Genomic DNA, 55,571 nt, shown 5'->3' with positions numbered 1-55,571 from the left:
CGGACAGCGCACCGTCCGTGTACTTCAGACAGAGGTAATCCGTCTCCGCCAGCTCGGACTTCAAAAACGCAATGCGGCTTTCTGTCTCCACATTCATTTTGCCACCCCCAATATTTCAACTTGCGTGCCTGCACCAATTGTTCGTCCATTGGTTGGGAAAGCTAACGACTTAATCGCACCGTGAGCCTCCACATCCTTGAATATGTTGAAGTTAACCTTGTTACTAAGCCATATACAGCCTTTTTCCATGACATCAGCTGGGTTGAAGCCACTTGACTTATCTGATTTGTTTTGCATTACACGCACCATGTCAGCAGTCAATTCAACCTCTGCAACAACGAAGCTTCCCTTATCTTTTGCAACATCGAAACGAAACGCATTGGGTATGTAAGTCTCAGATGTGTACGAATTCAAATATACAGTTTGGTCTCCGGCACTACTATTGGTAGTAGTTCCAACGCTAACCATGCGCAACTTAATTTTTCTGCACGGCTTAGACAAAATCCAGTTTTGCTTGTCCGTTGTATCGGCGTCAAATGTCTTGGAAAACACAGGCTCCCAGGTCTCAACGGAGCCGGTGTCGCCCGCAGTCGGCAGGGTAACCGTCCCACTGCCGTCTGTCGCTCTGCGTAAGATGGCCAGGCCAAAATCAGATTGTGTGACTGTGGCACACTCCACGCCATCCTCTTCAAAGAAAGACACCAGCGCCCCGCTGCGCAAGGTCAAGGCATGATCGCCGCTCTTAGCATCGTCAGCGTGCAATGTAATGGTGCCATGTGTGTCATAATCCACATTCAGCACATAGGGGCAGAACTCAGAGATGTTCCACCATTCGTGTAAGGTGACCGCATCGTTCGCCGCTTGCGCCAGAGTGCCCACCCAGCTGGTAAGTTTGGCTTGCAACTCATCACTTAACAGGTTCTCTGTGACCGTTTTTAGAGCCAGCCGCATGCCGGTTATTGCACGCGGCTTAATATGCTTGCCCTCCACAGACAGGGACTCGATCTTATCGCCGGTAACGGCACCGTCTGCCAGCTTGTTCGTAGTCACAGAGCTATCCGGGATCTCCACCTTGGCGGCAATATTGGCCTTGTCCGTGTCCGTCAGCACATAGTCCTTGCCATCAGCGCCTGCCGGTCCAGGATCGCCCTTTGGCCCTTGTTCGCCCTGGGGGCCTTGCTCACCTTGTGGGCCTTGCGGGCCCTCTGCGCCCGGCTCCCCTTGGGGACCCTGTGGGCCCGCTGCACCATCTTTTCCCGGTTCGCCCTGCGGTCCTCGCTCTCCATCTTTACCAGGAGCGCCCTGGGGACCCGTGTCACCCTTTGGGCCTTTAATGTTCACCGGTTCCGGGTTGTCCTTCCCGCCGTCATTGGTCCAGCTGATCTCGCCCGCTGCGGACACGCTGGGCGTATAAGTGGTGCCATTCACACCCTTACCAATATCCTTGAGCAGTGCCTGCACCTTGGCATAATAAGACTCCAACTCCGTTGGATCAGGCGTGTCTGCCTCCATAGCCGCCGCGTCATAAGAACCCGGGCGCACATAAAATACGCACGGCTCCGGGCTTATACGCTGCACCAACTGCTTGCCATCCACAGCATAGCCGTAAACGCCCAGGCGGCACATTCCCTCTTGCAGCGGCGGGGCGAAACACTGTCCATCCACCACAGTGGCAAACTGGCCGTTCATGCACACCCGCACGACCAGATCGGCGTATGCCGGGTCCAGCTCTACCACACAGCGAATCTGATTGACATTCTCAGCTGTCACCGGATCTTTGTTTTGTAAGATCACCGCCTGCTGGGTGACCTTAATATTTAATGTCTGCATAAAATCCTCCTTTTTGACATAAAAAAACAGCGTGCCTAAGCCGCCGTTTGCAGTTGACTGCAATTTGTATTTTACATGGGAATCACCTCCTGTTTTCTTGCAATCTGCGGGGAAGTGTGGTATGGTGGGGAGTGAAAGGAGAGATGGAGATGAAGTCTAAGGCCAAAGTGTGGATCCTTGTTGTGACCGTTGTAATGGCGGTGGGGGTCGGTATCGGTGTGTGGGTGCACTATGATCGAGTGCATGATCAGGAGACAGCCAGTCTGGTAGATCACGCTGTATCCAGTGCACTGGCTGGTGTTACTACACAGCCCACAGAGACCACTACAGAACCGGCAGCCACAGAGGCGACCGCAACCACAACAACTACAAAGCCCACAACCACTAAGAAGAAAAAGAAGAAGCATACTACCACGCAACCGCAAGTAGTGTATCGCACCGAAAGGAATGGCACAGTAGCCCCAGCCGCAATAAGAGAAACAACCGAATCAACGGTGCCGAAGCGTCCTGCTGACGCGCACTTTGATCCCATACCTTCTGACGATGGATATTACTGGGACACAGCTTATTCTCGAGACGATCCGTTAGAAGAAATATATGTCGATGAAAGCGGCAGGCATTTCTATTTCAAAAAGGGCGATAAATCCACTCCAAGAATATATATTGACTAATAACTCTAAAGCGGCTGTTCCAGTGCGGAGCAGCCGCTTTGCTGTTTATTGCAATTTTGCTTTCAGCGCGTCCACTTCGGCTTGCAAAGCGTCCAGTTGCTTCTTTTGATCTTGGATCAACTTAAGCATTGCCGGTATCATGATACGATCTTGCCAGCTTTCAGGTCTCCCTTCACTGTCATAGATCACTGCGTTGGGGTAATGCTTGTCCAGATCCTCTGCAATAACGCCGATCTGCGTCCCGCTGACCAATTCGTTGTCCTTGTATTCTGGCTTGTAATTGTACTGGCACACCTGTACATCGTAAAGACCGTTTGGATCCAGCACAGCGTCTTCTACCGGTTTGATATTCTCTTTGTATCGTTTTGATGAGTTTGCGGTTGTAATAACGCCGCTTGTGTTTACAACCAGTGGAATGGTTCCGCTTGAAGATTTAAAACTCAGTCTAATATCGTCTTGTACCGTCAGTTTGCCTCTGATTGTCGTGGCGTTATCAATCCATATACTCTTCCCGACAAGGTATAAAACATTATCGCCACCATTCGCACTAAGCACAAACCCGCCTTTTGATTCAATCGTATCACGGTACGCAGTGCTTCCGCTAAGCGTCCAACTCACTTTAGACAGTACAAATCTGGTTTCAACCGAATCTTTCGATCCCGCTTGTATACACAAGTTGCCATTCTGCTGCATTCTTAAGCAAATATCTCCGCCTTCTAAATATGTTTTGGCTCCGTGCTCATACTGACCGTATCCAATTACAAGGCTGTTACCACCAGATGCAGCATTAATGATTTCATATCCGGCAAGATCATATATTTTTTTGTAGAATTGTACATCGGCATCAAATTTGGTTTTCCCTTCCACCGATAGGGCCCCGCTTACATCTACCGAACCATTGCATACCATATCGCCGCCCATCGTTACATACCATGTACCAGTATATGAACCGTTGCTGTTCTTTTTTTGTGCAGAAAACACCCAAGAGCCTTTGGTAGTTGGCTTTTGAATGTATGCACGATAACTACCCAAATCCGCATACAGTTCTCGGTCGGTGATGTTCCACCCGGCGATCGTGCCTTTATCCGCAAGGATCTCAATACCGGAGAGTCTACCGGCTGAAATGTCCGTAGCATTCAGGTAATACTGGTTGGTTTTTTTGTTGTAGTACACCGCAAAGTCCTTAAAGGGGCCTTGCAATCCGGTGGTAGAAACAGCCATGCCGTTCTTATTCAGCAGCAGGCAGCGTCCTTTTGTCTTGCCCTCCGCTGCCGGGTACTCTCCGATATAAAGCGCGTCTGACACACCATCGCCGTCCCGGTCGATCAAAGCAGCGTAACCACCAACTGCGTTCGTGATAGAATCCGTGGCGTCCTGAATGCGCTGCGCCAACGGCGCTGTGACCTGCTGCATAGCCTTAGAGATCATGCGGGATAGAATGCTTCCGGCAGAGCTGCCCTCCTGTTCTGAACGGGCATGGGCGACCACATCCATAGTGACGGAGCCATCATAATCATACTCCACACCCATCAAGGGGATATGGTGATCGCCGGTATCGTCCCGGTAAGTGATCACATCGAAACTATCCAACGCCGGATTGGCCGTGAGCAATGTCATACTTCCCGGTCGGTACTGTATGCCCAGGTCAAATACAGTCTCACCCTGGTCGCCATCATCTATGTAGATCATATCAGATACAGCACCAAATACTTTTTCCGCTTGGGCCTGGGTGGTGATCAGTGGGTTGTCGAAATACAGCACCTCGCTGTTGACCGACAGACTATCTGGTGCAAGAATATTCTTATTCCCATTGTTGCAACTGATCCCCAGGTAGGTTTTGTCCGTCTCTGCCAGTGAAACCTCTGTGACCGTGTCATCTGTCACCGCGTATTCTGCCGTACCATCATATACCTGGGCGAAAGTATCTACTCGCAACTTGCCTTCTCGATCAAAGACGGCAGCACAGCCGCAGAACCCAGCCACATAACCGATGGCATCATTCACATTATAGGCAGTGACCTGCTGCTTGCCATCCTCATCTGTTTCCGTACCGCAGAGCAAAGAAACATCTACCGTGCCAAAGCCGGAGACCTTGCTCTCCACGCCGGCAGCCAACTCAAAGTTACCCTGGCGTGCCAGGTCTTTTAAGATTGCCAAAGGGGTCTGCTGACCGCTGATGGCGGCAGAATACGGCATAGAAAGATCATACATGTGGTCGTACATTTCCAAAGTGGTACATTCGCCGGACCGAGTGACCTTTTCCGGATAAAACACGCCCATTGGCACCCACTCCACTGCACCGTTGACCATACAGCCAAAGTACACCACGGTTTTCTGCCCGCGAAGCACGGCACCGGCGGGCACAGCCCACAGAACGCAGTTACACCCACAAGCGTAGGACTTTGCCAGCGCGTAATCGTCATGGCTGATACTGCGGTCAATATTCAGCTCCATAATGTTATTTTGCTCATTTGGGCTTGTAGGATCCGTCTCATCGTTGTAGCCAAAAATGAAATTGCCACATTTAACCTTCACATAGATCCGTTCCCCGTTTTTGATGGCCTGGTTAAAATCAGTGCTTGTCTTGTACATAAAATACTCCTTTAGCGCTCGATGGCATCTACTTTGTAGTTGATGAAATACCGGCAATCCCTGGCACCGGAATAGGCTGTCCAACTGGGCGTACCAAAGTAGCAGTTGAACGAAAACACCGTATTCCCGGAAGTATCCTCCAGTTTAATAGAATGCCAGGGCTTACTCGCATTGTTGATCACGCCGTTTAGTTTGTCCAATTCCGCCCGGGTCAAGGGTGGAAAGGACAACTGCCTTGTTTTTTTGACCTGAACGATACTGCCGTTCATATAAGCCGACTTGGAGCGGCCTGTGTTAGAGGACCACACCTTTTCGTCTGAACAGGATATGGCATTGAATGATGGGTTTGGCATTTTTGTGCCGTCAATATATAGTGGCATACCGTCCCTCCTTACGCTGTGGCCGTAACCGGGTCACGGCCTTTCTTTTCTGTTTGGTTCACATCGTCCAGCACCACCGTGCTTAAATGCTTACCGCCCACATATATTGGGATCGTTACATTGACCGCCTGCCCGCTGGTACCCAGCATTTGCACCATCATTGCGGCTACCTTGCTGATCCACTGGGTGTTTCGCTCCAAAGGCACAACAGCCTCGGCACCTTTACCTTCCAGCAGACCGACCTGGCCTTTTTTCAGCACGCCGCCCTTTTCCAGCTCTGGGATAGTGGGTATAGAAAACAACTGGTACTGGCCGTTGGTCACGCTCACGCCCAGGGCGCTAAGCACATTAGACAGTGTGCTGCCAACGCTGATGTTCAGCTTGTCGTTGATTTTGTCGATCATGTTGTTGATCAACCCGATTGCACCGTTCAGCGGACCCTTGAACGCATTGGTGAAGGTCTTTTTCAGGTTTTTCATACCGTTTTTCAGTCCGTCTACGATCTTGCCACCAAGCCCTTTCACCTTGGTCACAATACCGTTTTTGCCGGTAAAGAAGTTGACCAGGTTTTCCTTAAATTCGCTAAACTTCTTGCTGACCTTTTTCCATAGGTTACCGATACCATCGAAAAGACCTTGGGAAATAAATCCGCCCTGTTTTTTCATAACCTTAGACGGCGATTTGATCTCAAACGCTTTTTGGAAACCATTGATAAACGGTTGGAAAATGTGTTCCTTAACCCACTTCCATGCATCTCCAATGCCGTCAATGATGCCGTCCCAAATGCCCTGGGCCACATTGCCGCCGGCTTCTTTGATCTTGTCGCCAAAATAGGACTGTATACCGGACACAGCGTCAGAGATAAGCTGTCCCAGGAATGCACACAGGCCGCCTAAAGCTGCACCAAGCGATTCAAACAGAGCGCTTGCCATTCCACCAAAATCAATACCGCCTATGAAGTTTTCCAGCGCCGTAGCCAGCCCTCGCCAGTCCAAATTTTCCAGAAAGCCTGCAATGGCCTTGAATACACCGCTGATTGCATCGGACAGAGTCTTTGCCACCTGTCCCCAGTCAATGGTGTTGAATATACCGTTCAGGTTTTTAGAAAAGCCTGCGCCAAGAGCTGCAAAATCGAATGTGGTCAGGAAGGTGTCCAGTGCACCAAAGACGGTGTTCACACCGTTACCAACAATTTGTCCGGCACCCTCCCAGTCGAAGTCACGGATGAAGCCGTTTAGGCTCTTGGCAATACCGCAGACAGCGCCGTTGACTTTGTCCTGTATGCCTTTCCAGTCCAGTGCATTGATCTTGCTAATAATCTTATTACAAGAACCGGCGATTTGTTCGCCGATTCCCTCAAAGTCGCAGCTTTTCCACAGGTTCTTGATTTTCTCCAAATAAGCGGAGAACTTGTCGGACGCTGCCGGCGTATTGGCTGTAGACGCACCGGACGAACTACTGTCTTGCTGATCATCACTAACCTTAGTGATTTGGTCAAATCCGTACAGTTCTTTCTGCGCTTGAGACAGCTTTTTCGTCTCTTTTGTGGTCTTGCCCACAGCGGTGGCCGTGGCATTTACCTGCGAAGCGATCCCCACAGATGAAAGCAACCCACTAATGGCATTGGCAACACTCATGGCATAGGGCATGAGCTTTTCAAACAGCCCCACAACCACATTGATGGCCGGTGCCAAAGCATTTGCAAAAGCATTTTTCAAGGCTTCTACACGGTTATTCAGAGTCTCGTTCTGACTTAAATATCCGGTGATCACCGAGCGCAGCTCGCCGAAAATGTTTTTACACACTTTCAGCCCCAACGATACCACACCTATACGGCGGATAGACTTGACCACATTCAACAGGGACTTGCTGGCCGTACCGGAAGAAGCACGCATATTTTTCAGGTGACTATGCACCTTGCCGAAAGCGGCGCCCGCTGCAGATCCGATATTTCCAAATATGCCCTTTAACCCGGAGAAGCCCTTTTTCAGTTTCCCTGCTGCGGAAACATCACCGGTTTGCTTGAGCTGCTTGCTCATACTCTTAAGCGCAGGAGCATTTCTGGATATGGACGATTTCAAGTTGGAAAAGCGGTTGCTTTCCGTTGCTATATCCGCATTGGTTTTGTTGATCTGTCCCGTGGTCTGTGCCATTGCACTCTTCGCTTTGAGAATCTGCGAAGAGGTTTTGCGGATTTCATTTTTCAGCTTGTCCAGCGTATCCGTTTTTAAATTATTCGGATTCAGGCCAACCTCTTTCAGCTCGCTGTCAAAGACTTCTAAATCGTTCTTTATACGATTGATAGCCGCCCGCTGCTGTTCAATCTGATTGATCGTCATGCCGCTGGTCGACGCTGTTTCCATTTTGTGGATCCAGTCTACCATCTCCTGATACTGACTGCTTACACCGGCGATGCCGTTCTTATAGGACTTCAAAAACTCCTGCTGTGCCCGGTAAGTGGCTGTTACCTCTTTTAAGCGGCTGGACAACTGCTTGTATGTTTCGTCCTGACTGTGCAGCTGATCTTTCAGCTGTCTGGCTTTTGCCGTATACTCGGATATTTTCGCAGCACTACTCATAGCGGCCTGCACATTGCGCTCTTGGCTCTTAATAAGCGTATCCACCTGCTTTCCCATCTTCCTTGTATCAGAAGAGGCGGAAGACATTGCCTTGGCAGTCACCGTCTTAATTTTATCCGTCACGCCGGACAGCTGCTTCAGCTCGGCTTGGAGAGAGGCCATGCTCTTTTTGTACTGGCTAATATCCGCAGTAAATCGTGTTACCAATTCCTGATCCACAAAATCACCTCCTTTTCTTGTTTTTCAATCGTTAAAACTGATCAAAGTAGGCCATTGCTTTGGCCGCTTGAATATCCAGCACATCATCCTTTGTCCAATATGGGAAAAGGTCATACACTGCGCCCACATCCTCCCCGGCAACCGCAGCAGCGATAACCCCGGCTTGGATATAGGCGATTTGTGACAGATTTTGATACTGCCTTTTCTCAAAATCACGATGGAACAGAATGTAACGCTTTAGTTCTCCATAGGTCATGGCGAGAATAACAGAGAACGACAAGCCATAAGCGTTGGCCTCCAGGATCATATCCTCCGTTGTGCAGTAATTACTCCCGAAAGGAAGTGGACGGCTTGTCCTCACTCTCTGTGGACTTCTCCACGCCGTCAAACGCAGCGTTGACCATCTTTTCAATGCCGGCGGAGAGCTTCTCGGCCTGCGTATCGCTCAGTAGACCGGACACATTGGCCAGCTGAAAGAGAATGCTTGAAAATGCGTCCACGCCGCTAACGCCGCTATCCACCAGCGCGTCATACAACGCCTCACCGGTCAGATCGCCGTTGGGATCATCGTTAAAATGCAGTGCCTCATCCAGCACAGCCAGCAGCCGCTCCGGATCACTGGAAGCGCTCAGGATTACATCCAGGGCGTCCTCCTTAAATCTATTTTTCAGTCGCAGCTGGGCAGCCACGGTCAGGCGCAAGTGCACCGTCTCGTTTGCAGTCAACTGCAAATCGTATGTTCTGGTTACAGTATGCTGATTATTCATTGCTTACCTCCTAAAAATGAGGGAGACGGTCTCCCGCCTCCCGAATAATCGATTTACGCGGCGGGAAACTCTCTGCTCCAGTCGCCGTCCAGCTTGTACGAGACAGTAGCCTCCATCAGGCTGTTTACGCCCGGTCCCTTAATCGTCAGGCTGGGCACACCAGAGTTGTTAAACTTGGTGTCGTCCGGCAGCTTAACCATAATGGGTACGGACACACCGGCGTCCTCCAAAGCTGCCAGCACCCGATAATCCGATGTGGCGTCCTTTGCGTTGTACAGAAAAGTCACCTCAAAGGCGTCTGCTTTCTTGCGAATACCGGTAATGCTGTGTTCCACATCATCGTCATAGCAAGTGGCGTCCAGTTCTTCCCGTTCGCCCTTGGTCAGATCGCCGATTTGGGTGGCGTAGTTCAGGCACTTGGCTGTGGGGCCGGTATAGTTGGGATATACCTCAATGCCTTTGGACGCAAGGCCGCGTTCCGGCTTTGTTTCGTTCATATAAAATCCTCCTTAATCTATCAGTCGATTGGTTCTTGTATCAACCCGACGGCCGTAACGCAATGATTTGCGCAAATAACCGCTGGGGTCGTGTAAAAGCGCGTCCGAGGACGCAAATTGTCGGATCAGGCCCAGCGAGGTCAAAGCCTCGTCTACCTTTTCCGTCATTTCCAACAGATCCGGCAAGGCCACAAACCACAGATCCACCTGATAGGCGATCACATCTACGCACGCCAGTTCCGTACCTGTATTGGTGATCTCATAAAATGTGATCAGGTTACCTGCCGGTTTGCTCTCCGGAAATGCCATCTTAATGTCATAGGGAATGTCCGACTGTACGGATTTTAAGGTATCCCGGATCACTGCACGGTAGTTTTTCACTTGATCGCCTCCTGTATAGCCGTACCATAATGCTCTGCAATCACCGGCTGCATTTCCTGCATGCCGTAATACATAAAGAGCGCCGGCAAGCAGCCTTTTAACCTGCGAAATCCGTAGCCTGGTATATACGCAGTCCAAGGCTCATGCTTACGCACAATACCCAGCTCACTGTCCAGCGGTGTACCCTTTTCGTCACCCACAGGCCCGGTTCCGAATTCCACATAGGCCGCATACTGCATATTGGTACGACTGCCTGCGGTTACGCTGTCGCCGTTACGCTCGCAAAAAGCGGCGATAGATTCCCGCAGCAACCCGGTATCCTCCGGGCACTTGCTCCGCTGGCGGCCGGCCATATCCTCCGCGTCCTGCAGCATTTGCCGTTCCAGCTGATTCAGCAGTCTATTGGTGCTTTGCTCAATGGCAGAGGCATAGGCTCCCAGGTTTTCAATCTGCGTTTCCAACCGTCGCCCTCCTTTCTGTTGCGTTGGCCGTCAGCAGCCTATGGTGCAGAAAATGCTGCACACTGTCCACCTCCAGCCAGCCGATACCATCCACCTGCACCAAATCTCCGGGCTGTACGGCCACATCACTGTACAGCACAGCCTGGTAGCTTGCAGACGACACCCGCCCGCGTTCTTCTATGGGAGCGGCGGCAGACACCGGCTGCCAGCACAAATACAATACAGTTGGCACAGCGGTATAGGTGCTCTGCTCAAAGTCGTAAGCACTGTCTCTGATCGTCTGTGCGGAGAAAATCCGTGATTTTACAGTCCACGACTTAGGCGTTTTCAGCTTCACCAGTATGCACCTCCCTGTATCTGTTGTACGGCTGCAGCAGCTCGGCAACGGCCGCCTCGCGCTCCGCAGGGGTGGTATAGGTCTCGCTCTTGGACACGCTTCCCTCTGTGTAAGAAGCGCTTTTCACACCGTAGTCCTGCTCCTGTAAGAAGCCGTTTAGGTGTATATAGGCGATTTTGGACAGCGTGGTCGCCGTCACGGCAAGCGGCAAGGTGCGGACACCAAGATACGCCAAGCAATCGTCCTCGGCCATATCCAAGAACAGCTGCAAATCCAGCTCTTCACCGGCGTGTGCGTACCAGGCCTCGCATATCTTGTCGTAACGCCCGGCAGCGGCCCGCAGCAGCCGCAGAGCCTTGCTTTTCATCTCATCAGTCAAACATATCACCCCCATAAGAAAAGGCGCCTTATTTGGCGCCCTGTTTCATGTTTTCTTTTTTCTCCGGCAGTTTCCAACCGGCATTCAAGTATGCCTCCAGGCAGTTGCGGTCAATGACCACTTCGCTTTTACCGCTTACAACGGTTACCTTTTCCATTTGTACCTCCCCGGGCTTAGCCCTGCACCTTGACGATCATATTCTTGTCCAGCGTGGTCACGCCGTACAGAATATCAAAGGATACGGTGTCGATCTTGTGGGTGCTGTCGTAGTCAAAGACCACACGCACACCCAGGCCGTCCGCAGAAGCCACATAGGCGTTCTTGTTACCCATCGGCAGATCCATAGGACGGGTCACCAGTGCCACGCCGTTGCGGTGGAACCCTACGGAAGTGGGCGCAGAGATCACAGTGGCATCCTTTCCAGACAGTGTAGCGTGCAAGGACTGGTCAATAGCCACCTCGGCCACCGCGCCGCTGGCAGCCGTAGCGTCTGCGGCAAAATGGTACACATAGCCGTCCACAATAAAGCAGTCGCCCTTTTTCACATTGGCAGTAGCAGCAGTCACAGAGGACAGCGCCACCTTGCTCTCACCGGCAGTACCACTGACCTTATAAGTCTTGGCAGTACCAACGGCATTGTCCAGATAACCGTAGGGATACGGTGCGTTCTGGCTCATGTAGGTGTCCATGGTGTACACCTTACCCAGTTCTGCGTCCCGCAGGGCGTTGCCGTCACCGGCATAGGACACCTTGGACAGGTTGTCGTCCGTAGCATACAGCACCTTGTGCGAGGGGTTCAGTACCAGGCGGCGGTTCTGAACCGGCACACCGGCGAAGTCCAGATAGCTGCCCACCTTGGCAATATCCTTAATGGGCTTGGTTGCGCTCTCTCCGGAAGCGGTCACGGTGCGACCGGCGCCCTCTACGGCAGTCGCCAGTACATCTGCGTCCACCGCGCTGGCGATGGCGGTCATGGCCGGTTCGATCACCTGGGCAGAGAAGTCGCGCAGATCCAGGGACATTTCCTTAGAAGTGATCTGCACAGTCACATCGCGCAGCCGGTCCATCTTCACGGGTACACCGCCCTCGTTCAGATCCTGGGGATCCACAGCGCCGGTAAAGTTCTTGGCTACAAACTTGCTGGGGCGGCGGGCGGTAACCGTGTCGCCAACCTTCACAAATTCGTTCTCATAGTCCCGGTGGACCAGGTTAGCCATCACCAGGTTGTTTTTCAGTACCATCAGTGCCTCATTGGCAATGACATTGGGTGTTAAAATCGTATTCGGCATTTCTTATTCCTCCTATTAGCCGTTCTGTTTTCTCCACGCCTCATAGGCGCGGAAGTCTGTGGGCGGTACATTGTCGCCCGCTGCTTCCTTACCTGCCGGCGGCAAGTCCTTGCCCCGCAGGTTGGCGGTTGTGGCGGCCTGTACTGCCTCTTGAAATGCGGCGTCAAAAATCTCCAGGTTCTTTTGCGAGGCAGTGGCGTCATTCCCGGTCAGGATTGCGGCAAACTGCACAGGCAGCTTACGCTGGAGCAGCTCAGCCGCAACAGCCGTTTCCAGCTGCTTCTTGGCAAAGGCTGCCTTTTCCTGTTCAAATGCCTGGCGATCCTTGGCCAGGTTATACCGCTCTCGCTCCTCTTTGTTCATACTGGATAGTTTTTTGGCTTCGTCCGCCTGCTCTTTGGCGCTTTCTTCCCACTTGGCTCTGGCCGTGGCAAGCGCCTTGCTGACCCTGCTGTCAAATTCACTTTGGAATTTTTTGTCTTTCAGCAGTTCGTCAAAGGTCGGAGTGGTGTTGCCCCCATCGGAGTTGGCGTCGGTGTCGCCCGCTGCCCCCTCTGCGTTGGTGTCTGCTCCATTTTCGCCGGTATCTTCGGCAAACAGCTGGAGGTTCAGCGGCAGGCGTGCGCACACCCGGCTCTGTTCTCTGCTGTTTTCCATCTCGGCATTGTGTTTTGTCATTGCTGACTCCTTTCCCAAACCGTGCGCTGCCGGTTCGTTAAATGATATATTCCCACAGGCATTGCCTGTAAATGGGTATAAAAAGAGCAGGGCTGCATAGCAGCTCTGCTCACTTTGGGTTATTTATTGCTTTTTTTGTTCTTTGAATAGCCTTTCATATTTTTCCAATATCTGTCCATACTCCTGTCTGATTTCTTCTCGCAGAGCTCGCATTTCCGGTGTGTTGCACTCGCCCCTGGATATTCCGGGGTGCGCCGCCAACCATGCTTCAGTAATTGCTTTTCCTCGAATTCTGCTTTTTCGGCCAAGTTTCAACAATTCAGCCTTTCGAGCTTCGTAAAGGTCTACCTTTTCCATCGCATGTACACTCCTCTATTTAAGATACGACAAGCTTCCTCTATTTGAATATGCAACGCGTTTTCAGCAAAATCTGAAAATCCCATACCGCGATCAATCATAATTGAATAGGCGTTATCTTTTGCTTGCGCATTTGCTTCTTCCCACTCTTCCAGCGTCACACCGTCCATCTGTTCCAGGCGGTAGCGGTATTTATGGTCAAAGGCTTCCATCACGCTGGTGCCATCGGCAATCATACTGGGAACATCCGCCTCATCACTGAATGAAAACTGCGTTTGATCCGCCGGGTGATTATGTATATTGTAACTGCCTTTCATGGAAATGTCAACGCCGGTTAAGTCGATATAATCCGGCTGGTGACTGGTAACGGAATACACTTTGCCGGTGCGGTCAATGACCAGCATGTGCTCCTCGTCGGCACGCTCGTACTGTGTAATAAACCGATCCACATAGGCATTGCGTTCCTGCTCAGACTGCGGATTGATTTGGCCAAGATATACAGCTTCCGCCTGTTCCTCCACCGCCGGTTTATCTACGCCGTTTGCGCCACGAATAACGCCGCCGTTTTTCTCCACATACTTCTCATACCACTGGGCGTAAGTCATATCCGCCGGTACAGTCATAGACTTGCCAGTTACCGGATCCCTGGCCCAGCGGGTGCCGGGGCGGTTACTCACCACCGGCACAGTAATACTGCGGCAGAAAGGGTGCATAGGCGGCAGGTTCTCGCCTGCTTTTGCCTCTTCCACCAAAAAGGTCTTGCCGTCCAGCTGGCGGCAGACGGCGGAGGTGCGCAAATCCAGAGTGGCCATAAACCGATACCGGATAATGCCCGCTGCTTTATAGCCCTCTAAAAAGCCCTGATTGGAGAAGTGATTGACCTCTGTACGGATCAGGCGGCTGGCGCAATAGCGTTGCCCGCTGTCGCTATCTGCACCTATGCAGTCCTCCAGCAACCGCTCCTCCATATCGTGCAGGGTCATACCCGTCATACAACCCACCTCAATCGTGCGCTGCAAGCGCTTGCAAAAGGCGGCGTTGTTCTTCCACACACGATCGGAATAGTTTTTGCCGCTCCACTTATGGGTAAGTGCGGCCTGTACACGGCGGTCACTGATCAAGCGAAAGTCATATAGACCATTACGCTTTTGGTCGTTAAATATAGTGCGGTAGTATGCTTGTTTGAGTGTATCTGTCAGTCGCGCTTTCGCCAGCCGTTCCTCCCGCACGCCCATGGCTACGGCTTCCGCACGAATAGCGTTCTGTAAAGCCTGCAAACGGCTGATACGGTCCGCATAGGCCGGTGCGTCCAGCATAGCGATCAACTCCCGCCGTGCCTGTGGTTCCTTGGTGTGTTGCAGCTGTTCCAACAGGCGCTGGCGCTCCTCTGCGGTTTGGCCAGCACTCAGTAGCTGCAAGGCATAAGCCTGGCTGATCTGACCGTTTTTAACATACCGGCGGAGAATACGCTCAATTTGCTCGTTGAGCTGCTCTACACCCTGTGCGTACATACGGTTGACCTCCACCATTGTAGCGGTGGTGCGCACTTGCAGCAGGTGCTCCAGGTCAACCGTTCGCCTTTTCCAATACTCTGCTGCCTTCATAGATTAAGCGTCCTTTTCTTCGTCTTTCTGCCGGCCTGCCGTGTCTTTCTCTTCGTCCTCGGTCTTGTCCTCGTCCTTGTCCTCTGTCTTTGGGGCAAAGCTGTCCATATACTGCTGCTGGTTCTCCTGCTTTTGCTGTTTCATGTTCTCCACGGCTTCCGCCGGGTCCTTAACAAACCATAGCAGGGACAGCAGCGTCTGATCGTCAACCAGTCCGGCATTCTTCAAGGTGCACACCATAGAGACAATCTGCGCCTCATCAATGGGCAGCGCCACAGTAAACACCATATCCACATCATCTACGGACACCGGGTCTATACCGTTATGGGCCAGCCAGTTGTTGTATAAGGTCCAGCGTTTCTTCAGCCCCGCCTCCATGGCGCTCATCTTGCTTTTTACCAGCAGGTGCAGGGCAAGCAGCTTGAGCTTTAACGCCACGCCGCTGGCATTACCGGCAAAGGCCTGGTCTGTCATATCCGGGGTTAGGGTCATCTTGTGAATATCCGATACCAAGGTATCGTCCAGTACCTTCATGGAGTTTTCGTCAAAGGTCTTTTGTATGTATTCCAACCGGGCGTCCTGGGGAATGCCGTCAATGAGCCGGTCTCGCTTAGCTGCTTCCATGGTGTCCTGGGGCAGAACCGCGCCGAATGCTGCCAAGATGGAATTGACAAACTTACGCTTATCTGTAAGCCGGTCGGACAGCAGCTCGTTTCTGGCGTCAATCAAGTTGGCCACCTGTTCAAAGTCGCCCTGCCGCTCCTCGTTGTTCTCATAACACACCACCGGCACACCGTCAAAGAAATGGGGCACAGGCGCGCCCACCGGGTTGTACACATAGTTTTCTTTATCCAGCGATGTGCTTTCGTACTGCTGATACTGGGTAGTCGTATAGACTGTTACCGCATAGTACCGGCTGCGGTCTGTGCGCTCCCGCTGCTCAAACCACAGCGCAAACAAGTCTTTGTGCTCCACAGTATCATCTTGCACCAGCACGATCTGATCCGGCGCATACACTGCGGATCGCGGGCGTGGTTGCTCCTCTGTGCTGGCATATAGCAGCTCACAGCTTTCGCCGTATATACCAATTGCCTTGCCAATCCGCTGATCCACGGTGGCAATGTTTTGGCTGTGATAAGCGGCCATAACGGCAGAAATGTCAATTTCCTTGCCGCACAGATCGCACAGGCCGTCTTTGTTTTCGTCCACAGCGTTATGCCGGATCAGGTTGCCGCTTTGCCGATCCAGCTTGGCCTCCACCGTAGACACCAGGGACAGCTTGGCCTGGCTGTCTTTCTTGTCCTTGTCGTTACAGTCGTACTTTACCGGCTCGCTCAGGAAATAGCCACGGATAATATCCACAATGTACTTGGCATAGTTAGCCTCGGCCCGCACATCGTTCTCGTCCTCTCCTCGGTGGATTTGCGGCACGCCAATATATCGGCCATAGAGGGCACGGCAGCGCCGCGCATATTCGTTTGCCCGACCGACCACATAATCAATCACGGCAGACGACAGTACGCCCTGTTCCGCCTCCGGCACATCCCGCCGGTTCATGTAAAGTATCATATTCAAGTCCTCCTTGTTACGATCCGCCCCAGCGCCGTGCTTACAAAATAGCGCATGGCGTCCATGGCGTGGTCATCCTGTTTGATCGGCTCATCCAGCCCCGCCTCTGCTGCCTTGTCATTCCAGCGGTAGGCGTAAAACTCTGCAATGGTGCGGGTGCAATCCTTGCTGAACAGCAGATCCGCCCGCTGCAGCAATGTGCACACGGTACGGATTCCATCCAGCACCGCGTTATCCGCCTTTAATACCTTGAGCCCCCGCCTTTGCAGTTCTGTAATGAAAGAGGCCGCCGAAGGGTCAACCACTACGCAGGTATACGGCGTATCGCCGATAAAGGCCATCATCTCGTCCGCATACTCTGCGTCCGTTCTTTGTTTATGGTTCTCTCGCCCGGAATAGTAATATTCCTTGGTGCATAGCCATTTGCCATGGTATTTGCGCCACATCAGGAACACCGTAGGGTTTAGCGTACCGTAGTCCACACTGATATAGGCAGAACCTTGCAGTTCGTTATCCGGCGGCAGCGGAATACAGTGCCGCCTTTCGTCAAACATATCGTAGATCAGGCCCTCTGCCACTTTCCATTCGCCCAGAATGTACCGGGCATAAAAAACGCCCGCATACATCGTTCTGTACCGGGCTTTGACCTCCTCTGTTAAGGACAAATTGTCGTCCATCGTAAAGTGGAGGTAGAGTATTCGCTTTTCTTGCCGCTTCTCCGGCAGGATCCATTCTTCATAAAACCAGTGGTGTGGGTTATCCGGGTTACAGTTGAACCAGAATTTTGCACCACTGACAGAGCACCGGGCGGTGGCCTGCTGCACAAAGGACTGGGGCATTAAAGCCACCTCATCGAAAAACACACCTGCCAAAGTCATACCCTGGATCAGATCCTGGCTGCTTTCGTCCTTGCCCCCGAAAATGTAAAATGCGTTTTCCGTACCACCCCGCGTCACCACAAGCACATTGTCGCTACGGCTGTATTTTACCTGATACCCGCGACTTTGCAGCATTGCAGGCAGAAAAGAAAGCACATTCCGGCGAAAGGAGCTGATCGTCTTACCGCACATGGCAAAATTCATGCCGCTGTAGGTACTCATAGCCCACAGAATATAGCTAAGCGCCATACTCACCGTCTTACCGGATCGTATAGCGCCGTCTGCAATTATTCCGTTTTTGTCGCTCACAGGTGATGTTTTGCACCACCAGGTGAGCACCTGGAGCTGCTTGGCGGAGAATGGCTGAAAATGAAAGGTGCTTATTCTTCCCATGCCTGTTCACCCGCTTTCTGCTCCAAGGCCTCCAGAAAGCCATCGTCCGTCTGCTCATCTTCATGCCCTCGGGCCAATTCAAAGTGACGCAGAAGCTCTGCCAGGGCTTTCACCCGATCAGAGGTATTCGGCGGCTTTGCCGTCTCTGCAAACCCGATGGAGCACAGTGCGTTCAGCACATCCGTTGCGGTGAAATCCAACTTGTCCAGCTTTCGCTTTTCCAGCTCAGCGATAAATTTTTTTACCTTATCATTTCTTAGCAATCGGCTTGCTTGGCTTTCTGCGCTCCCGGGTGCCTTACAATTCGGGTAAGCAGCCTGGTAAGACCGTTTCCCGTTATGGTCGAGCACATATTCATAACAGAACAGCCTTTGTTTAGGTGTTAAGGTCTCTTTACCCACGCTGCTCACCTCCTTTGTAATAATTGCGGATTATATGCTGTTATTTTTTCTGTCTGCTATTTGGGAAAAATTCATCCAGTATTTCGAGCCGAATTCTATTTTTGCGGGCTGCTTTCTCGAGACGCAACTGATGAACCCGTATAATTGTTATTGCTATTGCTGAAGCAACTACAACCACGCCGAATATCTCAATATGACTATTCTGAATGTCACTCATCTTCTGTTGTATCTTTTGAATTATTTCAGCATGATTTGAATATTCTTCGAGCAATGTTTGAAACCAATCTTTGAGGATTTCGTAAATCTTACTTTGAAAGACTGCAAACCACGAAAATATCATCGATATTACAGAAATCGTCAAAGGAGTAGTGTTTATCGCGGTTTTCTCTTCGGCCTCTGCTAAAATGCGTTCGCGTCGGCGTTCCGCCGGAGAAAGGTTAGTCAGTTCCATCTTGATCTTTTCATACTCTCGAACTTTACGATTTTTCCGTTTCTTCTTCTGCTGCTTGCCTAAAGGTTTTTTAGAGCGTTTACACATGTATTTGTTTTCCCCCCTTTCTGCTCACCATAATTATAGCACATCTGAAAATGGGCCTCGTAGTAACCGCATTTAAGAAAGGAAAAGCACAAAAGCAAAAGCCAAAGAGCGCACCGTTTGGAGCGCTCTTTCAATCTGTTTGGCAGTTTATACTATAACACAGACGGCAACCTGCATACTATAACATCAACATGCATTGCATAGTGGTTTTTTATTTTTCACATTCCAGCATATCCAGGGACTGCGGGTGAATGCGAGAGACCAGGTGATTGTATGTAATATCTTCGTCTACGGCAATCTTCTCAAAAGTGTCACCGTTCAAATACCGCCGACGCAACACACGCCGGTGCAATGGGCTGCGTACCTGCTCAATAGCAGTCTCAATTTCTGCCCGCTGCAACAGAGCAAGCCGGACTTGTTGGTCCAGCTTCTCTTTCAGTTCTATAATGCGATCTACCGTCAAGGTAAAATCTGCCCGCTGCCCGCCTCCCGGCGTGGGAGAGAGGGAAGCCGTGATCTTTTGCGCCCGGCTGTTCAGTTCTTCGATCTCCTGTTGTGTAATCTCAACCTCCGCCCAGCACTCCCGATAGCGTTGCAGCCATTCCTTCTTTTCGTTGTTCGTCATTTTTCCTCCTGCTTTTTATTCCGCTCATTTCTTAAAGTTCGGACCAAAGCCGATCACGCCGAAAAATGCAACAATGACCGCCCCGGCCACAAGAATGATTTGTGCTGCTATACACATCCTGCTCACCTCCCTGTACTCCCGAAACCGCCGGCGCCGCGTTCTGTTTCTGCCAGCTTGTCCAGTTGGATGTTCATTCTTTCACCTCTTGAACATCAATTAGCACAGATTTTAAGTTTACCCAAATCGGGCAGGTGCCACATTGCGGCACCTCTCATTTGGACAACACCGAGCTGAACTTCTGCGCCCGGATCAAACTGGGCAAGGTAGCCTTGCAGGTCTGCCACCTTGAGCGTTTCTGTTCTTTTCTTATTCCACAGGTGCTTTCTAATCGTTTTCATGCTTGTCGCTCCTCATCGTATGCTATTTCCGTACAGTACCTTGCCAGTTCATCATGAAGCGACTGTGGAATTTGCGTTGACAGTTCTATGATCTGTGTTTTTGGCTTACATTTGGTGCACCACTCTTCCATGTTGTCATGGCTCATTCCCATTAGGGCGTATTGGCCGTAAATGGTCATGCGCTGCCAACACACATCGCAGTGGTAACATTGTTCGCAGGTCATTGTTTCACCTCCAAATTTCGTGCAGTCGACTGCAAAACTTGAATAACGGCGGCGGAGAGCTTGGTGCCGGTGGCCGGATCCTTGGCATTGATCTTGCCGATCAGCTCCTGTACCTTTGCGGCGGTTTGTTGCAGTTCGGTGAAGTACACCCGGCAGGCTGCCACATCCGTGTCTGCACCCGCTGCCTTTGCTTGCCGAACAGCGGCGTCCAGTTTGGTGGTACTGCTGTCCAACTGCCGTTTCAGGTCTGCCTTTTCCTGCTCCAGCTTTTCTACAGCGGCTTTGGCTTTCTTCTCGGCGTCTGCCTTTGCCGTTGCCAACTTAGCTTTGTATTCCTTTGCGGCTTCCTTTTCCGCTTCCTTTCGGATTGCCTCCGGGTCCGGCGCTGCGTCGGCCCGCTGCTGCAATTCTTCCAGCTGGGCGCTGTACTTGGCTTTAACTTCCTGCTCAATGGAAGAACGGAGTGCGTTGGTGTCCACCTGCTCCGGTGCTTCGCTTAATTCGCTCTGTGCCTGCCCAAGGTCAAAGGTCAGCTGTTCCGTCTGCTTCTTGTAGCGTTCAACCTCTGCTTTCAGCTCCCGGACCGTAGCGCTTTCTGCGTCCACATCCTCCAGGAATTCCTCACGCTCATAACTGCTGATTTGAGAGATCAACTCCAGCTTGGTGATCCCCAGGTCGGCGTGGTCGGCCATATACTTCTGGCCCAGCTTTTCATAGGCTGATATGTAGGAATAGGCTTGCCGCTGCTTAATGCCGCAGGCTTGCTCGGCGTACTCCTCGAATGTGTCATAGCCCAGCTCCGTGTATAGGCCCTCATCCCGCATTGTCTTAAGATCGTGGCACACATCTACCAATGCTCGGGCCATCCCGTTGGCCAGGATCCTCGCGTGGGTGTCGTAGGCTTTCTGGGTTGCGGGCGTTACTTCTTGCATTGTGGTGATTTGGTTATCCATAAGTCCTCCTTAACTGACTGCTTTCGTTTTTCTGTTCGACTTTAGGTAGGCAAGCCAGGCTTGCATAAACTCCTGCACATCCGGCGGTGCAGGTCGGTTGTGATCGGCTCTACATTGAATAACGGCGCCGTTTTTGAACTCAACGGTCACATAGGATTGATCCGGGTCCGACTGCTTGCGGACGAAAAGTATATCCGTCTTTCTGTCCAGGTATTTTTCCGTGTAACAGGAGTACACACAGTTGTGCTGGGCACACCCCTCTTTCAGCAGATCTTCCGGCCCCTCGGCCGGCCGAATGAACAGTCCGCTGCTGGCGTATGCATATTTGCGTTTCAGTTTTGGCAGATCCTTAGCTAACTTCTTTGCCCGCTCGGCTTGCTCTTTCGCTTTCTTTTCGTTTGCTCTGCGCGTCAGCTCTTCGGAATACTGGCGGTGCAGATCTCGCAGGTTCTGCGGTACGGCTACCTCTTTACGGTTAACATCCAGGCCCAACCGCCTGCACTGATCCAGATAGTCGCTGTAATCTGAGAGCACATTTGTTGTCGTTCCATATCCCGCTGCCTGCCGGTTTACCCAGTTTATTGCCTTTTGCGGAGATAGGTATTGCCGTAAAAAATCCAACGCCTTGTAGCATTTCCTCTGTCCATAGCTGTACTGAAAAGCAAGAAAAAAGAGAATATTTTTATCTGACATTTTACAGCCGTATTTTTTCAGCGCCGCTGTTGCTCTGAGTGTTGAACAGCAAATCTTGTATTTTGCTTTTATCATGCGGTACTCCGGCTTGGTCAGTCGCATTGCCTTGTAAGGCACCACTTGCTTGTAGTCCAGACCGGTTGTGCAATTCCACTCCACCTGTTCGGCTACCAAGTCGCCGTTGCCCTCTTTGATCAGGCGCTCTGTCAGCACCGGGTGGCGGCTGTATTGATAAAGTAACCCAAGCAGGTTGACAGGATAGTTTGTAATTGCGCTACGGTGCAGTTGCTGCGCACATTCGTGGTATGTCTCCCATGGCAGATAGCGTAGGTTACTTTTCTCCAACGCCTCTTCAAAGCCCACCAGCTTTGCTCCCTCTCCCTCTGTGCACTTCCAACTGTTGTGATCCAGTTTAACCGGCTCCACCGTGCATGGCAGTCGGAGTGTTGGCTTTTGCTTTATGCTTATGTACAGCCCTCCACCGTATGTTTGTTCGGCTACAAAGTGCTGGCCGAGATTGAAGTATGCAGCGTACAGCAGTGTGCCCCTTTCCGGCGCGGCTTTATAGTTGCGCGTATAATCCTCATACACTCGAACGAAAGAAAGCAATATACCGCCGTTCCGTGTTCGCTGTGTTACCGCCACCACTGCCGTGTTTATCAACTGACTACGGCCACGCCCGGCGTCTTTGACTTGAACTTCGTGCCCGCAGACCGGGCAGCATACGGTGTCGTTATGCCGTGCAGAGCGGCAGGCTGCGTGCTTGTCCGTCCATAGTCGCATGTTCTCAATATCGATCTGCACATCCTTGCCGCAAGCGGTACAATAGCCATACCTGTGATCGCATTCTTTGTACTTGAAAAAGTATTGCTCATTGACGAATACCTCTTCGTGGGCAAACTTCTTGATCTTTTTCTCCGGCAGTTTCGGGCGGCCGTTCCAAATCTTCCGAGCCTGTTCCTGCGTAAGCGTGTTCAGTTTCTTTCCCATATCGACACCTCACAGCAGATCCAGCAGGTCGATGATCTCCGCCTTGGTCTCTTCGGCAGTAAAGCCGTAATAGCCCGCTGCCCATTCGTATACGGTGTCGTCTGGCACGGCTGTGCAGTTGCCTTCTGCTTGTTTTCGTGCGTTGCTTGTGATGTGATCCCAGCAGCCTTTCAGACTCTTGCCCTCAGCCAGTACCTTGTCCGCGTTTTCATCATTGACCAGGCAGTGGTCTATAATGTGTGAGCAAAGCAGGCGCACGGTTGCGCTGCTCATTTTCTCCGCCTCCTGGTCGATCTTATCAATGGCTTTTTGGATTTTCTCGGTCATTTCAGCGTTACCTCCTTGATCTGCGCCAGCGCGCAACGCTGGCAGTGCTCGTCCAGTTCCGGCTTGTCCAGGCCGCACCGGCTATTGATTGAGCCATAGATACACACATCTCGGCATATCGTCGCCAAGATTGCAATAGTAGTTTTTTCGTTCTCATTCTTCATTGTTGCGCTCCTCAAAGGCCATACCGGCCACGGTGCCCAGGTTGATCAGATCCCGGCATACAGCTTCTGCTTTGGACAGATCCATTGTGCTGATCACGCCCTGCACGATCAGGCCGGACTTAACTACCACCAGGTCCCCGCGCTTGTACAGGTAATATCCCTCTTCTTCCTTTTCGATAGGTTGCAACGCTCTTCTGTTGATGAATGTCATGCCCGCACCTACAATCAGCGGTTGCCATACAGCGCCTGCGGCTACAATGCAGGTGTCCAGTGGGGCGGCATATTCTTCATTGGGGCATTGGTCTGCCAGCGGCAGATCCGCTTTTGGCATTCTTGTCATGATCACGCTGTCATCCTCTGCCAAGTCAGCGACCATGCGCAGCGTCTCCGGCGTGTATTCAGGGTGGCCGTACAGGATGTAACCGCAGCTGCCATTACTGAGCATTTGCTCGCCGTCAGGCAGGTCATATAGAAAATAGGCCTTGCTTCGTTTGCAAATGGATAGCAATTTTTTGAAATTCATTTTTCCGTCTCCTTTATGCTGATGCCGTGAATGTACAGCATCAGCTTTCTTTTGATGATGTATTCCTTTGTTTTGGCACCCTTGGTGTCCTCTACCACCCATTTCCAGGTGCCGTCCGGCTGGCATACTTCATAAACGAAATCCGCCTTGTACACCACTGAGCGCTCTTTACGGTATTGGCCAACGCCGGCAGGAATAAGCTCATACGGCACCTGCTCGCGCAGATTGCGCACCAGCCCGTGCCGCTCCAGTAGGTGCAGCTCTTTGGCGCGCCTGCTTTCGCTTTGGCTGGCATATACTGTGCCGTCCACCTCTACCTTTACGGCGTGGTATTTGTTGTTTCCCTTTGCCCGCTGCCGGAGATACTCCTGGTACTGGGCAGCAGTCCAGTGTTCTTGGGTACCCATTAGCCCGCTGCCTGTTTCTCTACGGAGTAGGCCATACGGATGAATTGGTGCTCGACGGCGCCAATCTTCCTTTGTTCCTGCTCCATGCACTTTTGCATGTACTTACTGGCCAGCACTGCCTCCTCAAATTCCCGGCGCAGATCGTCCGTCATGCCATACTGGCCCAGGCCCTTGGTGCTCTTAAAGGCGTCCCACTTTGGCCGGATCAGCGGGTGGTTGATGTTTAGCTTGAAGCCGTAGGCGTTGTGCGGTGCCAAGATCAGCTGGGTTTGGCGTTCCTGTTCCAAGTTTCGCACCTTGTCCCGCATTTGTTCCCATTGCTGTATGTATGTCATTGTCGCCCTCCTAACACCGCCGGTGCGGTTGGTTCTTTGAGATCGGGCAAAGCACATAGGACTGGTACTTGAACCCGGTGACTTCGTCCTCCCAGTTGTTCAGGGTGTCCCGGACAACATAATAGCCCTTTGGTGCCTTTGGCTCGTCCGCCCAGTGGTCATTATAAATGATTTTGTACTCCGGCTCCGGTACGGTCAGGTTACGACTGCGGCTGTAGCATACCTTTGCTTTGGCCGTGGTGTACTTACCTTTGTGCCCTTGCTTGATATGTGTTTCCTCACGCAGGTACCCACCGTAGGTGTGGTGGTCTCTGTCATCAACCGGCACAAAGTCCACCCGCCCATACGGCCACCGAGGCAGCTTGGCTATGTCGATGCCGGACAGCGCCATGTGGATATGCGGGTTCTTGTCCGGGGTCTCAATGGCCCTCATCCATTTGAACTCCACACCTGCCTTTTTGTAGGCATATCGCAGTTTGGCCATATATGCCGCCCACAGTTTCTTGATCTCTTGCAGATTCTTGGGTCTGTCCGCCTTACGGAATGTAAAGGTAGCGGTCAGATCACCTGGACCAAAATTGGCGTTAAAAATCATCTCTTGCTGTAGGCACGCCTGGCGATTGTTTACAATGGCCTGGGCCTCACTTGTTTTGCCGTAGTTGCTCCCTCTGGTGCATTTGTGTTTGCTGCCATAGCGCGAGGAGTAGTGGCGCTGGATATAGATACATCTTCCCGCATGGACGGTCTTTTGCACCCATGGCATTTTGGTTTGCTCCTTTCTGGACGGACCGGCACTCTATGGAAATGCTGGAAAACGCTGATCGGCTCCCGGGTGGAAAAGCAAGTTTCCCACCGGTTCACCGGCGTGTTCCACATTCCCACAGAGCACAGCTCCTCATTATGCGGCGCGGGTGCACACCCTGTTGCCGCCGGTCTCCTGCCTGCGCCTGAACCCGCTGAAGAATGCCAAGCGATATATACTTTTGCCGTTGGCGTTTTGCGCCTAAAAATAATACTTTGAACAAGGAGCAAAAAAGGAGCACAGACCCCTTTTTTCGCCCTTGCCGCACGGCTTGTCCTTGACTTCTCTGCGGTCCTTATATATAATGGATATAGCGCAGGCGTTTTACTTTCTTTTCGCCGCCTGTGTTTAAGCCGACTGGTCGCTCAGTCGGTTTTTTCTTTTTGCCCACCGCTTTGTTCGTCGTCATACTCCAGCGGCAGCATAATGGCGGTCACTTTCGGCAATTCCATCAGAACCTTGGTTTTCCGTTCTGCGATGACTTCCAGTGCCTCGTAGTTGCCATCACCCCGCACATACACGGTGTCGCCGGCTCTAACGGTATTCCACGGCGCCCGCAGAACAATATGGTCCTCATCCAGTTTAGCGATCACCAAATCAATGTAATCGTCCATTTTCATCATCCTTTCCAAGTTGAATGGCGTGCAGATACGCCACCTCAAAGTCTGTCAGCGGCGCCAGCAGCACCACTCTATACTTATCATCTTCAACCACCAGCTGCTTGTCCTGTCGGGGCTCGTCCTCCTTGGGCAGCACGAACACCGCCAGAGCGATCAATGCATAGCCGGTTCCGCTGATCACCACGGACACCCACCAGTACGGATTATCCGCCACAAGGCAACAACCCAACATCACCAGCAGAAAGCCGGTGACCACCAGGACTGTCCCTGCCTTTTCTCGCTTCGTCATTGGTTTGTCCTTTCTTTGCAGTTGACTGCAATTTAGTATTTTCCGGCGTTGTATGCGTGGAACGCCGGGGCGAACACAGCCAACTTGGTGCCGTTCTCACCCAACTGAATGAGAGGGAAGCCCGGGCGGTGCATATACTGCCTGGCAGTCGGAATGCTGCAATTCAGGTATGCCGCCACATCTTCCGGACCAAGATACAGCTTTGCGCCCTTGACCTTGACCTCTTCCTCTACAGCTTCGGCGGTGCGGATCAGGTCAATATAGCTTTGCAGGCGCTCCATACGCTGCTGCACGGCGGCGTCGAAGTCGTCCATTGCCAAGGGGCTGTCCTTGTTGATTGGTACTTTCATTGCTATTCTCCTTTCTTGATTAGGCCAGCCCTTTGGGCAAGCGGCAGAGCCGCAAGCTGCCCGCTGCACGGCAAAAGTGCCGTTGGCGATAAATGTGATGTTGGGTGGGTGGGCACCGGAAGCAGGAACATAGGGGGTAAATTTGACAAAAAAAGAAAAGAAGAAAGAGAAGAAATGAAAAAAAGGTCCCGCTGCCTGCGTATCTCTGCCGCCGCCCAAAAGGCTGGCATTGGTTGTGAATTGTTGCTATAATGATGTTATTATGACGAAAGGACAAAATCAGATGAAATTAAACAAAGACTGTGTAAGAGAGGTACTGATCTACCTTGAAGAGCACCTTGGTTACAATGACCACTTAGACGCCTCTACAATTCAAATAGACCCATACACTTCTGAAGAAATCTTGTATACAATCAGCTTGCTGTCAGAGGCCAGATACATAAAGGCCGTCTCGGTTGCAGATCTATGCACCACACCAACATATTTTGTGGAATCCATCCTCATGCCAGGTCACGATCTGCTGGATAACATCCGAGATGACAATGTATGGAGAAAAACAAAGAAAATTGCTTCCAAATTTGCCTCTGCTTCTCTGAATGTTCTCTCATCCGTCGCAACCAGTGTCTTATCATCAATGTTGCTTAATCCACCTACCGTTTGAATTGGTGTTCCAGCACCTGGCGCAGGCACTTCTCCATATCCTCTTCGGTGAATTGGATGTTCTTATCAGTCAAATAGTACAAAACCGCTCTTAGCCTCCAATGCGCCATCAGCGCACTGATCATCGCAACAGTGGAAATAAGAACCAATACAACAATCACTTTTATTCACCTCGCTTTAACTGCCTGCTGCTTATCTAAAGGCTGGCCGTGTATTTAGTTGTTGCGCTCTGCGATGATCTCGTTGATTGCGCCGAGGATCCGCTCTTCTCCGCTTTTTGATTTTCGCTTTCCGCCGAGCACATTACAAAGATATTGCGGAGACCAGTTGAGTTTCCTGGCAAGGTCACGCTGCGTGATCTTGTTCATGTGCATTTTTCCTATTGCTGTTTCAATCCAACTGTCCAAAAAATATACCTCCTCCCAGATTTTTTTAAAAAGTGGTTGAATTTATTAAACCTGTGTGCTATACTCATCTTGTCCAAAGAATTAAACACAAAGTTGCTAACGCTGTTGAAATAGTTTAACGAATTCAACCACACTTGCATTATAAGCCAATTCGTTCAACTTTGCAACACAAAAAGTCTAATTTGTTAAACTTTGTGTAATTTGCACAAAACAAGGAGGCATTTTTTGTGTTTTATGACCGCTTTCAACATATATGCAATGAGGCCGGTATCTCGCCTTCACGAGCCGCTATAGAATGTGGCTTTAATAAAGGCAGTGTCTCCTTTTGGAAGAAAAAATATGAGAATGGAGAAGATGTAGAACCCAAACTGGAGATACTTAAGAGCATTAGTGAGTATTTCGGTGTGTCTATTGACTACTTAACTGGAAAAACGGACATAAAAAATCCCCCGGACCAACAAAGTCCGGAGGAGATCGCCAAGGTGGCACTATTTGGTGGTGACGGAGAGGTTACCGACGAGATGTGGAACGAAGTTAAAGGTTTTGTAGAATTTATCAAAGATAAGAGAAAGAGAGAGAATGACAACAACTGAGTCCCTGTTCGATCTCATCGAGCAAAACAACATAGAGGTGTATCTGGGCAGTATGCCCGCTGCCAAGTCTGCGTCTGCCAATATCGGCGATGATTATTACATAGCACTTGACGAGCAGAGCCTGGAGAGCACCGCAGAGGCCCGCTGTCGCCTTGCCCACGAAGCCGGGCACTGCATAACCGGGTCGTTCTACAACCTATATGCCCCGCTTGACCGGCGCAGTAAGCACGAACGCCGGGCAGATAAGTGGGCGGTAAAAAAGTTGATCCCCAAGGCCGAGTTGGAGGTGCAGCTGCGCCAGGGCCTGGAGCCTTACGAGTTGGCCGAGTATTTCAATGTGACCGAGAACTATATACACAAGGCCATTGAATTCTACTTTGAATGTGGAATATCATAATTCACGGCACGCCGTGATTATAGATGTAATAACTTAATAAGAGGAAAAAAGAAATGAAAAAAGAATATAAAATCCTTTTGTATGCATATCCGTTTATTATTGCGATTTCTATCTTGGCTACAGTAGGAGTACCGCTGTTTGCTTTGGCTGATGTAGCGTTTCTCGTGCTGTACTATTATATTTTGCAGAAGTCATTTTCAAAAATAAATATAATCAAAAATGCCGACGAATACGCGGCGTTTGCGAATGCCAATGCAGATCAGCGCGTGCAAGACGCCAAAGCGACTGCGGAAAAAATGCGAAAAGAAACAGAGGACAGTTGTGCTCAAAAGGTTCAAGCTGTTGAGCGTGAACTGAAGCAAAAACGGAAATGCATTTCTCAGTTGAATATCGAAATCCGCAATCTTAAAGCCGAAATTGAAGTGGCGCAACAAGAAGCGGTTGCTGCCTCTGTCGCCGTCCCTGTTGACTATGATATATCGTCTGCAGAATATAAAGACAAATTTGCTCTTGCACAACTTAATGAAAAAGAATGTGTATCCTCAAACAATGCTGTCTCTGTACATTCCGACGCGCCAAAGTCTGTTATAAATGCAAATGTGAAACAGATCCTGCGTTGCTTTAATTCGGAAGCGGCGGCTATTATCAAGAATGTTACCACGCGGAACATTGACAGTGCGCGTTCAAAAATCATCAAGTCCTTTGAAATGCTCAACAGGATTTTTGCGCCAGACGGAGTGGAACTCAACCGCCCGCTGCTGGAGATTAAGCTGGAGCAGCTCAACTGTATGTACGGCAATCAGGTGATGGCGGAGCGCGAAAAGGAAGAACAACGCGCGATCCGAGAGCAAATGCTTGAAGAAGAAAAAGTGCGCCGTGAAATTGAACGCGAAAAAGCAAAGCTCGATAAGGAAGAACGGCAGTTCAAGAATGAAATTCAGAAACTCATGACTTATCTACATAAAGCGGATGATATTGAAAAGCAGCTTTATGTTGACAAGATAAAAGAACTGGAGGCGAAACTCGGCCTGTTAGAGCAGGACAGAAAAAATGTGCTCGACCGGGAGCAGAATACGCGCGCCGGCTTCGTCTATGTAATATCCAATATCGGCTCTTTTGGAGAGAATGTATATAAAATTGGAATGACACGACGGTTAGAGCCTATGGACCGCATAAAAGAACTCAGCAGCGCTTCCGTACCGTTTGAATTTGATGTTCACGCTATGATTTTCTCAGAGGATGCGCCGGCGTTGGAGACAGCTTTACACCGGCAGTTTGACGATCGGCGTATAAATCTTGTAAACAGCCGAAAAGAATTCTTCCGCGTTTCGCTTTCTGAAGTTGAAAAGGTAGTGAAAGAAAACCATAATGCTACGGTCACTTTTACCGCCGTTGCCAAAGCGGAGGAATACCGTCAGACAGTAAGGCTTCTTGAAAGCGAGCAGGTATAAAATCGTTTTTTGACGCCGACATAATAACAAATAAAAAAAGCCCTACCCTGCGCCAACAGGATAGAGCCGATAAGTAGGATTGTGTAATACAATACCCACCCAACACTGGTTATTGTATCACAGCCCTGCAAAAAAATCAAGCAGGGCATTTTTGCGCCCTTTTTTAGGTGCTGCCCGCTGCTATATGCAAAGGAGAAGTGTGTACAATGCCAAGAAAAAGAGGGAATGGTGACGGAACCATCTATAAGATGGAAAGCAAAGGCCTATGGGCTGCCCAGCTGACTATAGGCGTGGACGCCAACGGCCGGCCCAAGCGCAAAACTGTGTACGGTAAGCGACAGGCAGATGTGCGGGCAAAGCTGGACGCTTTGAAAAGTGAACTTTCCACCGGCTCTGTAATTGAGCCGGACAAGATCACCGTTGCCCAGTATATCTTATCACTTGTCGAGACAGACCGGGCGCTAAACCAGATAGGGGACAATACCTACCTGCGCAAGCTGGCCAGCTGTAAACGGATCGCCGCCAGTTCCATAGGCGACTGCCCGCTGCAATCCGTAAGGCCACCACAGGTAACCCAATACCTAATAGAGATCACCAGCTGTTCCAATTCGGTAATCGCCAAGGACTACGCCCTGCTGGCCCGCTGCTTCCGCACGGCTCTTGATAACGATCTGATCCGCAAGGATCCTATGCGTGGCATGAAAAAGCCAAAGAGCAACAAGGCCACCCGCAAGGTGCGTGCTTTGACCGTAGAGGAGCAGACCAGGTTTGTGCAGGTCATGAACGACCAAGAGCGTGGCTGCCGATACTGGGAGCAGATGATGTTAATGCTCAGCACAGGAATGCGTATGGGCGAGATCAACGCCTTGGATGTGCACGATGTCAATTTGACATTCCGCACCGTGAATGTGCGACGCACGGTGACCAAGGATCAGACGGACCACGCTGTTATAGGCACAAAAACCAAGACCTATGCCGGGCAGCGGCTTTTGAGCCTGACAGACGCCCCATACCGCATTTTATCCGAATATATGGAACGGTGGCAGCCCAACCGCTTGGATCTGCTGTTCTACGACTTCAAGGGTCACAAGGTACTGACCACCAGCCAAGTGAATTTGCAATTTCAGCGTATCTTAAAAAAATACAATGTGCTGGATCCGTCCATACCCGGCGTTGTATCCTTGCACAGCCTGCGGCATACATACGCCACCCGCTGCATTGAGAGCGGAATGCCAGCGAAGGTGTTGCAAAAGCGCCTTGGCCACGCCAATATAGAAACAACGCTGAACACCTACTGTGATGTATTCTCCGACTACGAACAAAAGTACACAGAGGCAGCAGACGCCTATATCCAGCAGCTTACCCCGAATGCTCCACAGAAAAGTGCTGCACAGATATAAATAAGAAAAGATAAGTGCCCCCAAGGAAATGGCTTCCGCTTTTCGTGAGAAATGCGCTGCTGATGGTATTGCACAGGCACAGATTATCAAGCAGTCGATCGAGCAGTTCTTGCAGCAGTAACGGCGTTGCAGTACTGTTGCAGTACAGAATGGCAGAAAGCCCGCTGCTAAGCCAAATTTTACGCCTATATTCTTGTCACCTCGACCCAAAAGGACGGCTTTTTTAGCCGTCCTTTATTTCTTCATGTTCCCATTTTTGGCTTGGATAAGCCAAATTTTCGCTTTTACAAAAAATGAGAGAAAATAAAAAACTTTTGGCGTTGCAGTACTTATTGCAGTACTTGGTACTGCGAGGTATAAAAAAGCCGGGCAGTTTTGATCTGCTCGGTCAGGCCTGTGGGTTAGGTGGATTGAATTTGTGTCCGGTGCCTTGAAGAAATGCAAAACACCGGACGACGCAATCAAAATCTTAGAAGCGCTTCGCTTCTAAGTAAAAAAGTAGATGGCGGGCGGCCACCCGCCAAGGGTGTGGGCTGCCCGGGTAGGTGGCTGCCCGAGCTGCAGAAAGGAAAATAACACAAGGAAGTAAAAAATGAAAATAGGAGTACAAAATGTATAATGATAAGCCTATATGCAAGACGGCCACCCGCCTTGCAAGCCTACTGTACCACGCTCCACGGTAAAGTGCAATGAAAATCTGTTCAGGGGCGTTTCACTGTACAAAAAATGACCCTGTGAGCAGTGAAAGTGAAGATTTTTGTTGACTGCCGGTGCCAGCGGCGGCATAATCGAGAGGAGAGAAGAGCCGTGCAAAATCAAAAGAAATCGAAAAGGAGAAAGACCATGAACAACACACAGAGAAAAGCAAACCTTGGCACCAGCGCCTGTCGGCAGTTGGTGCTGCGCACGCCGGAGCAGGTAGCGCTGCTGAACTTCACTGCAGACGGACCGTATGAAGCCCTGCTGGCGTCGGATAGTGCGGCATTGCCCGAGGAACAGCTGGTGCTGAGCGGCAGCGGCTGGCTGCGTATTTATGATGATGAGGAACTGACTTTCCTGGCTTGGGCGGACACAATCCGGGTGTATGCAGATGGGGACAACACCTGCAAGGTACAGTTGATCGGCGATTCCAGAGTGCAGAAAATGGTACTTATGCAGCAGGTGACCCGGAAATTGCAAAACCTTGTGGATCAAATGAAGGCGCAGAAATGAGAACCGTTTCAGCATTTTTGACTTGTTTATCCGCCAGTTTGCAGGTGGCGGCTTTTGCTTTTGCACCGGAAAAACTGCGCCGGCCGCTGCTCTTGTCTGCTGTGGCTGCGTCCACTGCCAGCTTGGTTCTGACCGTAAAGAACATCAAGACTCGGGTGCGCCAGTGACCGACAATCCCTGTATAAATGGCGTATTGCCAAAACAGAAAAAAGCCAATCGGGCGTCTTGCTCGGTTGGCTTTTTGCTTGCTTATTTTTCCGCTTTAATCAGATCCTTGATTACTTCGCCGGCTAGGATCAGGCCCATCACGGAGGGCACAAAGGCCACACTGCCGGGCGTGCTGCGGCGGCCGGGGTGATCCGGATCCGCCTGTCCGGCGCCGGCGGTGGGAATAGGCGGTTCCTGGGAGTAAACCACCTTTAGGTGGTGAATACCCCGCTTTTTCAGCTCCCGGCGCATGACCCGGGCCAGCGGATCCATTTTCGTTTTAGCCAGGTCCGCCACCTGAAAGCCGGTGGGGTCCAGCTTATTCCCGGCGCCCATGGCGCAGATGATGGGCACGCCGGCGGCGTGGCAATGGGTCACCAGCGCCAGCTTGGCGCTCATGGTGTCTACTGCGTCCACCACATAATCGTATTGGTTAAAGGGAAAATCCGCCGCCGTTTCCGGCAAAAAGAAGCAGTTGTGCTTGGTGATCTTGGCCGCCGGATTGATGTCTAAGATTCGAGCCTCCATGGCGTCCGTCTTGTACTGCCCCACGGTTTTGGTGGTGGCGATGATCTGGCGGTTGATGTTGGACACGGCCACTGTGTCGCTGTCGATCAGATCCAGGTGCCCCACGCCGGTACGGGCCAAAGCCTCGCACACATAGCCACCTACGCCGCCAATGCCGAATACCGCCACCCGCGAGGCGGCCAGCCGCTCCAGAGCGCTGCTGCCCAAGAGTAATTCTGTTCTGGAAAATGCCTGTTCCATAGCGAATACCTACCTTTTTAATAGATTTATTATACGGCAAGGGTTCGGCGCTGTCAACCGGCTTGAAAAATAGACAAAATCTTAATATGCCTATACTGACAAAGTACATTAAAAAGTTCGATAAAATTTAACAAAGAATATTGCACACGGCGTGCAGGCACGGCCTTTTTTAGTTGCGCCGGGGCAGGGCAGTATGTTATAATAAAGGTATAAAATAGAGGGGGTTCTATATATGAAACGGATTTTTTGCGCACTGCTGGCCGGTGCACTGACCTTGGGCGCCGCCTTGCCGGTGCAGGCAGCGGATCAGGCAGTGCTGCGTGTGGCGGCAGACGCCCAGCAAACCGCCATCTCGGATCATTTGTACGGTGCGTTTATCGAGGACATCAGCTACGCCTGCGACGGGGGCTTGGTGTCCAATTTGGTGAATAACGACAGCTTTGAGTACGCCTCTGCGCCTACCACCGGCTGGGTGGCGGATGGGTTGGAGCTGACCACCGAGGGCAACCTGCCTCTAAATAAGAACAATCCCACCTACGCCAAGGTGACGGTGGACGGCAAGGGCAGCCTGACGAACCTGGGCTTTACGGAGATTTATAAATACAAGACGGATAAATATGATAAAAAGAAAGCCAACACGGCGGATATGGGCTTTGTGGCGGACCAGGTGTATGATTTCAGCTGCTATGTGCGCTCCGGCGGCTTTACCGGCACCGCGCAGGTGTATTTGGACTGCGGCGACGGCAAGCAGACGGCGGTGCAGCTGGACTTGAGCAAAACCGGCGGCGCCTGGAACAAGCTGACCGTACCGCTGACCGCCAGTGCCAGCAAGGATGGCGCTCTGGTATTTCAGCTGGAGGGTGAGGGAACTTTATACCTGGATTTCGTCACCCTGGTGCCCCAGGGCAGCTACGGTTACGGCAGCGACAGCTGGAAATATACCACCCTGCGCAGCGACCTGTTTGCAGCGCTGCAAAATCTGCACCCGCGGTTTATCCGCTTTCCCGGCGGGTGCCTGGCAGAGGGCGGCAGCCTGGATCAGCTGTACAATTGGAAAGATACCATCGGCCCCTTGGAGGAGCGCAAGCAAAGTGAGAACCTGTGGAAGGACGACAACGGCCGGGACTATAACAACACCAACGCCATGGGTTACCACGAGTATTTCCAGCTGTGCGCGGATCTGAACGCGTTGGCGCTGCCCATTGTGAATGTGGGGCTCAGCTGCCAGCCGCGGGCTGCCTATGATGACCATGCGGCAGCGTATGCCAAACTGCGCATGACCGACGCGCAGTGGGAAGCGTATTTGACGGAAAAGGTGGGCCTGGACGAAAAGGATACCGACGCCCGCACGGAATATACGGACAAAATCAAAAAGCTGAACATCAACAGCGCCGCCGACTGGGAGGCGTATTTGGACACCATCGCTCTGCGCCCGGGCACGGATGCGTGGGACAATTATGTGCAGGATGTACTGGATCTGATTGAGTACGCCAACGGCGATGCCACCACCAGCTACTGGGGCGCGCTGCGGGCGGCCAACGGCCACGCCAAGCCCTTTAATCTGCAATATATCGGTCTGGGAAATGAGAACTGGGGCGCCGTGTATGAACGCAACTTCAAGGCGCTTTACAAGGCGGTAAAAGAGAAATACCCGCAGATCACTGTGATCTCCTCTGCCGGTACTTACCTGGAGGGGGATGCTTACGACGGCAATATGGCGTGGATTGATCGGGAATTTAAGGACACGGTGGTGGACGAGCATTATTACACCTACGACGGCTACCTGTTTGACCACAACGATCGCTACGACAGCTTTGACCGCTCCGGTGCCCATGTGTTTGTGGGCGAGTACGCCGCCACCTCTGCCGGGATCGGCACCATAGAGACCAAGAGCAACATTTGGGAAGCGGTGGAAGAAGCCAGCTACCTGACCGGCTTGGAACGCAACGGCGATGTGGTGGATATGGCATCCTACGCCCCCACCTTTGCCAAGATCAATGCCCAAAGCTGGAATGTGAATCTCATTTGGTTTGACAGCCGCCAAACGGTGCTCACTCCCTCCTATTATGTGCAAATGCTCTTCGCCAACAATGTGGGTACGCAGTATGTGCACGCCACTTTTGACGGCGGCAGTACCGTACAGGACGGGGTGTACCAGTCCGTTACTTGCGACCCGGAGAACCAGGTGCTGTATATTAAGCTGGTGAATACCTCCGGCAAGGATCGGAGGGTGAATGTGCAGCTGGACGGCTACAAACCGAATGCGGTTTCCGTCCAAAGCCTGCAAGGCAAATTTAAGTCCGCCTGCAATGAACTGGACAGCAATACCACTGCGCCCACCCAAACGGAACTGACCCCCGGCACGGACCTTCAGGTGGAACTGAGCAAGTACCAGGTGAGCGTGGTGCAGGTGGCCTATGGCAAAAACAGCGGTGCGGATTTGTATAAATTGCCGGAAAAGGCGACCCCCACTTTGTTGGACGGTGGTAAGTTATATCTGCCTCCGGCTACTGCGGGCATTGCTTTTGGTGCGGTTTTCGGCACTGCCGCTGTGTTTGCGGCCGTGGTGCTGCTGATACACTATAAGAAGAAAAAGCAGGGAAAATAATAAGTAAAAGCGGTAAAAAGACAAAAAAATAAGGCTCCCTTGTAAAGGGGGCAAATGCCAAATATGGAAAACAAAAGGGCGCACACCAAAACCGGTGTGCGCCCTTTACTGTAACACTTTAGATATGAAAAAACGGAAAGCGGCTTTTGCTGGTGTCGCGGCCTTTCAGGTACACGGTTTCCACCGAGGCGGTAGGGTCCTTGAGAATGTTTTTGTCCAAGACGGCAAAGTCGGCACTTTCGCCCACAGCCAGTACGGCGCAGCCGGCGTCCTTGCAGTCCACCGGGATCAGGTCGTTTACTGCCGGCAGTACCGCCTTGCCCTCCAGGTCTACCACCTTGGCGTCTCGGTAACACAGGGGCGTATTGTAGCCGATATAGGCAATCTTGCCCTTGTCCTCTACCAGCACACTGTAAGTAAGATTCTCCTCATTCAGGGAGATGAAATCTGCGTTTGTATATACAACCATGGTCTGCTCCTTACTGCGCCAGCGCGTCTGCCAGTGCGGCCAGCGCGGTGCGGTCTGCGTCCTTTAAGGCGGCGCGCACGGTGACGGTGCCCGACAGCAGGGTGATGGCTTTCATCTCCTCCAACTGGGCGGCCATGGTGCGGGCGGCGCTGGGCGCCCAGCTGCCGTTTTCAATCAAGGCCACGGTGCGGTTTTGGTAATTCTTGCTCTTTAAGTGGTGCAAGAAGTCCGCCATTACCGGGAACACCCCGCCGTCATAGCTGGGGGCGGCGCATACCATTTGGCTGTACTGAAATGCTTTTGCTACTGCCTGTGCCAAATCCGTGCGGCTTAAGTCCGCGATTTCTACCGTTACGCCACGGCTTTTCAGTTCCTCCGCCAGTAGCAGAGCAGCCGTCTTCGTGTTGCCGTAAATGGAGGCATAGGCAATGAACACACCCCGGGTTTCCGGCTGATAGCTGCTCCAAGTGTTATACAGGTGCAGATAGGGGGTCAGGTCCCCTTGCAGTACCGGGCCGTGCAGCGGGCAAATGGTGGCAATATCCAGGGCGGCGGCTTTCTTCAGCAGGGTCTGCACCGGCGCACCGTATTTGCCAACGATATTGATAAAGTAGCGGCGGGCTTCCTCCGGCCAAGGCTCGTCCGTGCCTACGGCGCCGAATTTGCCAAAGGCGTCTGCGCTAAAGAGTACCTTTTCCGTTTGTTCGTAGCTGACCATCACCTCCGGCCAGTGCACCATGGGTGCCATCACAAAGGTCAAGGTGTGGTGACCCAGCTCCAGCGTGTCGCCCTCTTTCACCGACAGGGTCTTGGTGCCTGCCGGCAGGTCAAAAAACTGGGGCAGCATAGCCAGCGCCTTGGCGCTGAGCACCAGGGTGGCTCCGGGATATTTTTCTATGGTCATTTGCAGACTGCCGGCGTGGTCCGGCTCTAAGTGGTGCACCACAATGTAGTCCGGGGTGCGCCCGTCCAGAACAGCGTCCACCTTTGCGGCCCAGTCGTCATATTTGCGTTTGTCCACCGTGTCCAGCAGGGCAATCTTGTCGTCCAGCAGCAGGTAGCTGTTGTAGGACACGCCGTGGGGCACCGGGTACTGGCTTTCAAACAAATCAATGTCTGTATCGTTGACGCCAACATAGCGAATTGCGTCAGAAATGGTCAATGTAGATCACCTTTCTTCCTCACATTGCCTTTAGCATAGCATAAATGATCGGGAAATACAATGCCGGGGCGCAAAAAAAGCCGCACTGCTCAAGGTGAAGCGGTGCGGCTGTCTTGCAAAAAAGATTTACATCAGGGAGAGATACAACTGCTTGATCTCCTCTACGCTGGTGTCTCTGGGGTTGCCGGGACGGCAGGCGTCGTCATAAGCGCTCTGCGCCAGGAAGTCCACATCCTCCGGCTTTACAATGTCTTTCAGGTCGGCGGGGATACCTACATCCTGGGACAGCTGCTTTACTGCGTCCACGGCAGCGGCACGCGCCTGGTCCAGAGCCATATCGTCCACGCCCTGAACGCCCATGGCCTTGGCAATATCCCGGTATTTTTCACCGGTGGCAGGTGCATTGTAGGCCATCACGGTGGGCAGGATAATGGCGTTGGCTACGCCGTGGGGGGTGTCGTACACAGCGCCCAGCGGGTGCGCCATGGAGTGCACAATGCCCAGGCCCACGTTGGAAAAGCCCATACCGGCAATGTACTGGCCCAGTGCCATGCCCTCGCGGCCCTCCGGGGTGTTGGCTACGGCACCGCGCAGGTTCTTGCTGATGATCTCAATGGCTTTCAGATGGAACATATCGCTCATTTCCCAGGCGGCCTTGGTAATGTAGCCCTCAATGGCGTGGGTCAGTGCGTCCATACCGGTGGCGGCGGTCAGCCCCTTGGGCATGGATGCCATCATCTCCGGGTCTACAACGGCCACTACGGGAATGTCGTGCACATCTACGCACACCATTTTGCGGTTTTTCTCCGTGTCGGTGATCACATAGTTGATGGTGACCTCGGCGGCTGTACCGGCAGTGGTGGGAACGGCGATGATCGGCACGGCCTTCTTGGTGGTGGGCGCCACGCCCTCCAGGGAGATTACATCGCTGAATTCCGGGTTCTCAATGATAATACCGATGGCTTTGGCGGTGTCCATAGAGGAGCCGCCGCCAATGGCGATGATGCAGTCTGCGCCGCTGGCCTTAAAGGCGGCCACGCCGGTCTGCACATTCTCCACCGTGGGGTTGGCCTTGATTTTGCTGTAGATCTCGTAGTCAATGCCGGCATTCTCCAGCACATCGGTCACTTTCTTCGTTACATTAAATTTAATCAGGTCCGGGTCGGAGCACACAAAGCACTTTTTGAACCCGCGGCCTTTCACTTCACCGGAGATCTCCTGGATCGCACCGGGGCCGTGGTAGCTGGTCTCATTCAATACAAATCTGTTTGCCATAACAAATTACCTCTTTTCATTGAAATTTCGGCGGCTTTTTTTCGCCGCTTGCAAGTTCAGTATAGCGAATTGATAATTTTTTGTCAATCTGACAGCGGTGGAATTCATAAATAATTTACACTGTGTGCAGAATTGCGCAACAGCGTGCAAAAATTTTGGAAAATATAGCAAATTGTGTTAAAATAATATCAGAGAAAGGCGAGCGCCGCCGCAAGGTATGTTCTGCAAAAAACAGAAAAAACCCCTTGACAAAAGGTCGTTTTCCGTTTATAATTCAAATTGTAATGAGTACAAGTTGGTAATGATTACAGCAAATGGTCAAAATTCCCAAAAACTTTAGCCGGAATGGGCAAAATACTTATACAATTTGGGTTGAAATTCAAGACGATTTGTTGTATATTATTAGCGATTTGCGGACAGGTGCGTCAAATTGCGTCTGTTTTCGCAATTCTAACTATGCCAGTCATTAGTTTTCATATTTAGCAAACAAATACTGTAGGAGGTAATACGATGGTCAATTTTGAACAATGGAATGGCTTTGACGGTTCCCTCTGGAAAGAGGAAGTCAATGTAAGAGACTTCATCCAGAAGAACTACAAGCCCTATGATGGAGATGAGCATTTCCTGGCAGGACCCACGGACGCTACTAACAAGCTGTGGGGCGTGTTGCAGGGTCTGCAAAAAGAAGAGCGCGCCAAGGGCGGCGTTTTGGATATGGACACGAAGATCGTGTCCGGCATTACTGCCCATGAGCCGGGCTACATCAGTGAGGATCTGAAGGATCTGGAGGCCGTGGTTGGTTTGCAGACCGACAAGCCCCTGAAGCGTGCCTTTATGCCCTATGGCGGTATCAAGATGGCGGAGCAGGCTTGCTCCACTTACGGCTATGAGCCGGATCCGGAGCTGCACAAGATCTTCACCGAGTATTGCAAGACGCATAACCAGGGTGTGTTTGACGCATATACGCCCGAGATGAAGAAGGCTCGCCACAACAAGATCATTACCGGTCTGCCGGATACTTACGGCCGTGGCCGTATCGTCGGCGATTATCGCCGTGTGGCTCTGTACGGTATCGACTTCCTGATCGAGCAGAAGAAGGAAGACTTTGCCAACTGCGGCAGCGGTTCTATGACGGACGACATCATCCGTCAGAGAGAAGAGCTGGCTATGCAGATTAAGGCTCTGGGCGAGATGAAAGTCATGGCCGAGAAGTATGGTTTTGATATTTCTCAGCCTGCAAAGAATGCAAAAGAGGCTGTGCAGTGGCTGTACTTCGGCTACCTGGCTGCCATCAAGACCCAGAACGGTGCTGCGATGAGCGTTGGTCGTGTGTCCACTTTCCTGGATATCTACATTGAGAGAGATCTGGAAGCCGGCACTTTGACCGAGAGCGAGGCACAGGAATTGATCGACCACTTGGTTATGAAGTTCCGTATGGTGAAGTTCGCTCGTATTCCCTCTTACAACCAGCTGTTCTCCGGCGACCCGGTATGGGCTACCCTGGAAGTTGGCGGTATCGGCGTAGACGGCCGTTCTATGGTTACCAAGAACGACTACCGTTTCCTGCACACTTTGGAGAATATGGGTCCCTCTCCGGAGCCGAACCTGACTGTTCTGTATTCCTCCGCTCTGCCTGAGAACTTTAAGAAGTACGCGGCAGACATTTCTATCCGCACCAGCTCCATCCAGTATGAGAACGACGATGTGATGAAGCCGGTATGGGGCGACGATTACAGCATCTGCTGCTGCGTATCCGCTACCCAGACCGGTAAAGAGATGCAGTTCTTCGGCGCAAGAGCCAACCTGGCTAAGTGCCTGCTGTATGCTATCAACGGCGGTGTGGATGTGAAGACCGGCCAGCAGGTTGGTCCCGAGTACAAGCCGATCACTTCCGAGTACCTGGATTATGATGAGGTCGTTGAGAAGTATGACCGCATGATGGACTGGCTGGCTGATCTGTATGTAAATGTGCTGAACCTGATCCAGTACATGCATGATAAGTATTACTACGAAGCTGCCGAGATGGCTCTGATCGATACCGATGTACGCAGAACCTTTGCCACCGGTATTGCCGGCTTCTCCCACGTGGTAGATTCCCTGAGCGCCATCAAGTACGCTAAGGTTAAGACCATCCGCAACGAGGACGGCATTGTGGTTGATTACGAGACCACCGGCGACTTCCCCCGCTACGGCAACGATGACGACCGTGCAGACGAGATCGCTGTATGGCTGCTGAAGACCTTCCTGGCTAAGATCAAGAAGCACCACACCTATCGTAACTCCGAGCCCACCACCTCTATCCTGACCATTACCTCCAATGTGGTATATGGTAAGGCAACCGGTGCTATGCCTGACGGCCGTAAGGCCGGCGAGCCGCTGTCTCCCGGTGCAAACCCGGCTTACGGCGCAGAGCAGAACGGCCTGCTGGCCTCTCTGAACTCCGTTGCTAAGCTGCCTTATGAGTGGGCACTGGACGGTATCTCCAACACCCAGACCATCAACCCGGACGCTATCGGCCATGACGAGCAGGAGCGCGTCAACAACCTGGTACAGGTGATGGATGGCTACTTCGATCAGGGCGCACATCACCTGAATGTGAATGTGTTCGGTAAAGAGAAGCTGATCGACGCCATGGAGCACCCGGAGAAGGAAGAGTATGCAAACTTCACCATCCGTGTATCCGGTTACGCCGTGAAGTTTATTGACCTGACCCGTGAGCAGCAGATGGATGTTATTGCCCGTACCTGCCACGACAGAATGTAAGCGGCTGATCGCTTATGATCGGTAAAATTCATTCCATAGAGACCTTCGGGCTGGTAGACGGCCCGGGGGTGCGCTATGTGCTCTTTTTGCAGGGCTGCAATATGCGCTGCAAATATTGCCACAACCCGGAGACTTGGGATCCGGCGGCGGAAAAGATGAGCCTGTCCCCACAGCAGATGTTTGATAAGGCTTATCGTTATCGCAATTACTGGACCAAGAAAGGCCAGCCCAACGGCGGTATCACCGTTAGCGGAGGCGAGCCGCTGCTCCAGATCGACTTTGTAACGGAGTTCTTCTCCATTGCCAAGGCCCACGGGGTGCATACCACGCTGGACAGCTGCGGTTCCGCATTCAGCCGCAAGGAGCCGTTCTTCTCTAAGTTCCAAAAGCTGATGGAAGTGACGGACCTGGTGATGCTGGACTTAAAGCAGACGGACAGCGAAAAGCACAAGGAACTCACTGGGCGGGACAACGCCAATATTTTGGATATGGCTCGCTACTTGTCGGAGATCCGCAAGCCTATGTGGATCCGGCGCGTGCTGGTGCCCGGTTTGACCGATGACCCGGCAGAGTTGCAGCAGTTGAAAGACTTTATCGACAGCCTTTCTTCTGTGGAGAAGGTGGAGATCCTGCCGTACCATACGCTGGGGCTCTTTAAGTGGCAAAACCTGGGGATCGAGTACCCGCTGGAGGGCGTACCTGTGCCCACACCGGAGCAGGTGCAGCAGGCGGAGACCATCCTGGGGATCGCAAAATAAAACAAACGGCATTGCAATTTTGGTTGCAATGCCGTTTTTCTTTTTTTATGGATTGATTCCGTTTATCCAAGTGGTTGCTTTTGCCGTATTATAACACCACACCCAGGGCGTCAATCACCTGCTTTTTGTAATCCAAAAATTCCGGGGTCAGGTTAAAGTCCCGCCGCCGGGGTTTCGGCTCCGCAATAGTGATCTGGTGGGTGATCTTGCCCGGTCGCCCGCTGAGAATGAGGATGCGGTCGCTGAGCAGCACCGCCTCGTCAATATCATGGGTGATAAAGATGGTGGACAGCTTGATCTCCTCCATCACGGACAGATACCACCGGTGCATGGCGGATTTGGTGATGGTGTCCAGGGCGCTGAACGGTTCGTCCAGCAGCGCTACCCGGTCACCGGCCAGGTAGGTGCGCAGCAGGGCTGCCCGCTGGCGCATACCGCCGGACAATTCCGCCGGGTACTGCTGCTGGGTGCCCTCCAGACCGAACTGGGCAAAGTGACTGCCGGCTTCTGTCCGGGCTTCCTTTTTGGATTTGCCGGAGAGCAGCAGCGGTAGGGACACATTGTCAATGATTTTTTTGTAGGGCAGCAGCAGGTCCTTCTGCAGCATATAGCTGATATGGCCCGGCTGGCCGGTAATGTCCTGCCCGCCCAGCACCACCCGGCCGCTGTCCGGCCGGTCAATGCCGCTGATGCAGTTGAACAGGGTGGTCTTGCCGGCGCCGCTGACCCCCAGCAGGGAGATTAACTCTCCCTGCCGCAAAGTCAGGTTTACGCCGTCCAAAATCACCTTTTCGTCAAAGCTTTTTTTAATGTTTTCTGCGGATAAAATGTCCATTTCTTATGCCAGGTAATCGTTGGTAAAGCCTACATTGCTGCTGATGTCTTTCTCCACCAGCTTGTTGTCCGTCAGCCACTTGTAGAAGTTGTTCCAACGGGCCGGGTCAATGTAGCCCCATTTTTTGGCGTCGCTGATGTACTGCTCTGCCATCCACTTTTGGCTTTCCTTAACCAGTTCTTCGCTGCCGTTCAGAGAGCCGGTATCGTCGCTCTTAATGAGAATGTCCGCAGCCTCCTCCGGGTGGTCAATGGCGTACTGATAGCCCTTGGCAGTGGCAGCCAGGAATGCCTTAGCAGCCTGCGGATTTTCCTTTAAGAAAGTGTTGTTGGCGATGAGTACCGGGGTGTAGTAGTCAAAGGTGGCGTTCAGGTCCTTGATGTAGAAGAAGTCTACATCGATTTTGTTGACCTTGGCGTTGATACCGGCCCAGCCGTAGAATACCCAAATGGCGTGGTCCGGGTTCTGCTGCACATCCTGGGCCTCGGCGGTCACCTTGTTGGGGATCTGCTTAACCTTGCTCCAGTCGCCGCCGTCCTTGTTGACGATATTTTCCAGCATAGCCTTTTCAATGGGGGAGTCCCAGGTCAGGTAGGTGTTGCCTGTCAGGCCCTTGGGACGGTCCATACCCTGCCCGGCCTTGGAGATAATGCCGGAGGAGTTGTGCTGCAGCAGCGCAGCCACGGCAGTCACATCCATGGGGGTGTCAGAAGTAAAAGCAGGCGCCAGGGTGTCCTGTGCGTCAATGGCAAATTGCGCTTTGTTGGAGCTGCACAGCTGGGTGGCGGTGCTGTTGTCCGGCGGCTGCACAATGCTCACATTCAGCCCGGCGGCCTCGTAGTAGCCTTTTTCCTTGGCTACGAACATACCGGTGTGGTTGGTGTTGGGGGTCCAGTCCAGGCAGACGGTAATGTCCGTCTTCTGTGCCGGTGCGGCGGTGGTGTCCGTTTTGTCCGCTGCTTTACCGCCGGAGCAGGCGGCAAAGGACAGTGCCATGACGCCGGCCAGCATACCGGCAAAAATCTTTTTTGCTTTATTCATCTTATTCTTTTCCTTTCGTTGTTCCTTTGTTTGCCCAGGGCATTGCCAGCCGCTGCGCCAGTGCCACCAGTGCCATCAGCAGCAGGCTGATGACGGAGATGAACACAATGACAGCAAACATTTTGTCAAAGGCATAGGCTTTCTTTACCCGGGTCATATAGACCCCCAGTCCCTCAAAACCGCCTAACCACTCGGAGATCACCGCGCCCACCACCGCATAGGAGGCGGAGATGCGCAGCCCGGAGAAAAAGGAGCCGGTGGCGGAGGGCAGCTTGATGTGCCAAAACACTTGCAGTCGGTTGGCACCCATCGCCCGCAGCAGGTTGACCTCGTCCGGGTCCGCACTGCGGTAGCCGTCTAAGAGTCCGATGGAGATGGGGAAGAAGGTGGTGATCACCACCAGTGTGATCTTCGGCGCCATACCGAAGCCCATCCACAGCACCAGCAGCGGCGCAATGGCAATGGTGGGTATGGTCTGGGTAATGATGAGAACGGGATAGACGGCTTGATACAAAAAGTGAAAGCGATCCATCAGCGCCGACAGAATAAATGCCAGTGCCACGCCGATCCCCAGTCCGTACAGCGCCTCTTGCAGGGTCACCTTGGCCTGGGACATCATTACGGAGAAGTTGTGCACAAACGCCAGCCACACATCCGTAGGGGAGGGCAGCATGTAGGCGGGCACCACTTCAAACCCGGCACAGGCGTACCAAATACCTAAGATCACCGCCAGTGCCAAAATGGGCGCCAGCTTATTGGTGGTGCTTTGTAATTTTTTGGTCAATGGTCAAAACCTCCCCTTCCGGGTTGTACACGATCTTGACATAAGCGGATACGCTGGGCGCACCGGCTTGAATGGCCACTTTTTGGCACTGCGTTACGATCTCCATCAGTTGATCGTAGCTTTCGCCCTCAATGGTGGTCTCAAAGGGGCCTACGGAGCAGTGCAGGCCGGTGCTCTTGATGTAGGCGATCACTTCGTCTACGATACGCACCAGTTCCTGGTCGTTGTCTGCCTTTGGCAGAACCTGAATGGCAACACTTGCTTTCATAAAAAATACTCTCCTTTCAAGTGCTTTGGCGGTTGCCCGCCGGGGTGGGTGGCAATAAGTCAAAAGAAAAGCCCCATTCACGCAGAATGGGGCACAGTTGCAAATATCTAAGCAATCGTCTCTGCCGTGCGTGCTAGCGTACGGTTCAAAGGGTATGATCTCAGCCTTGCGGCACCCCTGACTTATTGATTTGAACAACTCTATTATACGGCGGCGCCGGGTCTTTGTCAATCCTGGATCACGCGCACCCGGATCACACCGTCGATCTTTTCAATATCCGCTACCACGCCGGCGCTGTAAGCGGTGTCTGTATCAATAATACTGTAAGCGATCTCGCCCCGGTTCTTATCGGTAAAGGCGGCAATGTTCATACCGTCCTTGCTGATGGTGTCCGTAATGGTGGCGATCATGTTTGGCTGGTTCTTGTGCACCACGGTCATGCGAGCAGCGCCGTTGGGATCCATGTGTACCGTGGGCAGGTTTACGCTGTTTTGAATATTGCCGTGCTCCAAAAAGTCAATCAGCTCTTCGGCACCCATAGAGGCGCAGTTCTCCTCGCTCTCCGGGGTGGAAGCACCCAGGTGGGGAATGGCGATCACGCCGTCCACATCAATCAGCTTAGCGCTGGGGAAGTCGGTAACATACGCGGCCATTTTGCCCTCTTCCAAAGCCTCGACCACATCGTCCGCATTGGCCAGGTCGCCACGGGCAAAGTTCATCACGCGCACCGTATCTTTCATTTTGGCAATGCTTTCGACACAGATCAGCTCCTTGGTGTCCGGGGTCAGCGGCACATGCACGGTGATATAGTCTGCCAGGGGGAACACCTGATCCAGATCATTGTTGACGGTTACGCCCGGCTTGAGTACAGAGGCGTCCTTTAAGAACGGGTCGTAGCCGATCACCTGCATACCCAGATCCACGGCGGCGTTGGCCACCAGGCGGCCGATGGCGCCCAGACCGATCACTGCCAAGGTCTTGCCTTTCAGCTCCGGACCGGCAAAGGCGGACTTGCCCTTTTCCACCGTTTTGGGCACATTGTCGCCCTCGTCCTTAATGGTCTTGCACCAGTCGATGGCGCGGGTTACCTTGCGGCTGGCCAGGAGCATACCGCACAGCACCAGTTCTTTTACCGCGTTGGCGTTGGCGCCGGGGGTGTTGAACACCACAATGCCCTTTTGGGCGCAGTCGGCCACAGGAATGTTGTTAACCCCGGCACCGGCTCTGGCGATGGCCAGCAGGCTTTCCGGCATTTCCATATCGTGCATGGAGGCGGAGCGCACCATAATGGCGTCCGGCGTCGTTTCCGGTGCGTCCACGGTGTAGTTGGCAGGGTCAAATTTGTTCAGCCCCACCGGCGAAATTTTATTTAAGGTCTGAATGTGAAACATCAGCAGTTCTCCTCCTCAAACTTTTGCATAAAGGTCACCAGCGCCTGTACGCCCTCTAAAGGCATGGCGTTATAGATAGAGGCGCGCATACCGCCCACGGTACGGTGCCCTTTCAGATTTACCAGCCCGGCGGCTTCCGCTTCTTTAACAAATTTGGCGTCCAGATCGGCGTTGCCGGTGACAAAGGGCACATTCATCAGGGAGCGGTCCTCCGGCACCACGGTGCCGTGGAACAACTTGGAGTTATCCAGAAAGTCATACAGCAGCTTTGCCTTTTCCCGGTTGCGCTTTTCCATCGCTTCCAGGCCGCCCAGCGCTTTGATCCACTCCAGTACCAGTTTGCAGATATAAATGCACCAGCAGGGGGGCGTGTTGTAAAGGGAGTCCGCGTCTGCCTGGACTTTATAGTTCATCATCACCGGGGTGGTGGGGCGTGCGTTGCCCAGCAGATCCTCCCGGATAATGGCCACCACCAGTCCGGCAGGAGCCACATTCTTTTGAGCGCCGAAGTACACCATGCCGAATTTGCTGATGTCCAGCGGTTGGGACAGAGCACAGGAGGACACATCGGCGATGAGCACCTTGTCGCCCACCGGCGGCAGCTCCTTATATACCGTGCCGTAAATGGTGTTGTTCATACAAATATACACATAGTCCGCATCGTCCCGGAAATCGGCGGCTGCGGTCTTGGGAATATAGCTAAAGGTTTTGTCCGCAGAGGAGGCCACGGCCTGCACATCGCCGTACTTCTGGGCCTCCTGATAGGCTTTCTTGGCCCACTGGCCGGTGATGATATAGTCCGCCTTGCCGCTGCCGTTCATAAAGTTCAGCGGAATGGCAGAGAATTGGGCGGAAGCGCCGCCCTGCAAAAAGAGCACCTTGTAGTTGTCCGGCACCTGGTACAGCTCCCGCATCAGTGCCTCGGCGTCTTTGATGATCTTGTCAAAGGTTTTAGAGCGGTGGCTCATCTCCATAACGGATTGGCCGCTGCCTTGGTAGTCCATCATTTCGGCAGCTGCGGTTTGTAACACCTGCTCCGGCAGGGTGGACGGTCCTGCGCTAAAATTCCATACTCTTGCCATAGTCAATATCTCCTTTGGATTTCAAATCGTGTATATACCATTATACGGCTGTTCACCTTTTTGTCAAGCGAAACCGCTGATTTTTGTAAAAAAAGCCGACAGATTGATAAATCGTTAACGATATTGTACAAATTGCAGCCAATGTTGGCGAAATTGCAGGACAGGTGTGCAGTATTTGGCAGGTGTATTCTAAAATGCGGGCAGATAAAAATGTGCAACCCGATGCCCACATCGACCCCTGCATTTGTAAAAACTTTCTTGTAGGGCGTGGTGCTTCGCCGCACCGTAACGAAAAAAAAGAGCACCATGCAGGTGCTCTTTTGAATTATTCTTTATTTCTGCTGCTGGTTCAGGGCGTTTTGCAGCATATTGTTCTGCTTTTTCGGTTTATAGGGGGGCGGGTTCTTCAGCTTTTTGGTCCACCGGTTGTTTTTGGCGGTGAGCTTGTTGATCTCGTGCACAGGGCCGGCCATATACTCGGTCATATACCGGTCGGCGATCTCCATCAGCTGCGGATCATTCTTCATCTCGCCCAAAATGGTCACGCCGATAATGTCCTGCACCTCGTTGGTGCCGTCCTCGTAGATCTCGCCAAGCGCCTTAAACAGCTTTTTAATATCTGCCTCCCGGCCGGAGCGCATCACTTCCAGCACCCGGGGCGTACCGTATTCGGTAAAGAAGGTCTCCGGCAGGAACTCACCGTAGGTGGCAATATTACGCTTGATCTCGTCTTTCATATCCGGGTACAGCACGCCAAAGCGGTTGGCCAGGGAGTCCACATCGTAGCTGACAACACCGTTCTTGGCCTTGGAGCGGGACACAGCCTTGGGCATTTTGATCTTGTCCAGGTCCGCCTTTTTCTTCTTAGCAAAGAGGGAGCGCACTTCCTCACTTATCTCGTTGGCTACGGACTTTACATCTCGGTCGTCCAATGCGTCCAGCTCAAACAGCGAACGGGAGACGGTGCTCCACTGGGGGTTTTCTTTCTCATAGGCGCAGTCAAATTCCAGCAGCTGCTTGTCTGCTACATAATGCAGGCGGTACAGCCCGTTATCACCGGCAAAGGTCAGGGCGTCCTCCGCGCCTGCCTCGCGGTTAAAGTGCAATTCGGTATTGATGGCGGCAAGCTGCTTTTCCAGCGTTGCAAAAGCCTGGTTCAGTTCCATATGGGCACTCCTTACTCGGTCATTTTTACTTGGTGCAAAGTATTATAGCATTTTTTGCCCCCTTTGTCACGCTTTTTTATGAAGTTGGGTAGAGGGTGGTTGGTTTTGCCGATATTTTTTCTAAAAAGGCATAGATTTTAATAGAAGATGACGGTTGCGCCGGCGTATCTTCTGTGGTACAATATTATAATCAATTTTGACTTAGGAGCAGTTTTGCATGAATAAAATCACATTGGGTGTGTTGTTCGGCGGCGTATCCTCCGAGCACGACATCAGCACCGTATCGGCAAAGGGAATTCTCTCTGCCATTGACAAAGAAAAATATAACCTGGTTTTGCTGGGGATCACCAAGGAGGGGCGTTGGTTCCTGTTTGATGATGATATTGACTTGCTGCCGGAGGACCGGTGGCTCACTTCCTCCAGCTTGGTGCCTGCCTGGATCAGCCCGGATCGAAGTGTGCACGGTGTGGTGACCGCTAAGGGCGACATCATTCGTTTGGACGCAGTGTTCCCGGTGCTCCACGGCAAGAACGGCGAGGACGGCACCGTTCAGGGACTGCTGCAACTGGCGGGCATTCCCTTTGTAGGGTGCGATGCGACCGCCTCCGGTGTGTGTATGGATAAGGCGGTGACCAACGCCGTGGCAGACGCGGTGGGCATTGCCCAGGCCAAGTGGTGCGCCTACACCCGCTTTGCTTACGACAGCGACCGAGAGGGCTGCCTGCAAGCGGCGGAGGAGAAGCTGGGCTATCCGATTTTTGTAAAGCCTGCCAACGCCGGTTCTTCTGTGGGCATTACCAAGGCTACGGATCGGGAGAGCCTGGTGCGCGGTATGGAAGTGGCCTTTGCTGAGGATAAAAAAGCAGTGCTGGAAGCGTGTGTTGTGGGCCACGAGGTAGAGTGTGCCGTCATGGGCAACGATACCCCCATTGCCGCCCAGGTAGGCGAGATCGTGGCAGCTGCGGACTTTTATGATTTTGACGCCAAGTATAATAACCCCCAAAGTGAGCTGCACATTCCGGCGGATCTAAGTCCGGAAAAGCTGGAAGAAGTGCGTGCGGCTGCTTTGCGTGCCTACGGAGCCATGGGCTGTGAGGGCCTGAGCCGTGTGGATTTCTTTGTTACTTACGACGGGGAGCAGGTGCTGCTCAATGAGATCAACACCATTCCCGGTCAAACCCCTATCAGTATGTACCCCAAGCTGTTTGAGGCGGTGGGTGTGCCATACAGCGAGCTGATTGATCGGCTGGTGGCCTACGCGTTGGAACGGGGTGCCGTATGACGGAGAAGCAGACGGACACCCGGGATGTGGTGCTGGAGATCGTGGGCACCCAGCGGTTGAACGGCGACAGCGACAAGATTGAGCTGACCACCGTGGGTACGCTGCAAACGGAGCCGGAGACGCTGGTGTTTCGCTACACGGAGCAGCAGGAGCCGCCGGAGGAGCCTATTTATGTGCAGGTGCGCCTGCGCCGGGATCAAACGGAGGCGGAGATTCTGCGTACCGGCGCCTATGGCTCTTGTTTGACCATTGCCAGAGGGCAGCGGAATTTGTGCCGCTACGGTACGCCTTACGGCGATGTGCTCATGGGCATTTACGGCAAGGCGGTGGAGATTCAGGAGAATGCCGCCGACGGCCGGGTGCAGCTGCGTTATGAAATTGACATTAACGGCACTTTGGCCTCTAAAAATCAACTGAAAATTGACTACCGGATCACCGGGTCGCAAGGAGAATGAGCCATGTCTAAATTGGTTAAGCAAACGGAATTGGAATTAAAAGAGAAAATTATGGACGCTTTGGGTCGCGCCGTGGCGGACGGTGTGTTGGACGAGGCACCCCTGCCTGCCTTTATTATCGAAGTGCCCAAGGAGCGCCAAAACGGCGACTACTCCACCAATGTGGCCATGGCCGGTGCCAAGGCATTCCACAAGGCGCCCCGGGTGATTGCCCAGGCCATTGTGGATCGACTGGATCTGGCAGACACTGTGTTTGACCGGGCAGAGATCGCCGGTCCCGGCTTTATCAATTTCTTCCTGGGCAACCGGTTTTATGCCGCTGTGCTGGAGGATTTGATGGCGCAGGGCGAGAATTACGGCCGCTCGGATTACGGCAAGGGCAAGCGTGTGCTGGTGGAGTTCGTCTCTGCCAATCCCACCGGGCCTATGCACATCGGCAACGCCCGGGGCGGCGCGATCGGCGACTGCCTGGCAGCGGTGCTGGATTGGGCCGGATATGATGTGCAGCGGGAGTTTTATGTGAACGACGCCGGCAATCAGATTGAGAAGTTCGCCACTTCCCTGGAAGTGCGCTATTTACAGCATTATGACCCGGCGGTGGAGCTGCCAGAGGACGCCTACAAGGGCGTGGATATTGTGGAGCACGCCGAGAATTTCATCAAGGAATACGGCGACCGGTATGTGAACGCGCCCGCAGAGGAGCGGCGCAAGGCGCTGGTGGATTACGCCCTGCCTAAGAACATTGCCGGGCTGGAGCGGGACCTGGGCGCCTACCGCATTCAGTATGACCGCTGGTTCAGGGAGTCCTCCCTCCATGGGGACGGCTCTGTGCAGCGGGTGATTGACGCATTGAAAGAAAAGGGCGTTACCTATGAGCAGGATGGCGCCTTGTGGTTCAAGGCCAGCGAATTCGGCAACGACAAGGACATTGTGCTGGTGCGTGCCAATGGCATTCCCACTTATATTGTGCCGGATATTGCTTATCATTATAATAAGCTGGTGACCCGCGGCTATGATAAGGCCGTGGATGTGCTGGGTGCGGATCACCATGGCTATGTGCCGCGGATGAAGGCGGCGCTCACCGCCCTGGGCCTGGACGCCAACCGTTTGGATTGTGTGATTATGCAGATGGTGCGCCTGGTGCGAGACGGCGAGACCATTAAGCTGTCTAAGCGTTCCGGCAAGGCGATCACTTTAAATACCTTGCTGGAGGAAGTGCCCATTGATGCGGCCCGCTTCTTCTTTAACCTGCGGGAGCCAAACTCCCACTTCGATTTTGACCTGGAGCTGGCAGCCAGCACCTCTAATGAGAACCCGGTGTACTATGTGCAGTACGCCCATGCCCGCATTTGCTCTATTTTGCGCAAGGCAGCAGAGGAAGGCGTGATCCTGCGCACCCCCACTACCGCGGAGCTGGAGCAGCTGACGGCGCCGGAGGAGCGGGAGCTGATCCGCCACTTGGCCGCCCTCACCGACGATGTGGTCACGGCAGCCAAGACCTACGACCCGGCCAAGATCACCCACTATGTGATCGACCTGGCCACCCTGTTCCACAAATTCTACAATGCCCAGCGGGTCATGGTAGAGGATGAGGGGCTGATGCAGGCGCGGCTGTATTTGTGCACCGCCGTAAAGAATACCATTCGCAATGTACTTACTATGCTGAAGATCAGCGTGCCGGAGCGTATGTAAGCGGCGCTTGAGGTGAAGCTATGAACAGAAAAATTTTGTACGCAGTAGGCGACCGTCTGCTGCGCTATGTGTACAAGAACCCTCGCCGCAATTTGGTGAAGCTGGTGAAGGTTGGCAAGCTGGTGGCCGGCAAAATGTTCCCCCCCAGCACTTTTACCAAGCCCATTGAGATTATTGAGGATGAGGACAATGTGTGGCACCAATTCCTGTTTCGCGGGCTGGACGAGGTGGACCCGGCTCTGTTTCGCCGCATTGCGCTGACCTTTGCCATTGATCTGGGCTACTTTGGCACCAAGGCTCTGCGTGCCAACCGGGAGAAGGAGCACTGCAACATTCCCTGGGTGGTGCTGATGGATCCTACCAGTGCCTGCAATCGCCATTGCAAAGGCTGCTGGGCGGCGGAATACGGCCATAAGTCCAACCTGACCTTGGACGAAATGCGTCGCATTGTGCGGGAGTGCAAGGCACTGGGTACCCATTTCTTTATGTACACCGGCGGCGAGCCGCTGATTCGCAAGGCGGATATTATAACGGTAGCAAAGGAGAACCCGGACTGTCTGTTTTTGACCTTCACCAACGGCACGCTGGTGGATGATGCCTTTTGTGAGGATATGAAGGCCTGCGGTAATTTGGCACTGGCTCTGTCCGTAGAGGGCAGCGAAGAGACCACGGATGCCCGCCGGGGCGCAGGCTCCTATCGGGACACGATGGCGGCCATGGCACTGCTCAAAAAGCACGGCTGCTTGTTTGGCGTGTCCGTCTGCTACACATCGCAAAACTGCGAAGCGGTCACTTCCGACGCCTTTTATGACACCCTTATTGAGGCCGGTGCCCGCTATGCCTGGTACTTCCACTATATGCCGGTGGGCAGCGACGCAGATCAGAATTTGCTGCTTTCCCCGGAGCAGCGGGAGCATGTGTACCGCACCATTCGAGAGAAGCGGGACGGCAAGAACGGCAAGCCGATCTTTACCGTGGATTTCCAAAACGACGCGGAGTTTGTAGGCGGCTGTATTGCCGGTGGGCGCAACTACTTTCACATCAATTCCGAGGGTGACGCGGAGCCTTGTGTGTTTATCCATTACAGCGACTCCAACATTCGGCAAAAGAGCATTAAAGAATGTTTGCAGTCGCCGCTGTTTTACGAATATTACAAGGGTCAGCCATTTAATAACAATATGCTGCGGCCCTGTCCCATGCTGGAAAACCCGGCGGCTCTGCGGCGGATCGTCAGCCAAACCGGTGCCAAGTCCACCAACTTCCTGGCTCCGGAGAGCGCCGAGGTGCTGTGCGCCAAGTGCGATGCTTACGCTGCCGCCTGGGCGCCTACCGCCAAGCGCATTTGGGAGGAGAAAAGCCGCTTCCGGCCCTTTACCCAGTATTATCGGGACACCCCGGAGGGCAAAACGGACGGCGAGGTGCAAAAGCTGCAAAACTTGCCCCTGCCTACGGAGAAATAAAAGAGAACATAAAATGAAAAAGCGCACGACCCTGTATGGTCGTGCGCTTTTGTGTGCGCTTATTCAAAATTGGTTTCTACAATCTTCAGCACCTGCTCCCGGGAGGGAAAGTCCACATAGGTGGTGCCGTAGTACACGCCCTTTTTCAGCGGATAGTCCATAAATTTGGCGTTGATATATTTGGCATTGCGCCGTGGTCCTTTCAGCCCACCGGCGGTGGACAGGTAGTTGATCACATACTGCCCGCCAAAGGCCGTGCGTTGCTCTAAGAACGGCCGGATCACCTGGGTCCAGCGGGGCTTGGGCTTGTATTTGAACCGATCCTGTATAATAAAGTCTGCCGTGCCGGTACACAGGGGCAGCGCCGTGGGAACCACCTCTGGCTGTTCTACCCAGGTGGAAAAGTCAATGCCGGTGTTGTGGCGGGTAAAGTCCGGCTTAGGCTCCATTTTGCACCGACGGATCAGCACCAGCTTGCCGCGGGCGGCGCCCAAGGTGGGTACCCGATCCTCTAAGTACCAATAAGGCTCTTTGCCCTTGATATAGGTATAAAACAGGTTGTCGAAGCACTGCTCGTTCTCTTTGCCGTTGTCGTTTTTAAACTGGAACACCACCGCCTCGCCCGGGCATTCGTCTAAAAAGCGGTAGCACTGGGACAGCACATCGCCCATATCCATCAGGTTGGCCCGGTGGCAGGAGTGGTTGTAGGCGGGGAATATGCCGTGCACCATGGTTAGGCACTTGCCGTCCGCCCGCACGCGGATATCCAGCGCCCGCACCCCCAAAAGCAGCTGCTCATAGACAGTTAGGTCTTGGCAGCAAAAGAAGTGGGGCAGTCGAATGTGCTGGGTCACGCAGTCGTGGGTGCCGCACAGGTTCAGCGCCAGTAGATCGCTGCCGTCCGGCAGGTTCTGCATCCAATTTTTTAGATCAATTCCCATTGTTATCACCGCCTTTATTTTAACATCTTTTGACAGGAATTGCAAATTTCTGCGGTATCGGTTATAATCAAGGGGAAGAGGGGGCGCTGTATATGGTGCTTTTTGATGAGACGCGGGTGCTGAACCCGCAGGCGGACAAGACCAATGTGGCTTTGTCTTTTTCCGTTCCGCCCGGGCTGACGGCCTTGCAGGTGGAATTTACTTACGATCCGCCCACCCCACCGGAGCCGGCGGCGGTAGAGGCGGTAAAGGCTGCGCTGGCCCGGTATGCGCGGGCGGTGGTGCAAAAGGATCCGTATGCCTATTTGCCGGTGTATAATTTAGTCACCCTGTCTTTGGATGATCCGGCGGGCTATCGAGGCGCTGCCCATCGGCGAGCCACCGAGCAGTGCCATCGACTGACGGCAGAGAGTGCGTCGCCCGGCTTTTTGCCCGGCGAATTGCGCCCGGGGCAGTGGCAGGCAGTACTCAGCGCCCATTGTGTGCTGTGTCCGGTGACTTGCCGTGTGCGTGTGATCGGGGAGGAAACGGAATGAGTTATTTG

64 protein-coding genes (2 of these 64 running past the window's edge) are annotated in these 55,571 nt (G+C 52.6%); 17 read left to right on the top strand and 47 right to left on the bottom strand.

Features of this window, described 5'->3' with window-relative positions; translation table 11 throughout:
- Both OGM59_07155 and OGM59_07150 read right to left on the bottom strand, forming a co-directional pair.
- A protein-coding gene (locus OGM59_07155) for a hypothetical protein (protein ID UYI90480.1) crosses the window boundary here: on the bottom strand, positions 1–97 show its 5' portion. It extends 86 nt beyond the left edge of the window; 97 of the gene's 183 nt are visible here — the first part of the coding sequence; its start codon is at positions 95–97; its stop codon lies off the left edge, out of view.
- Positions 94–1,830, bottom strand: coding sequence for a collagen-like protein (locus tag OGM59_07150; GenBank protein UYI90479.1), 1,737 nt, complete (start codon positions 1,828–1,830; stop codon positions 94–96). Before OGM59_07150 ends, OGM59_07155 begins: the two co-directional genes overlap by 4 nt.
- A 149-nt stretch (positions 1,831–1,979) precedes the next feature.
- Here OGM59_07150 and OGM59_07145 point away from each other — a divergent pair, with 149 nt between their 5' ends.
- Entirely contained in the window at positions 1,980–2,501 is a 522-nt protein-coding gene (locus OGM59_07145) for a hypothetical protein (protein UYI90478.1), read from the top strand.
- A 45-nt stretch (positions 2,502–2,546) separates the two neighbouring features.
- On the opposite strand, the gene OGM59_07140 is transcribed toward OGM59_07145, so the two are convergent.
- The 32 genes from OGM59_07140 to OGM59_06985 form a co-directional block, all read right to left on the bottom strand.
- A complete protein-coding gene (locus OGM59_07140) occupies positions 2,547–5,093 on the bottom strand; it encodes a tail fiber domain-containing protein (GenBank protein ID UYI90477.1) in 2,547 nt (848 codons plus the stop codon).
- 11 nt (positions 5,094–5,104) lie between these two features.
- On the bottom strand, positions 5,105–5,473 hold the full coding sequence (locus tag OGM59_07135) for a hypothetical protein (GenBank protein UYI90476.1): 369 nt from the start codon (positions 5,471–5,473) through the stop codon (positions 5,105–5,107).
- Positions 5,474–5,484: 11 nt separating this feature from the next.
- The gene (locus OGM59_07130; protein ID UYI90475.1) at positions 5,485–8,271 is read right to left on the bottom strand and encodes a hypothetical protein; all 2,787 of its coding nucleotides are present in this window, start codon (positions 8,269–8,271) and stop codon (positions 5,485–5,487) included.
- 31 nt (positions 8,272–8,302) lie between these two features.
- Positions 8,303–8,578, bottom strand: coding sequence for a hypothetical protein (locus OGM59_07125; protein ID UYI90474.1), 276 nt, complete (start codon positions 8,576–8,578; stop codon positions 8,303–8,305).
- 19 nt (positions 8,579–8,597) lie between these two features.
- Positions 8,598–9,038 carry a hypothetical protein gene (locus tag OGM59_07120; protein UYI90473.1) on the bottom strand — a complete coding sequence of 147 codons (441 nt, stop codon included), beginning with the start codon at positions 9,036–9,038 and terminating at the stop codon, positions 8,598–8,600.
- 53 nt (positions 9,039–9,091) lie between these two features.
- Positions 9,092–9,535 carry a phage tail protein gene (locus OGM59_07115; GenBank protein ID UYI90472.1) on the bottom strand — a complete coding sequence of 148 codons (444 nt, stop codon included), beginning with the start codon at positions 9,533–9,535 and terminating at the stop codon, positions 9,092–9,094.
- A 12-nt stretch (positions 9,536–9,547) separates the two neighbouring features.
- The gene (locus tag OGM59_07110) at positions 9,548–9,916 is read right to left on the bottom strand and encodes a hypothetical protein (GenBank protein ID UYI90471.1); all 369 of its coding nucleotides are present in this window, start codon (positions 9,914–9,916) and stop codon (positions 9,548–9,550) included.
- A complete protein-coding gene (locus OGM59_07105; protein UYI90470.1) occupies positions 9,913–10,377 on the bottom strand; it encodes an HK97 gp10 family phage protein in 465 nt (154 codons plus the stop codon). Before OGM59_07105 ends, OGM59_07110 begins: the two co-directional genes overlap by 4 nt.
- On the bottom strand, positions 10,361–10,714 hold the full coding sequence (locus OGM59_07100; GenBank protein UYI90469.1) for a hypothetical protein: 354 nt from the start codon (positions 10,712–10,714) through the stop codon (positions 10,361–10,363). The genes OGM59_07105 and OGM59_07100 overlap by 17 nt, the downstream gene beginning before the upstream one ends.
- Positions 10,695–11,093, bottom strand: a complete 399-nt coding sequence (locus OGM59_07095; protein UYI90468.1) for a hypothetical protein — start codon at positions 11,091–11,093, stop codon at positions 10,695–10,697. Before OGM59_07095 ends, OGM59_07100 begins: the two co-directional genes overlap by 20 nt.
- Before the next feature lie 28 nt (positions 11,094–11,121).
- Positions 11,122–11,250: a hypothetical protein gene (locus tag OGM59_07090; protein UYI90467.1), complete on the bottom strand. Its 129-nt coding sequence runs from the start codon at positions 11,248–11,250 to the stop codon at positions 11,122–11,124.
- 16 nt (positions 11,251–11,266) lie between these two features.
- The gene (locus OGM59_07085; protein UYI90466.1) at positions 11,267–12,382 is read right to left on the bottom strand and encodes a P22 coat protein; all 1,116 of its coding nucleotides are present in this window, start codon (positions 12,380–12,382) and stop codon (positions 11,267–11,269) included.
- A 15-nt stretch (positions 12,383–12,397) separates the two neighbouring features.
- Positions 12,398–13,060, bottom strand: coding sequence for a DUF4355 domain-containing protein (locus OGM59_07080; GenBank protein UYI90465.1), 663 nt, complete (start codon positions 13,058–13,060; stop codon positions 12,398–12,400).
- Between the two features lie 123 nt (positions 13,061–13,183).
- On the bottom strand, positions 13,184–13,417 hold the full coding sequence (locus OGM59_07075) for a hypothetical protein (GenBank protein ID UYI90464.1): 234 nt from the start codon (positions 13,415–13,417) through the stop codon (positions 13,184–13,186).
- Positions 13,405–15,021 carry a minor capsid protein gene (locus OGM59_07070; GenBank protein UYI90463.1) on the bottom strand — a complete coding sequence of 539 codons (1,617 nt, stop codon included), beginning with the start codon at positions 15,019–15,021 and terminating at the stop codon, positions 13,405–13,407. Before OGM59_07070 ends, OGM59_07075 begins: the two co-directional genes overlap by 13 nt.
- Before the next feature lie 3 nt (positions 15,022–15,024).
- Positions 15,025–16,590 carry a phage portal protein gene (locus OGM59_07065; GenBank protein UYI90462.1) on the bottom strand — a complete coding sequence of 522 codons (1,566 nt, stop codon included), beginning with the start codon at positions 16,588–16,590 and terminating at the stop codon, positions 15,025–15,027.
- A 2-nt stretch (positions 16,591–16,592) separates the two neighbouring features.
- Positions 16,593–17,861, bottom strand: coding sequence for a PBSX family phage terminase large subunit (locus OGM59_07060; GenBank protein ID UYI90461.1), 1,269 nt, complete (start codon positions 17,859–17,861; stop codon positions 16,593–16,595).
- Positions 17,849–18,211: a terminase small subunit gene (locus tag OGM59_07055; protein ID UYI91767.1), complete on the bottom strand. Its 363-nt coding sequence runs from the start codon at positions 18,209–18,211 to the stop codon at positions 17,849–17,851. Before OGM59_07055 ends, OGM59_07060 begins: the two co-directional genes overlap by 13 nt.
- Positions 18,212–18,302: 91 nt before the next feature.
- Positions 18,303–18,800 (bottom strand): hypothetical protein, encoded by a 498-nt coding sequence (locus OGM59_07050; protein UYI90460.1) that lies wholly within the window; start codon positions 18,798–18,800, stop codon positions 18,303–18,305.
- A 211-nt stretch (positions 18,801–19,011) separates the two neighbouring features.
- Positions 19,012–19,425 carry a hypothetical protein gene (locus OGM59_07045; protein ID UYI90459.1) on the bottom strand — a complete coding sequence of 138 codons (414 nt, stop codon included), beginning with the start codon at positions 19,423–19,425 and terminating at the stop codon, positions 19,012–19,014.
- A gap of 212 nt (positions 19,426–19,637) precedes the next feature.
- On the bottom strand, positions 19,638–19,823 hold the full coding sequence (locus OGM59_07040) for a hypothetical protein (protein UYI90458.1): 186 nt from the start codon (positions 19,821–19,823) through the stop codon (positions 19,638–19,640).
- A 220-nt stretch (positions 19,824–20,043) separates the two neighbouring features.
- Positions 20,044–21,000, bottom strand: coding sequence for a DUF3102 domain-containing protein (locus OGM59_07035; protein UYI90457.1), 957 nt, complete (start codon positions 20,998–21,000; stop codon positions 20,044–20,046).
- Between the two features lie 9 nt (positions 21,001–21,009).
- Complete coding sequence (locus OGM59_07030) at positions 21,010–22,683, bottom strand: PcfJ domain-containing protein (GenBank protein UYI90456.1); 1,674 nt, start codon at positions 22,681–22,683, stop codon at positions 21,010–21,012.
- 9 nt (positions 22,684–22,692) lie between these two features.
- Positions 22,693–23,010, bottom strand: coding sequence for a PcfK-like family protein (locus tag OGM59_07025; protein UYI90455.1), 318 nt, complete (start codon positions 23,008–23,010; stop codon positions 22,693–22,695).
- The gene (locus tag OGM59_07020; protein UYI90454.1) at positions 23,007–23,174 is read right to left on the bottom strand and encodes a hypothetical protein; all 168 of its coding nucleotides are present in this window, start codon (positions 23,172–23,174) and stop codon (positions 23,007–23,009) included. Before OGM59_07020 ends, OGM59_07025 begins: the two co-directional genes overlap by 4 nt.
- Positions 23,164–23,697, bottom strand: a complete 534-nt coding sequence (locus tag OGM59_07015; GenBank protein ID UYI90453.1) for a hypothetical protein — start codon at positions 23,695–23,697, stop codon at positions 23,164–23,166. Before OGM59_07015 ends, OGM59_07020 begins: the two co-directional genes overlap by 11 nt.
- Positions 23,694–24,104, bottom strand: coding sequence for a DUF1064 domain-containing protein (locus OGM59_07010; protein UYI90452.1), 411 nt, complete (start codon positions 24,102–24,104; stop codon positions 23,694–23,696). The genes OGM59_07015 and OGM59_07010 overlap by 4 nt, the downstream gene beginning before the upstream one ends.
- The gene (locus OGM59_07005; protein UYI90451.1) at positions 24,104–24,439 is read right to left on the bottom strand and encodes a hypothetical protein; all 336 of its coding nucleotides are present in this window, start codon (positions 24,437–24,439) and stop codon (positions 24,104–24,106) included. Before OGM59_07005 ends, OGM59_07010 begins: the two co-directional genes overlap by 1 nt.
- A 10-nt stretch (positions 24,440–24,449) precedes the next feature.
- A complete protein-coding gene (locus OGM59_07000; protein UYI90450.1) occupies positions 24,450–25,202 on the bottom strand; it encodes a hypothetical protein in 753 nt (250 codons plus the stop codon).
- A 404-nt stretch (positions 25,203–25,606) separates the two neighbouring features.
- Positions 25,607–25,855 carry a hypothetical protein gene (locus tag OGM59_06995; protein ID UYI90449.1) on the bottom strand — a complete coding sequence of 83 codons (249 nt, stop codon included), beginning with the start codon at positions 25,853–25,855 and terminating at the stop codon, positions 25,607–25,609.
- Positions 25,839–26,150, bottom strand: a complete 312-nt coding sequence (locus tag OGM59_06990) for a hypothetical protein (protein ID UYI90448.1) — start codon at positions 26,148–26,150, stop codon at positions 25,839–25,841. The genes OGM59_06995 and OGM59_06990 overlap by 17 nt, the downstream gene beginning before the upstream one ends.
- Positions 26,151–26,182: 32 nt before the next feature.
- Complete coding sequence (locus tag OGM59_06985; GenBank protein UYI90447.1) at positions 26,183–26,500, bottom strand: hypothetical protein; 318 nt, start codon at positions 26,498–26,500, stop codon at positions 26,183–26,185.
- A 283-nt stretch (positions 26,501–26,783) separates the two neighbouring features.
- On the opposite strand from OGM59_06985, the gene OGM59_06980 reads away from it, so the two are divergent.
- Entirely contained in the window at positions 26,784–27,161 is a 378-nt protein-coding gene (locus tag OGM59_06980; GenBank protein ID UYI90446.1) for a DUF2513 domain-containing protein, read from the top strand.
- 214 nt (positions 27,162–27,375) lie between these two features.
- Here OGM59_06980 and OGM59_06975 read toward each other — a convergent pair whose 3' ends face one another.
- Entirely contained in the window at positions 27,376–27,567 is a 192-nt protein-coding gene (locus OGM59_06975; GenBank protein UYI90445.1) for a hypothetical protein, read from the bottom strand.
- 227 nt (positions 27,568–27,794) lie between these two features.
- Here OGM59_06975 and OGM59_06970 point away from each other — a divergent pair, with 227 nt between their 5' ends.
- The 6 genes from OGM59_06970 to OGM59_06945 all read left to right on the top strand — a co-directional run bounded on the left by OGM59_06970 (position 27,795) and on the right by OGM59_06945 (position 32,787).
- Positions 27,795–28,160, top strand: a complete 366-nt coding sequence (locus OGM59_06970) for a helix-turn-helix domain-containing protein (GenBank protein UYI90444.1) — start codon at positions 27,795–27,797, stop codon at positions 28,158–28,160.
- Entirely contained in the window at positions 28,147–28,557 is a 411-nt protein-coding gene (locus tag OGM59_06965) for an ImmA/IrrE family metallo-endopeptidase (GenBank protein ID UYI90443.1), read from the top strand. The genes OGM59_06970 and OGM59_06965 overlap by 14 nt, the downstream gene beginning before the upstream one ends.
- A gap of 53 nt (positions 28,558–28,610) precedes the next feature.
- Positions 28,611–30,008: a DUF4041 domain-containing protein gene (locus OGM59_06960; GenBank protein ID UYI90442.1), complete on the top strand. Its 1,398-nt coding sequence runs from the start codon at positions 28,611–28,613 to the stop codon at positions 30,006–30,008.
- Positions 30,009–30,214: 206 nt separating this feature from the next.
- Positions 30,215–31,408, top strand: a complete 1,194-nt coding sequence (locus OGM59_06955) for a site-specific integrase (protein UYI90441.1) — start codon at positions 30,215–30,217, stop codon at positions 31,406–31,408.
- A gap of 843 nt (positions 31,409–32,251) precedes the next feature.
- The gene (locus OGM59_06950) at positions 32,252–32,620 is read left to right on the top strand and encodes a hypothetical protein (protein ID UYI90440.1); all 369 of its coding nucleotides are present in this window, start codon (positions 32,252–32,254) and stop codon (positions 32,618–32,620) included.
- Positions 32,617–32,787, top strand: coding sequence for a hypothetical protein (locus tag OGM59_06945; GenBank protein ID UYI90439.1), 171 nt, complete (start codon positions 32,617–32,619; stop codon positions 32,785–32,787). The genes OGM59_06950 and OGM59_06945 overlap by 4 nt, the downstream gene beginning before the upstream one ends.
- A gap of 82 nt (positions 32,788–32,869) precedes the next feature.
- On the opposite strand, the gene OGM59_06940 is transcribed toward OGM59_06945, so the two are convergent.
- Positions 32,870–33,595: a tRNA threonylcarbamoyladenosine dehydratase gene (locus tag OGM59_06940; protein ID UYI90438.1), complete on the bottom strand. Its 726-nt coding sequence runs from the start codon at positions 33,593–33,595 to the stop codon at positions 32,870–32,872.
- Between the two features lie 232 nt (positions 33,596–33,827).
- Between OGM59_06940 and OGM59_06935 the strand changes: the two genes are divergently transcribed.
- Entirely contained in the window at positions 33,828–36,203 is a 2,376-nt protein-coding gene (locus OGM59_06935; GenBank protein ID UYI90437.1) for a hypothetical protein, read from the top strand.
- A 118-nt stretch (positions 36,204–36,321) separates the two neighbouring features.
- Here the strand turns inward: OGM59_06935 and OGM59_06930 are convergent, their stop codons facing one another.
- The 3 genes from OGM59_06930 to fucO all read right to left on the bottom strand — a co-directional run bounded on the left by OGM59_06930 (position 36,322) and on the right by fucO (position 39,109).
- On the bottom strand, positions 36,322–36,672 hold the full coding sequence (locus tag OGM59_06930; protein UYI90436.1) for a hypothetical protein: 351 nt from the start codon (positions 36,670–36,672) through the stop codon (positions 36,322–36,324).
- 10 nt (positions 36,673–36,682) lie between these two features.
- A complete protein-coding gene (locus tag OGM59_06925) occupies positions 36,683–37,834 on the bottom strand; it encodes an FprA family A-type flavoprotein (GenBank protein ID UYI90435.1) in 1,152 nt (383 codons plus the stop codon).
- Positions 37,835–37,960: 126 nt separating this feature from the next.
- Complete coding sequence (fucO, locus tag OGM59_06920) at positions 37,961–39,109, bottom strand: lactaldehyde reductase (protein ID UYI90434.1); 1,149 nt, start codon at positions 39,107–39,109, stop codon at positions 37,961–37,963.
- A 510-nt stretch (positions 39,110–39,619) separates the two neighbouring features.
- Here fucO and pflB point away from each other — a divergent pair.
- A complete protein-coding gene (gene pflB, locus OGM59_06915; GenBank protein UYI90433.1) occupies positions 39,620–41,872 on the top strand; it encodes a formate C-acetyltransferase in 2,253 nt (750 codons plus the stop codon).
- Between the two features lie 14 nt (positions 41,873–41,886).
- A complete protein-coding gene (pflA, locus tag OGM59_06910) occupies positions 41,887–42,630 on the top strand; it encodes a pyruvate formate-lyase-activating protein (protein UYI90432.1) in 744 nt (247 codons plus the stop codon).
- A gap of 88 nt (positions 42,631–42,718) precedes the next feature.
- Here the strand turns inward: pflA and OGM59_06905 are convergent, their stop codons facing one another.
- The 7 genes from OGM59_06905 to OGM59_06875 all read right to left on the bottom strand — a co-directional run bounded on the left by OGM59_06905 (position 42,719) and on the right by OGM59_06875 (position 49,197).
- Entirely contained in the window at positions 42,719–43,465 is a 747-nt protein-coding gene (locus OGM59_06905) for an ABC transporter ATP-binding protein (GenBank protein ID UYI90431.1), read from the bottom strand.
- Between the two features lie 3 nt (positions 43,466–43,468).
- Positions 43,469–44,506, bottom strand: a complete 1,038-nt coding sequence (locus OGM59_06900) for an ABC transporter substrate-binding protein (GenBank protein UYI90430.1) — start codon at positions 44,504–44,506, stop codon at positions 43,469–43,471.
- A gap of 1 nt (position 44,507) precedes the next feature.
- Positions 44,508–45,290: an ABC transporter permease gene (locus OGM59_06895; GenBank protein UYI90429.1), complete on the bottom strand. Its 783-nt coding sequence runs from the start codon at positions 45,288–45,290 to the stop codon at positions 44,508–44,510.
- A complete protein-coding gene (locus tag OGM59_06890) occupies positions 45,259–45,558 on the bottom strand; it encodes a thiamine-binding protein (protein ID UYI90428.1) in 300 nt (99 codons plus the stop codon). Before OGM59_06890 ends, OGM59_06895 begins: the two co-directional genes overlap by 32 nt.
- Before the next feature lie 227 nt (positions 45,559–45,785).
- Complete coding sequence (locus tag OGM59_06885) at positions 45,786–46,949, bottom strand: phosphoglycerate dehydrogenase (GenBank protein ID UYI90427.1); 1,164 nt, start codon at positions 46,947–46,949, stop codon at positions 45,786–45,788.
- Positions 46,949–48,031: a 3-phosphoserine/phosphohydroxythreonine transaminase gene (gene serC / locus OGM59_06880; protein ID UYI90426.1), complete on the bottom strand. Its 1,083-nt coding sequence runs from the start codon at positions 48,029–48,031 to the stop codon at positions 46,949–46,951. Before serC ends, OGM59_06885 begins: the two co-directional genes overlap by 1 nt.
- 332 nt (positions 48,032–48,363) lie before the next feature.
- A complete protein-coding gene (locus OGM59_06875; protein UYI90425.1) occupies positions 48,364–49,197 on the bottom strand; it encodes a hypothetical protein in 834 nt (277 codons plus the stop codon).
- A gap of 217 nt (positions 49,198–49,414) precedes the next feature.
- Between OGM59_06875 and OGM59_06870 the strand changes: the two genes are divergently transcribed.
- The 4 genes from OGM59_06870 to OGM59_06855 are packed head-to-tail and all read left to right on the top strand — an operon-like array spanning position 49,415 to position 54,086.
- A complete protein-coding gene (locus OGM59_06870; GenBank protein UYI90424.1) occupies positions 49,415–50,479 on the top strand; it encodes a D-alanine--D-alanine ligase in 1,065 nt (354 codons plus the stop codon).
- The gene (locus OGM59_06865) at positions 50,476–50,934 is read left to right on the top strand and encodes a DUF1934 domain-containing protein (protein ID UYI90423.1); all 459 of its coding nucleotides are present in this window, start codon (positions 50,476–50,478) and stop codon (positions 50,932–50,934) included. The genes OGM59_06870 and OGM59_06865 overlap by 4 nt, the downstream gene beginning before the upstream one ends.
- 3 nt (positions 50,935–50,937) lie before the next feature.
- A complete protein-coding gene (gene argS, locus OGM59_06860) occupies positions 50,938–52,626 on the top strand; it encodes an arginine--tRNA ligase (GenBank protein UYI90422.1) in 1,689 nt (562 codons plus the stop codon).
- Positions 52,627–52,646: 20 nt separating this feature from the next.
- Positions 52,647–54,086, top strand: coding sequence for a radical SAM protein (locus tag OGM59_06855; protein UYI90421.1), 1,440 nt, complete (start codon positions 52,647–52,649; stop codon positions 54,084–54,086).
- Positions 54,087–54,145: 59 nt separating this feature from the next.
- Here OGM59_06855 and OGM59_06850 read toward each other — a convergent pair whose 3' ends face one another.
- A complete protein-coding gene (locus tag OGM59_06850) occupies positions 54,146–55,027 on the bottom strand; it encodes a hypothetical protein (GenBank protein ID UYI90420.1) in 882 nt (293 codons plus the stop codon).
- A 92-nt stretch (positions 55,028–55,119) separates the two neighbouring features.
- Here OGM59_06850 and OGM59_06845 point away from each other — a divergent pair, with 92 nt between their 5' ends.
- Entirely contained in the window at positions 55,120–55,563 is a 444-nt protein-coding gene (locus OGM59_06845; GenBank protein ID UYI90419.1) for a hypothetical protein, read from the top strand.
- Positions 55,560–55,571, top strand: partial view of a CehA/McbA family metallohydrolase gene (locus OGM59_06840; protein ID UYI90418.1) — the 5' end (the start) only. Its footprint extends 933 nt past the window's final position; only the first 12 of its 945 coding nucleotides appear in the window; its start codon is at positions 55,560–55,562; the stop codon falls past the right edge of the window. The genes OGM59_06845 and OGM59_06840 overlap by 4 nt, the downstream gene beginning before the upstream one ends.

Source organism: Oscillospiraceae bacterium (genome assembly GCA_025757685.1).
Classification (GTDB): domain Bacteria; phylum Bacillota; class Clostridia; order Oscillospirales; family Acutalibacteraceae; genus CAG-217.
The sequence above is the reverse complement of the archived record's forward strand: the minus strand, read 5'-3'. Positions and strand labels throughout refer to the sequence as shown.

What these genes read in the sequence shown, in the direction of transcription:
- OGM59_07040 (UYI90458.1), bottom strand. Translation starts at nt 19,823, where the DNA reads ATGAAAACGATTAGAAAGCACCTGTGGAATAAGAAAAGAACAGAAACG.
- OGM59_06945 (UYI90439.1), top strand. Translation starts at nt 32,617, where the DNA reads ATGAGAACCGTTTCAGCATTTTTGACTTGTTTATCCGCCAGTTTGCAG.
- OGM59_06960 (UYI90442.1), top strand. Translation starts at nt 28,611, where the DNA reads ATGAAAAAAGAATATAAAATCCTTTTGTATGCATATCCGTTTATTATT.
- OGM59_07090 (UYI90467.1), bottom strand. Translation starts at nt 11,250, where the DNA reads ATGGAAAAGGTAACCGTTGTAAGCGGTAAAAGCGAAGTGGTCATTGAC.
- OGM59_07115 (UYI90472.1), bottom strand. Translation starts at nt 9,535, where the DNA reads ATGAACGAAACAAAGCCGGAACGCGGCCTTGCGTCCAAAGGCATTGAG.
- OGM59_06965 (UYI90443.1), top strand. Translation starts at nt 28,147, where the DNA reads ATGACAACAACTGAGTCCCTGTTCGATCTCATCGAGCAAAACAACATA.
- OGM59_06890 (UYI90428.1), bottom strand. Translation starts at nt 45,558, where the DNA reads ATGAAAGCAAGTGTTGCCATTCAGGTTCTGCCAAAGGCAGACAACGAC.
- OGM59_07150 (UYI90479.1), bottom strand. Translation starts at nt 1,830, where the DNA reads ATGCAGACATTAAATATTAAGGTCACCCAGCAGGCGGTGATCTTACAA.
- OGM59_06950 (UYI90440.1), top strand. Translation starts at nt 32,252, where the DNA reads ATGAACAACACACAGAGAAAAGCAAACCTTGGCACCAGCGCCTGTCGG.
- OGM59_06870 (UYI90424.1), top strand. Translation starts at nt 49,415, where the DNA reads ATGAATAAAATCACATTGGGTGTGTTGTTCGGCGGCGTATCCTCCGAG.
- OGM59_07010 (UYI90452.1), bottom strand. Translation starts at nt 24,104, where the DNA reads ATGGGTACCCAAGAACACTGGACTGCTGCCCAGTACCAGGAGTATCTC.
- OGM59_06990 (UYI90448.1), bottom strand. Translation starts at nt 26,150, where the DNA reads ATGACGAAGCGAGAAAAGGCAGGGACAGTCCTGGTGGTCACCGGCTTT.
- OGM59_07015 (UYI90453.1), bottom strand. Translation starts at nt 23,697, where the DNA reads ATGAATTTCAAAAAATTGCTATCCATTTGCAAACGAAGCAAGGCCTAT.
- OGM59_07005 (UYI90451.1), bottom strand. Translation starts at nt 24,439, where the DNA reads ATGACATACATACAGCAATGGGAACAAATGCGGGACAAGGTGCGAAAC.
- OGM59_07050 (UYI90460.1), bottom strand. Translation starts at nt 18,800, where the DNA reads ATGTGTAAACGCTCTAAAAAACCTTTAGGCAAGCAGCAGAAGAAGAAA.
- OGM59_07065 (UYI90462.1), bottom strand. Translation starts at nt 16,590, where the DNA reads ATGATACTTTACATGAACCGGCGGGATGTGCCGGAGGCGGAACAGGGC.
- OGM59_07080 (UYI90465.1), bottom strand. Translation starts at nt 13,060, where the DNA reads ATGACAAAACACAATGCCGAGATGGAAAACAGCAGAGAACAGAGCCGG.
- OGM59_07125 (UYI90474.1), bottom strand. Translation starts at nt 8,578, where the DNA reads ATGATCCTGGAGGCCAACGCTTATGGCTTGTCGTTCTCTGTTATTCTC.
- OGM59_06855 (UYI90421.1), top strand. Translation starts at nt 52,647, where the DNA reads ATGAACAGAAAAATTTTGTACGCAGTAGGCGACCGTCTGCTGCGCTAT.
- serC (UYI90426.1), bottom strand. Translation starts at nt 48,031, where the DNA reads ATGGCAAGAGTATGGAATTTTAGCGCAGGACCGTCCACCCTGCCGGAG.
- OGM59_06905 (UYI90431.1), bottom strand. Translation starts at nt 43,465, where the DNA reads ATGGACATTTTATCCGCAGAAAACATTAAAAAAAGCTTTGACGAAAAG.
- OGM59_07075 (UYI90464.1), bottom strand. Translation starts at nt 13,417, where the DNA reads ATGGAAAAGGTAGACCTTTACGAAGCTCGAAAGGCTGAATTGTTGAAA.
- OGM59_06995 (UYI90449.1), bottom strand. Translation starts at nt 25,855, where the DNA reads ATGGACGATTACATTGATTTGGTGATCGCTAAACTGGATGAGGACCAT.
- OGM59_07020 (UYI90454.1), bottom strand. Translation starts at nt 23,174, where the DNA reads ATGAAGAATGAGAACGAAAAAACTACTATTGCAATCTTGGCGACGATA.
- OGM59_06940 (UYI90438.1), bottom strand. Translation starts at nt 33,595, where the DNA reads ATGGAACAGGCATTTTCCAGAACAGAATTACTCTTGGGCAGCAGCGCT.
- OGM59_06935 (UYI90437.1), top strand. Translation starts at nt 33,828, where the DNA reads ATGAAACGGATTTTTTGCGCACTGCTGGCCGGTGCACTGACCTTGGGC.
- OGM59_07145 (UYI90478.1), top strand. Translation starts at nt 1,980, where the DNA reads ATGAAGTCTAAGGCCAAAGTGTGGATCCTTGTTGTGACCGTTGTAATG.
- OGM59_07085 (UYI90466.1), bottom strand. Translation starts at nt 12,382, where the DNA reads ATGCCGAATACGATTTTAACACCCAATGTCATTGCCAATGAGGCACTG.
- OGM59_06850 (UYI90420.1), bottom strand. Translation starts at nt 55,027, where the DNA reads ATGGGAATTGATCTAAAAAATTGGATGCAGAACCTGCCGGACGGCAGC.
- pflB (UYI90433.1), top strand. Translation starts at nt 39,620, where the DNA reads ATGGTCAATTTTGAACAATGGAATGGCTTTGACGGTTCCCTCTGGAAA.
- OGM59_06985 (UYI90447.1), bottom strand. Translation starts at nt 26,500, where the DNA reads ATGAAAGTACCAATCAACAAGGACAGCCCCTTGGCAATGGACGACTTC.
- OGM59_06930 (UYI90436.1), bottom strand. Translation starts at nt 36,672, where the DNA reads ATGGTTGTATATACAAACGCAGATTTCATCTCCCTGAATGAGGAGAAT.
- OGM59_06955 (UYI90441.1), top strand. Translation starts at nt 30,215, where the DNA reads ATGCCAAGAAAAAGAGGGAATGGTGACGGAACCATCTATAAGATGGAA.
- OGM59_07120 (UYI90473.1), bottom strand. Translation starts at nt 9,038, where the DNA reads ATGAATAATCAGCATACTGTAACCAGAACATACGATTTGCAGTTGACT.
- OGM59_07135 (UYI90476.1), bottom strand. Translation starts at nt 5,473, where the DNA reads ATGCCACTATATATTGACGGCACAAAAATGCCAAACCCATCATTCAAT.
- OGM59_07025 (UYI90455.1), bottom strand. Translation starts at nt 23,010, where the DNA reads ATGACCGAGAAAATCCAAAAAGCCATTGATAAGATCGACCAGGAGGCG.
- OGM59_07030 (UYI90456.1), bottom strand. Translation starts at nt 22,683, where the DNA reads ATGGGAAAGAAACTGAACACGCTTACGCAGGAACAGGCTCGGAAGATT.
- OGM59_07060 (UYI90461.1), bottom strand. Translation starts at nt 17,861, where the DNA reads ATGGGAAGAATAAGCACCTTTCATTTTCAGCCATTCTCCGCCAAGCAG.
- OGM59_07140 (UYI90477.1), bottom strand. Translation starts at nt 5,093, where the DNA reads ATGTACAAGACAAGCACTGATTTTAACCAGGCCATCAAAAACGGGGAA.
- argS (UYI90422.1), top strand. Translation starts at nt 50,938, where the DNA reads ATGTCTAAATTGGTTAAGCAAACGGAATTGGAATTAAAAGAGAAAATT.
- OGM59_06875 (UYI90425.1), bottom strand. Translation starts at nt 49,197, where the DNA reads ATGGAACTGAACCAGGCTTTTGCAACGCTGGAAAAGCAGCTTGCCGCC.
- OGM59_06885 (UYI90427.1), bottom strand. Translation starts at nt 46,949, where the DNA reads ATGTTTCACATTCAGACCTTAAATAAAATTTCGCCGGTGGGGCTGAAC.
- OGM59_06900 (UYI90430.1), bottom strand. Translation starts at nt 44,506, where the DNA reads ATGAATAAAGCAAAAAAGATTTTTGCCGGTATGCTGGCCGGCGTCATG.
- OGM59_06845 (UYI90419.1), top strand. Translation starts at nt 55,120, where the DNA reads ATGGTGCTTTTTGATGAGACGCGGGTGCTGAACCCGCAGGCGGACAAG.
- OGM59_06980 (UYI90446.1), top strand. Translation starts at nt 26,784, where the DNA reads ATGAAATTAAACAAAGACTGTGTAAGAGAGGTACTGATCTACCTTGAA.
- OGM59_06865 (UYI90423.1), top strand. Translation starts at nt 50,476, where the DNA reads ATGACGGAGAAGCAGACGGACACCCGGGATGTGGTGCTGGAGATCGTG.
- OGM59_07035 (UYI90457.1), bottom strand. Translation starts at nt 21,000, where the DNA reads ATGGATAACCAAATCACCACAATGCAAGAAGTAACGCCCGCAACCCAG.
- OGM59_07070 (UYI90463.1), bottom strand. Translation starts at nt 15,021, where the DNA reads ATGAAGGCAGCAGAGTATTGGAAAAGGCGAACGGTTGACCTGGAGCAC.
- OGM59_07045 (UYI90459.1), bottom strand. Translation starts at nt 19,425, where the DNA reads ATGACGAACAACGAAAAGAAGGAATGGCTGCAACGCTATCGGGAGTGC.
- OGM59_07000 (UYI90450.1), bottom strand. Translation starts at nt 25,202, where the DNA reads ATGCCATGGGTGCAAAAGACCGTCCATGCGGGAAGATGTATCTATATC.
- pflA (UYI90432.1), top strand. Translation starts at nt 41,887, where the DNA reads ATGATCGGTAAAATTCATTCCATAGAGACCTTCGGGCTGGTAGACGGC.
- fucO (UYI90434.1), bottom strand. Translation starts at nt 39,109, where the DNA reads ATGGCAAACAGATTTGTATTGAATGAGACCAGCTACCACGGCCCCGGT.